This window comes from Lewinellaceae bacterium (assembly GCA_020636105.1).
Classification (GTDB): Bacteria; Bacteroidota; Bacteroidia; order Chitinophagales; family Saprospiraceae; genus BCD1.
On sequence record JACJYL010000001.1, the window covers coordinates 4,037,006 to 4,094,676 of the forward strand.

Annotated in this window: 44 protein-coding genes (2 of these 44 running past the window's edge); 24 read left to right on the forward strand and 20 right to left on the reverse strand. The window is 44.4% G+C overall.

Annotation, left to right across the window (positions count from 1 at the left end; all coding sequences use genetic code 11):
- Both tatC and H6571_15160 read left to right on the forward strand, forming a co-directional pair.
- Positions 1 to 678, forward strand: partial view of a twin-arginine translocase subunit TatC gene (gene tatC / locus H6571_15155; GenBank protein ID MCB9325076.1) — the 3' portion only. The gene continues 180 nt to the left of window position 1, outside the view; 678 of the gene's 858 nt are visible here — the last part of the coding sequence; its start codon lies off the left edge, out of view; the stop codon is at positions 676 to 678.
- 51 nt (positions 679 to 729) lie between these two features.
- Positions 730 to 1,191, forward strand: a complete 462-nt coding sequence (locus H6571_15160; protein MCB9325077.1) for a hypothetical protein — start codon at positions 730 to 732, stop codon at positions 1,189 to 1,191.
- A gap of 19 nt (positions 1,192 to 1,210) precedes the next feature.
- On the opposite strand, the gene H6571_15165 is transcribed toward H6571_15160, so the two are convergent.
- The 3 genes from H6571_15165 to H6571_15175 form a co-directional block, all read right to left on the reverse strand.
- Positions 1,211 to 1,960 carry a tetratricopeptide repeat protein gene (locus tag H6571_15165; GenBank protein MCB9325078.1) on the reverse strand — a complete coding sequence of 250 codons (750 nt, stop codon included), beginning with the start codon at positions 1,958 to 1,960 and terminating at the stop codon, positions 1,211 to 1,213.
- A gap of 156 nt (positions 1,961 to 2,116) precedes the next feature.
- Complete coding sequence (locus tag H6571_15170) at positions 2,117 to 2,707, reverse strand: sigma-70 family RNA polymerase sigma factor (GenBank protein MCB9325079.1); 591 nt, start codon at positions 2,705 to 2,707, stop codon at positions 2,117 to 2,119.
- A gap of 300 nt (positions 2,708 to 3,007) precedes the next feature.
- Positions 3,008 to 4,861: a stage II sporulation protein M gene (locus tag H6571_15175; GenBank protein ID MCB9325080.1), complete on the reverse strand. Its 1,854-nt coding sequence runs from the start codon at positions 4,859 to 4,861 to the stop codon at positions 3,008 to 3,010.
- Between the two features lie 147 nt (positions 4,862 to 5,008).
- Here H6571_15175 and H6571_15180 point away from each other — a divergent pair, with 147 nt between their 5' ends.
- From H6571_15180 to H6571_15195, 4 genes are all read left to right on the forward strand, one after another.
- Positions 5,009 to 5,752, forward strand: coding sequence for an RDD family protein (locus tag H6571_15180; protein MCB9325081.1), 744 nt, complete (start codon positions 5,009 to 5,011; stop codon positions 5,750 to 5,752).
- Between the two features lie 46 nt (positions 5,753 to 5,798).
- A complete protein-coding gene (gene rlmD / locus H6571_15185; protein MCB9325082.1) occupies positions 5,799 to 7,214 on the forward strand; it encodes a 23S rRNA (uracil(1939)-C(5))-methyltransferase RlmD in 1,416 nt (471 codons plus the stop codon).
- A gap of 163 nt (positions 7,215 to 7,377) precedes the next feature.
- Positions 7,378 to 7,728 (forward strand): hypothetical protein, encoded by a 351-nt coding sequence (locus H6571_15190; protein ID MCB9325083.1) that lies wholly within the window; start codon positions 7,378 to 7,380, stop codon positions 7,726 to 7,728.
- A gap of 172 nt (positions 7,729 to 7,900) precedes the next feature.
- The gene (locus tag H6571_15195) at positions 7,901 to 9,808 is read left to right on the forward strand and encodes a response regulator (protein ID MCB9325084.1); all 1,908 of its coding nucleotides are present in this window, start codon (positions 7,901 to 7,903) and stop codon (positions 9,806 to 9,808) included.
- Here H6571_15195 and H6571_15200 read toward each other — a convergent pair.
- On the reverse strand, positions 9,805 to 10,005 hold the full coding sequence (locus H6571_15200) for a helix-turn-helix transcriptional regulator (protein MCB9325085.1): 201 nt from the start codon (positions 10,003 to 10,005) through the stop codon (positions 9,805 to 9,807). The genes H6571_15195 and H6571_15200 overlap by 4 nt on opposite strands.
- Entirely contained in the window at positions 10,002 to 10,469 is a 468-nt protein-coding gene (locus tag H6571_15205) for a hypothetical protein (GenBank protein MCB9325086.1), read from the reverse strand. The genes H6571_15200 and H6571_15205 overlap by 4 nt, the downstream gene beginning before the upstream one ends.
- A 193-nt stretch (positions 10,470 to 10,662) precedes the next feature.
- On the opposite strand from H6571_15205, the gene H6571_15210 reads away from it, so the two are divergent.
- On the forward strand, positions 10,663 to 11,028 hold the full coding sequence (locus H6571_15210; GenBank protein MCB9325087.1) for a response regulator: 366 nt from the start codon (positions 10,663 to 10,665) through the stop codon (positions 11,026 to 11,028).
- Entirely contained in the window at positions 11,025 to 11,897 is an 873-nt protein-coding gene (locus H6571_15215) for a ChaN family lipoprotein (protein MCB9325088.1), read from the forward strand. Before H6571_15210 ends, H6571_15215 begins: the two co-directional genes overlap by 4 nt.
- A 318-nt stretch (positions 11,898 to 12,215) precedes the next feature.
- On the opposite strand, the gene H6571_15220 is transcribed toward H6571_15215, so the two are convergent.
- On the reverse strand, positions 12,216 to 13,019 hold the full coding sequence (locus tag H6571_15220) for an inositol monophosphatase (protein MCB9325089.1): 804 nt from the start codon (positions 13,017 to 13,019) through the stop codon (positions 12,216 to 12,218).
- A gap of 123 nt (positions 13,020 to 13,142) precedes the next feature.
- Here H6571_15220 and H6571_15225 point away from each other — a divergent pair, with 123 nt between their 5' ends.
- Positions 13,143 to 13,889, forward strand: a complete 747-nt coding sequence (locus H6571_15225; GenBank protein MCB9325090.1) for a hypothetical protein — start codon at positions 13,143 to 13,145, stop codon at positions 13,887 to 13,889.
- 122 nt (positions 13,890 to 14,011) lie between these two features.
- On the opposite strand, the gene H6571_15230 is transcribed toward H6571_15225, so the two are convergent.
- The 7 genes from H6571_15230 to H6571_15260 all read right to left on the reverse strand — a co-directional run bounded on the left by H6571_15230 (position 14,012) and on the right by H6571_15260 (position 20,266).
- Positions 14,012 to 14,260 (reverse strand): acyl carrier protein, encoded by a 249-nt coding sequence (locus tag H6571_15230; protein MCB9325091.1) that lies wholly within the window; start codon positions 14,258 to 14,260, stop codon positions 14,012 to 14,014.
- A gap of 76 nt (positions 14,261 to 14,336) precedes the next feature.
- Positions 14,337 to 15,071: an outer membrane lipoprotein-sorting protein gene (locus H6571_15235; protein MCB9325092.1), complete on the reverse strand. Its 735-nt coding sequence runs from the start codon at positions 15,069 to 15,071 to the stop codon at positions 14,337 to 14,339.
- 85 nt (positions 15,072 to 15,156) lie between these two features.
- Positions 15,157 to 16,431, reverse strand: coding sequence for an FtsX-like permease family protein (locus H6571_15240; GenBank protein MCB9325093.1), 1,275 nt, complete (start codon positions 16,429 to 16,431; stop codon positions 15,157 to 15,159).
- Positions 16,428 to 17,603 carry an FtsX-like permease family protein gene (locus H6571_15245; protein MCB9325094.1) on the reverse strand — a complete coding sequence of 392 codons (1,176 nt, stop codon included), beginning with the start codon at positions 17,601 to 17,603 and terminating at the stop codon, positions 16,428 to 16,430. The genes H6571_15240 and H6571_15245 overlap by 4 nt, the downstream gene beginning before the upstream one ends.
- Positions 17,604 to 17,615: 12 nt before the next feature.
- The gene (locus tag H6571_15250; protein MCB9325095.1) at positions 17,616 to 18,314 is read right to left on the reverse strand and encodes an ABC transporter ATP-binding protein; all 699 of its coding nucleotides are present in this window, start codon (positions 18,312 to 18,314) and stop codon (positions 17,616 to 17,618) included.
- A gap of 202 nt (positions 18,315 to 18,516) precedes the next feature.
- Positions 18,517 to 19,596 (reverse strand): hypothetical protein, encoded by a 1,080-nt coding sequence (locus H6571_15255; protein MCB9325096.1) that lies wholly within the window; start codon positions 19,594 to 19,596, stop codon positions 18,517 to 18,519.
- A gap of 70 nt (positions 19,597 to 19,666) precedes the next feature.
- Positions 19,667 to 20,266, reverse strand: a complete 600-nt coding sequence (locus tag H6571_15260) for a TetR/AcrR family transcriptional regulator (GenBank protein MCB9325097.1) — start codon at positions 20,264 to 20,266, stop codon at positions 19,667 to 19,669.
- Positions 20,267 to 21,009: 743 nt separating this feature from the next.
- Here H6571_15260 and H6571_15265 point away from each other — a divergent pair.
- Positions 21,010 to 21,771 (forward strand): endonuclease/exonuclease/phosphatase family protein, encoded by a 762-nt coding sequence (locus H6571_15265; protein MCB9325098.1) that lies wholly within the window; start codon positions 21,010 to 21,012, stop codon positions 21,769 to 21,771.
- A 38-nt stretch (positions 21,772 to 21,809) separates the two neighbouring features.
- The gene (locus H6571_15270; protein MCB9325099.1) at positions 21,810 to 22,700 is read left to right on the forward strand and encodes an alpha/beta hydrolase; all 891 of its coding nucleotides are present in this window, start codon (positions 21,810 to 21,812) and stop codon (positions 22,698 to 22,700) included.
- A 2-nt stretch (positions 22,701 to 22,702) separates the two neighbouring features.
- On the opposite strand, the gene H6571_15275 is transcribed toward H6571_15270, so the two are convergent.
- Positions 22,703 to 24,238 carry a sulfatase-like hydrolase/transferase gene (locus tag H6571_15275; GenBank protein ID MCB9325100.1) on the reverse strand — a complete coding sequence of 512 codons (1,536 nt, stop codon included), beginning with the start codon at positions 24,236 to 24,238 and terminating at the stop codon, positions 22,703 to 22,705.
- A gap of 153 nt (positions 24,239 to 24,391) precedes the next feature.
- Between H6571_15275 and H6571_15280 the strand changes: the two genes are divergently transcribed.
- The 4 genes from H6571_15280 to H6571_15295 all read left to right on the forward strand — a co-directional run bounded on the left by H6571_15280 (position 24,392) and on the right by H6571_15295 (position 29,468).
- Positions 24,392 to 27,079: a family 20 glycosylhydrolase gene (locus tag H6571_15280; GenBank protein MCB9325101.1), complete on the forward strand. Its 2,688-nt coding sequence runs from the start codon at positions 24,392 to 24,394 to the stop codon at positions 27,077 to 27,079.
- An 18-nt stretch (positions 27,080 to 27,097) separates the two neighbouring features.
- Positions 27,098 to 27,400: an antibiotic biosynthesis monooxygenase gene (locus H6571_15285; protein MCB9325102.1), complete on the forward strand. Its 303-nt coding sequence runs from the start codon at positions 27,098 to 27,100 to the stop codon at positions 27,398 to 27,400.
- Positions 27,401 to 27,501: 101 nt separating this feature from the next.
- On the forward strand, positions 27,502 to 28,062 hold the full coding sequence (locus H6571_15290) for a hypothetical protein (protein ID MCB9325103.1): 561 nt from the start codon (positions 27,502 to 27,504) through the stop codon (positions 28,060 to 28,062).
- 134 nt (positions 28,063 to 28,196) lie between these two features.
- Positions 28,197 to 29,468, forward strand: coding sequence for a PQQ-binding-like beta-propeller repeat protein (locus H6571_15295; GenBank protein ID MCB9325104.1), 1,272 nt, complete (start codon positions 28,197 to 28,199; stop codon positions 29,466 to 29,468).
- Between the two features lie 176 nt (positions 29,469 to 29,644).
- On the opposite strand, the gene H6571_15300 is transcribed toward H6571_15295, so the two are convergent.
- Together H6571_15300 and H6571_15305 are read right to left on the reverse strand one after the other, a co-directional pair.
- A complete protein-coding gene (locus H6571_15300) occupies positions 29,645 to 30,328 on the reverse strand; it encodes a hypothetical protein (protein ID MCB9325105.1) in 684 nt (227 codons plus the stop codon).
- Between the two features lie 236 nt (positions 30,329 to 30,564).
- The gene (locus H6571_15305; protein ID MCB9325106.1) at positions 30,565 to 34,188 is read right to left on the reverse strand and encodes a T9SS type A sorting domain-containing protein; all 3,624 of its coding nucleotides are present in this window, start codon (positions 34,186 to 34,188) and stop codon (positions 30,565 to 30,567) included.
- A 413-nt stretch (positions 34,189 to 34,601) separates the two neighbouring features.
- On the opposite strand from H6571_15305, the gene H6571_15310 reads away from it, so the two are divergent.
- The 5 genes from H6571_15310 (at position 34,602) to infB (ending at position 41,757) form a co-directional block, all read left to right on the forward strand.
- Positions 34,602 to 35,051 (forward strand): Dabb family protein, encoded by a 450-nt coding sequence (locus H6571_15310; protein MCB9325107.1) that lies wholly within the window; start codon positions 34,602 to 34,604, stop codon positions 35,049 to 35,051.
- 251 nt (positions 35,052 to 35,302) lie between these two features.
- Entirely contained in the window at positions 35,303 to 36,436 is a 1,134-nt protein-coding gene (locus H6571_15315; GenBank protein MCB9325108.1) for a trypsin-like peptidase domain-containing protein, read from the forward strand.
- A gap of 308 nt (positions 36,437 to 36,744) precedes the next feature.
- Positions 36,745 to 37,227, forward strand: coding sequence for a ribosome assembly cofactor RimP (rimP, locus tag H6571_15320; GenBank protein ID MCB9325109.1), 483 nt, complete (start codon positions 36,745 to 36,747; stop codon positions 37,225 to 37,227).
- 6 nt (positions 37,228 to 37,233) lie between these two features.
- Positions 37,234 to 38,472, forward strand: a complete 1,239-nt coding sequence (gene nusA / locus H6571_15325) for a transcription termination/antitermination protein NusA (protein ID MCB9325110.1) — start codon at positions 37,234 to 37,236, stop codon at positions 38,470 to 38,472.
- A gap of 291 nt (positions 38,473 to 38,763) precedes the next feature.
- The gene (gene infB / locus H6571_15330) at positions 38,764 to 41,757 is read left to right on the forward strand and encodes a translation initiation factor IF-2 (protein MCB9325111.1); all 2,994 of its coding nucleotides are present in this window, start codon (positions 38,764 to 38,766) and stop codon (positions 41,755 to 41,757) included.
- An 87-nt stretch (positions 41,758 to 41,844) separates the two neighbouring features.
- Here infB and H6571_15335 read toward each other — a convergent pair whose 3' ends face one another.
- The 4 genes from H6571_15335 to H6571_15350 form a co-directional block, all read right to left on the reverse strand.
- Positions 41,845 to 45,000: a glycosyl hydrolase gene (locus tag H6571_15335; protein MCB9325112.1), complete on the reverse strand. Its 3,156-nt coding sequence runs from the start codon at positions 44,998 to 45,000 to the stop codon at positions 41,845 to 41,847.
- A gap of 552 nt (positions 45,001 to 45,552) precedes the next feature.
- The gene (locus H6571_15340; protein ID MCB9325113.1) at positions 45,553 to 47,424 is read right to left on the reverse strand and encodes an ABC-F family ATP-binding cassette domain-containing protein; all 1,872 of its coding nucleotides are present in this window, start codon (positions 47,422 to 47,424) and stop codon (positions 45,553 to 45,555) included.
- A gap of 175 nt (positions 47,425 to 47,599) precedes the next feature.
- Positions 47,600 to 48,676 carry a recombinase RecA gene (gene recA, locus H6571_15345; protein ID MCB9325114.1) on the reverse strand — a complete coding sequence of 359 codons (1,077 nt, stop codon included), beginning with the start codon at positions 48,674 to 48,676 and terminating at the stop codon, positions 47,600 to 47,602.
- A gap of 150 nt (positions 48,677 to 48,826) precedes the next feature.
- Entirely contained in the window at positions 48,827 to 49,063 is a 237-nt protein-coding gene (locus tag H6571_15350) for a hypothetical protein (GenBank protein MCB9325115.1), read from the reverse strand.
- A 382-nt stretch (positions 49,064 to 49,445) separates the two neighbouring features.
- On the opposite strand from H6571_15350, the gene H6571_15355 reads away from it, so the two are divergent.
- The 4 genes from H6571_15355 to H6571_15370 form a co-directional block, all read left to right on the forward strand.
- Entirely contained in the window at positions 49,446 to 49,667 is a 222-nt protein-coding gene (locus H6571_15355) for a T9SS type A sorting domain-containing protein (protein MCB9325116.1), read from the forward strand.
- Between the two features lie 165 nt (positions 49,668 to 49,832).
- Entirely contained in the window at positions 49,833 to 51,299 is a 1,467-nt protein-coding gene (gene dacB, locus H6571_15360) for a D-alanyl-D-alanine carboxypeptidase/D-alanyl-D-alanine-endopeptidase (protein MCB9325117.1), read from the forward strand.
- 34 nt (positions 51,300 to 51,333) lie between these two features.
- Positions 51,334 to 53,421, forward strand: coding sequence for a glycoside hydrolase family 97 protein (locus H6571_15365; protein ID MCB9325118.1), 2,088 nt, complete (start codon positions 51,334 to 51,336; stop codon positions 53,419 to 53,421).
- A 221-nt stretch (positions 53,422 to 53,642) separates the two neighbouring features.
- On the forward strand, positions 53,643 to 57,671 hold the 5' portion of the coding sequence (locus tag H6571_15370; GenBank protein MCB9325119.1) for a DUF4968 domain-containing protein. 60 nt of this gene lie beyond the right edge of the window; the window shows 4,029 of its 4,089 coding nt (coding positions 1-4,029); the start codon lies at positions 53,643 to 53,645; the stop codon falls past the right edge of the window.

Consider the following 57,671-nt stretch of genomic DNA (forward strand, 5'->3'; position numbering starts at 1 on the left):
TTGGGGCCTTTTAACAAGGATTTTTTTTCCTACCGGATGTTTTGCCATTTTTCGGAAATGATAGGCGCTTCGGGAACCTTATGTTTTAGCCCTCCTGATTTGGGTATCCAGGCAATTGGGTTTGCCGAACCTTTTATTACGAGTATCAAGGTGGCTTTTATTGCTGGGTTTTTCGTAGCCTTCCCATACGTTTTTTATCAATTCTGGAGATTTATCAGTCCGGGACTTTACGATAAAGAAAGAAAAGTCACCCAGGGCATTGTTATCATTTGTTCTGCATTATTTTTTACAGGCGTATTGTTCGGATATTTTATTATCGCGCCTTTTGCGATCAACTTCCTGGGGAATTTCGTCCTTCCCGGTGTCAACAACATTCCAACCCTGTCATCGGTTATCAGTTACATGGTGATGTTTACTGCTCCGGCAGGGTTGATCTTCGAATTGCCCATCGTGGTGTATTTCCTTTCCAAAGTAGGATTGATCACCCCCGGAATCATGCGCCAATACCGCAGGCATTCGATCATCGGCATCCTCATGCTGGCGGCCATCATAACGCCACCCGATGTACTCACCCAGTTTTTGATCGGTATTCCGCTTTATATTTTATATGAACTGAGTATTTTTGTTTCCTGGAGGGTCGAGAAAAAAAATGAAAAGGAAATGGCATCAGAAAACTAAAATGGATTCTGGCCACATTGCCCTTTAAAACCAATAAACAAAAACCTATTCATGGAAAGAGTATCTACCAACGCAACGCTTTTTTACCGGTTGTTTTTCCCTATATTCTGGATCGTCTTTTTTGGGGCATTCACCATAGCTGTATTTGTGGCCAACCGGCCGATGTACGGTGAGATTCCAGGAAACTATCTGCGGCTCGGATCTGCCTTTTTCTACCTTTCTGGGGTGGTGATCCTGTATTTTACTTTGATGAAGCTCAAGCGGGTGGAAATGGATGATCAATTCGTTTTTATTACTAATTACCTCAGACACTTCCGTTACCCCTGGCACAATATTGAATCAATCGAAGAACATAAATTCCTGTTTTTAAGACTGGTCACCCTGACTTTCAAAACCCCTGGATCCTTCGGCAAAAAGATCATCTTCGCGGCCAGTAATCAGCTCTACACGGGGTTTCTCAACGACCATCCTGATCTGAAAAAAAAGGTGAAATTTATTGGAAAACAGTCTTAGTCCAATATTAACCTATCCCTCAATCCAATTTCTTCAGCGCTTTCTGCGCCTCTGCGTAATGTCCGCTCCCTTCGGGAATTTGCATCAGGTAATCCTTACAGGTTTTTGTATCTCCTTTTTTTAATGCCGTAAGTGCAAGGTACCAGACAGCTTCCGTTTTATAGGCCGTATCCGAGGTACTTATTTGCTGAAATAAAGTTCCGGCTTTGTCATATTCATTGGTTTCCAGCAGGCAAATGCCGAGGTAAAACCAGGCTTGTGTGTTCTCGTCGTGTGCTAAAAGGTAAGTTTGTAATGGCTGTATCGCCCCGGCGTAATTTCCTGCATTAAAGGCTTTTTCAGCCTGAGGGAGCCATTCTTCCGTTCCGCCCATTTCTGTAAAGGAAGCTTTAGGATGATGGGCAAGGTCAGCGTATTGAAGGGATGCCGAAGGCTTAAGATAAGGCCAGGCAAATACGATGACCAGTACTACGGCCGCCGCCACCGCAATACTTCTGATCCACTGACTGCGCTGAAGGGTGATCACTTTTGCTTCTTTCTTTTCTTCCGCAAAAAATGCTTTGCTTTCCGAGGTCAGGGTTGCTTTCACCGCAGCATTTTCCTGCTCGTGTTGAAAATCCGCCGCCAAAGTGCTTTCGATCTCGCGGTAAAGCTCCAGTTCAGCCCTCAACTCCGGCTGTTCTTCCAGCGTCTTTTCAAAGGCGGCCTGATCCTCTTTGGAGAGCACTCCATTCAGATAATCGTCTATATTTTCGTAAAAATTTTCCATTTTTTAATGCTATTTTTTTGATGCTGTAATGCTTCAATGCGATAATGATCTAATGCTGTGATGCTATGATGTTGGATTCATAATATCATTAAATCAAAACATCATAGTATGGTAGTATCAGAACATCGAAGTTCAAACCATCGTAGTATCAAAATATCAAACCATCAATAATTGATACTCCGGGCTCTCCCTCACGAGTTCGGTCAGTTTTTTCATACAGACCGATTTTCGTTTGCGCAGGTAAGCATAGGTAACGTTGAGCATTTCCGCTACTTTTTCCATAGGCTTTACCGTCCAGGAAAGTTTCAGTACTTCGCGGCAGCCTTCGCTCAGTTCAGCTAGTTTTTCTTTGAACAAAGCTTCTTTCCTGGCCACCAGGTCAAAGGCTTCCGAAGTTTCATTCACTTCCACATCGGCTACCTCATCATATCCCTGCATATCCGAAAATGTTACCATCTTTCCGGAAGGTTTATTCAGTTTATTCACCCAGCGGCGGTAAGCCATCATTTTTATAAAGGCATCAAACGGGCAGGTAAGCAAAAACTTTCCTTTACGGGCCAGGGCACAAATTTCCATCAGCAATTCATTGAAAAGATCTTCTGCATCGTGAACGTTACCGCTGTTCCGGATGACAATGGATTTTACACTTCCCGAAAACCGGGTGTAAATCTCCCGAATGAGCCGATGATCATTTTCGAGCAGTGCCGTAACGTAACGTTGATCTTCGTGGGCGGTTTTTCCCTCCATAATATTGGGTTCAATTTTTTTATAAAATTACAAAAATGCCGGAAATAAGGGTAACAATGTGAAAATGACAGGATATTAGGTTGGTTACTGGTTACTGGTTGCTCGGTTGCAAGGTGACATTTTCCTAGGACAAGGCAAGCGAGTGAGTAAAAGAGGCCGTCCCCACGCTGGAGCTAAGCCTTACTTTAGCCTTTAGCCTTTAATCTTTAGCCTTTAATCTTTAGCCTTTAATCTTTAGCCTTTAAGATTTCTCTCCCCATAATCCCTAAACATGCGGGGGTGGCGTAATGCTGCCCCTTTTTATTCTCTTTCAAGTCCCTTGATGCGTCGCTTCAAGCCGATCGATTTGATATTGCGAAAAAGTTCTCCGGCTTCGTTGATCTCCGAAAGGCTGTAATAAGCAAGTCCCACTCCTGTGGCCATCAGGATCAACAAGAGGTTGAGCAAAAATATATTAAAAAAAGTAAGCAAGACAATGGTCAGAGAATCCATGGTGGACTGATCGAAATGGACGATCCAGTTGATGATCTGGAAAAAGAAATTCACCAGGGCGGTATCCGCCAGGGAATAAAAAAACAGTCCTGCGATGAAAACGAGGTTGAAAATGCCCAGCAATTTTCCATAATTGCCGGCCAGGATCATCTGCATTCTTGAAAAGGCTTTGAAAATATTGATTTGTTCCCGCTGAGCAGTGAAATACCAAAGGAGTACAACCGGGACCACGAAAATCATGAGGATCACGGTAAATCCGGAATTGAACCAAAGAACCAATTCGATCATACCGGCAGTGATGATTGCCGTAATCATGTTGGTCAGGTGGTTCATCCGGCGTGTTTTTTCGATAAATTGTTCTTCTTTCCGCAGCAGGGTAAACGTCACGAAAGTAATCACAGCAATACTGCCCCACATCAGCCATGGCATATAATGGATCACTTCCGAAGAAAAGAATTTATTCAGAACGCTTAAGGTTCCGAACAAATAGGTGGGGAAATAAAACAAACTAACGGGATCTTCCTCCGTAAGGGCAAAGGTCATTACGGTAAACAGGGCACTCACCATAGCGGCGGATAATAAAAGAACCCCCACGTTTTTTTTAAAAAAGATAAACACCTCTCCAAAGAGGGAAGCAACATCCTTGATCCGCAGAAAATCAATAAACTGGTCCTTATCCGGCGGCACCCGAACTTCTGACAGAGGTTTTTCAAAGCCCTTTTTGGCCAGCATCCACGGGTACCAGACGAAATACGTCAGGATGAATATCAGGCAAATCAGGATAAAGATGGCCCTGATAAAATCCGGTGTCTCGGTGTGGCGGGTAAGATAGCCTTCAAAAAAACCGGCCAGCATAATGATGGGCATAATGCCTACCATGATCTTGATTCCTCGTCTTGCCGACTGCTGGAAAGCTTTGGCCCGGGAATAGTTGCCCGGAAATACCAGTCCTCGTCCCATGGTGATCCCTGCGGCCCCGGCGATGACCATGGCGGACATCTCCAGCGTTCCGTGTATCCATATCGTGAGAAAAGATTCCCAAAACAGCCCCCGGGCGATAAAAAAATACTGGAAAGCCCCCACCATAATGCCGTTGCGGATGATATGAATGATGCTGCCGATGGAAAAAAAGGCTCCAAAGGCAAATATCAGGAAAGAAACAAAAAGGTTGTTAATGGTAATTCCCAGAGTCATCCCAAAGGCTCCTTTGTCTTTGTACACCGCCATAGGGTCGCCGGAGGCAATATTATCGACCGTCATTTCCACATAATCAGGCCCGAGAATGACTTCGGCGAATTCGGGGTCCATGGCAGAAGAAAGCAGCCCAATGGCCATCGATAATACAAAGACGAAAAAGGAAATCCGGAAAGCTACCCGCGACTCATGCATCAATTGGGGCAGTTCGTCTTTCCAGAAATTTACGAAACGCCCTCGAAATGATTTTTTGTTTTTGTATATCCTGTTAAACACTCGCTGCGCCAGCCCATTGAGGTAAACCCTAACCGACCGGTTGGGATAAAAAGTGCGGGAAAAAGAGAGGTCATCCGTAATCTGTATAAAAAGATCATTTAGTTCTTCCGGATTTTCAGTTCCTCTTTCGAGTACTTTTTCAAACTCTTTCCATTTCTCCTGGTTCTGCTCAATAAATTTTGTTTCGCGCATTGTTGCCGGATAAATTGAAATGTGGGTAACTTTGCAAATATAATAATTAAGTGGGAAGTCTATAGAAATCGGGGGGGAGACTGAAACAACTGGAACACCCCTGACCTGGCGGTACGGGATGGATAATTGGAACACAAGAATAATTGAATGCAGACTATATTTATAAAAACCAGTCAGAACGTAACCATTGAGTATGAACTGGCAACGCTTTGGGAGCGGTTGCTGGCCCTTCTGCTCGACATGGTCATCGTTTATGTTTTTGACCTTATACTGGTGACGCTGCTTAGGGCTGCCTTCTTTTCAAATGCTGAATCCTCTTTGCTGTTGAGTGTGCTTTACGGCTTGCTGCCGATCGTTATTTTCCTGATTTACCAGTTTGCGATGGAAGCCCTGGCTGATGGGCAAACGCTGGGTAAGAGAGCTTTAAAGATTAAAGTACTGCGGCTCAACATGGACGGTTCCGGGTTAAGTGATTATATGTTGAGATCTATTTTTTATTTGATTGATCTTTTTTTTTCGGCAGGCATCCTGGCGGCGTTGTTGATCTCCACTACCAAAAAGAGGCAAAGGCTGGGCGATATGACTGCCAACACGACGGTGGTCAAACTCGAGCCATCCTATCCCCTGAAACTCGAGGATATTCTCAAGATCAGCACCCTTGACGATTATCAACCCGTTTATCCCGAGGTGAGAAATCTCAGTGAAAAAGACATGCTTTTGATCAAGGGGACCATCGTCAGGTTTTCAAAACATAAAAACCAGGCCCATCGTAAAGCTGTGAATGATTTGGCTTTACACCTTCGGCAAATCCTCGATATCCCCGATATTCCAAGAGACAGGATCGGGTTTTTAAAAACACTGATCAAGGATTATATCGTTTTAACAAGATAATTTAAACAATCCCCCGGTGCTGTCGAGCATGGGAAAACAGAAAAAAATGGCTAGAAAAAAGCAGAAAAATGTTATTGTGGAGCAGGTGTCCTTTACCGGGATTGCAGACCGGGGAAAAAGCATAGGCCGAAATGAAGAAGGAAGGGTGTTTTTTGCCCAGGATGTAGCCCCCGGGGATGTAGCCGATCTGCTCATTATCAAAAAGAAAAATGAGTATCGCGAGGGCGTTCCCGTGAAATTCCACAAATACTCGGAAGAGCGTGTTGAGCCTTTTTGTAAACATTTTGGCACCTGCGGAGGGTGTAAATGGCAACACATCACTTATGAAGCCCAGGCAAAATACAAACACGATGTGGTTGAAAATAACCTTAGGCGTATCGGGAAAATCGAAGTCGCTGATTTCAGACCTTTAATGAAAGCCAAAGACACCGTTTATTATCGCAATAAGCTGGAATTTGCTTTTTCCAATAAAAGATGGCTCACCAAAGAAGAATTGAATACCGATATTTCGAATGAGGAAGATGTATTGGGCTTTCACCGGGCCGGGGCTTTTGATAAAATTCTCGATATCGATCATTGTTGGCTGCAGTCCGAACTTTCCAATGAAATTCGAAATGGCATTAAAAAAATTGGCCTTGACCAAAAATTGCCGTTTTTTGATCTCCGCCAAAACAAGGGGTTTCTGCGCCACATCCTCATCCGCACCTCCTCCTTGGGGGAATTGATGCTGATCGTCAGTATTCATGAAAATGATCCGGACCGAATCAACCCTTTCCTGGATGAAATATTGAAACAGTTCCCACAGATCACCACCCTCATTTACTGTATCAATCCAAAACTCAACGACTTTCTGCTCGACCTGGAAATGGTTACGTATCACGGACCGGGTTACATCCAGGAACGGCTCGGTCATGTGCTCTTCAGGATCGGCCCTAAATCCTTCTTCCAGACCAATACCGGTCAGGCAAAAGAATTGTATGATGTGGTCGTGGATTTTGCGGAATTGAAGGGAGATGAAAATGTGTATGACCTTTATACAGGTTTGGGAAGTATTGCCCTTTATGTGGCCAAAAACTGTAAGCAGGTGGTCGGGATCGAAGAAGTGGAAGATGCGATAGAAGATGCTAAAGTCAACGCGAAATTGAACGATATCGACAATGCCGTTTTTTATGCCGGTGATGTCAAAGACATACTGACGGAAGATTTTTCCCGAAAACACGGCAAACCTGATCTGCTCATCACTGACCCGCCCCGTGCAGGAATGCATGCCAAGGTGGTAGAGATGTTGCTCCAGCTGGAGGCTCCGCGAATGGTTTATGTAAGTTGTAATCCGGCCACCCAGGCCAGGGATCTGAACCTGCTCAAGGAAAAGTACGATGTGCTCAAAGCGCAGCCTGTTGATATGTTTCCGCATACCCATCATATTGAAAATGTGGTCCTGCTGCAATTGAGGAAAGAGTGATGGATTGATGTTATGATCTTACGTACTAAGATTTTGTCCAAACGCCTCAAAAATTCTGAAAACTCCAAAATCCTGAAAATCCTGATCCAAACAGTGGGTGGATGTGCTGATTTTCAGTTTGCCGATAGGATTAAATTAAAAAAACGCTTAAATTAGCTGACCTGTGAATGATAATCTATATTTTGACAACCTGCAAAAGAGCCTGGAAGCTCACTTGGAGCTGATGCAAAATACGGCTGAGGCTATAATTGACCAGGATATTTCAAACTATCCGATATTTCTGGTGAATACGGACCCCCCGCCTTTGGGCATCAATATTGAGGTTTTTGATTTTGATGGAAAAAGTTGGATCATCAGTGCTACGACCCTTGAAGAACTGGCCACCAAAGGGGTAGTCGAAATGGAAAAAGTGGACGATTTTAAAGTGGTTTACCGAAAAAACGATCATGCACTCTGCCTGTTGATTTCGGCAGAAGAGGTGGCCCTGTTTATTTTTATGCCGAAGCAAGGATAATTACTTAAGCGACCCCGATAATCTATATACTACATACTACACACCAACATTCGCAATCATCCTCCCAAACGGCAGGCTCACCATGGCACCGTAACAGGGATAGTGTATTGCACCCATTTTATTAGAAAAAGAGAAAACGCACATGCAAAATTTAAAGGCTGATACAAAATCTATGATAAAAATTCTCTTTATAGAAGACGATCTCGCCTATGCCAGGCTGGTGGAAGTCTTATTGGACGATTCGGGATTGATGGATTGCGAGCTGATCAACGCGCCTTCGTTGAAGGAAGGCCTGGAACTGCTCAAAAACAACGATGATTTTTCGGCCATCCTGCTCGATCTGACCCTGCCTGACAGTGCCGGTTTTGAAACGCTGGAAACGATCGTCAATAAATATCCTCAAAAGAATATCATTGTGCTTACCGGTGCCAAAGATGAGGCACTTGGCGTCAAGTCTGTACAATTCGGAGCCCAGGATTACCTCGTTAAAGGTGAATTTGATGAACGCCAGCTGACGAAAACCCTGCGTTACTCAATAGAACGGAACAATATCCTTAGTCGACTGGAAGAAGCCCAGCGTATCGCCAGGATCGGCCACTGGGAATATCGTCCGGAAGATGACTTCTTTACCGCCTCCAACGGAGTTTACCGTATTTTCGGTATCGATCCGGCCGATGAGGCCTTTTCCATAGAAGATATAAAATCAACAGGAAGTCCTTTCCATCCTCTTTTGCAAATGGTGGATGAGGCCATTAAGCGCAAGAAAGTGCGTAAAGAGGCCCGCATACGGCTTGCCAATAATTCCACGAGATTCGTTTCTATGACCTGCGAGGCTTCCCTGACTCCCGACGGAACCTATATTTTCTCCGGCATCATCCAGGATATCACGGAACAAAAACGAGCCGAAGAGTTGCGCAAGTCGAGGGATATGGCCCAGCAATCGGCCAAGATCAAGGAGCAGATTTTTGCCAACGTAAGCCATGAGATGCGCACGCCGATGAATGCCATCCAGGGCATGGTCAACCTGATGTTTCAAACCGAACTCGATAAAGAACAAAAACAATATGCTGATTCCATCAAGGAATCCTCTGACGTACTGCTGGCCATCATCAATGACATTCTGGAAATATCTTCCATTCAGAATGAGAAGATTTTCTTTGAAGAGATTGAATTCGATTTACATACAGTTTTGGACAATATCGCTGATACCTTCAGACCTAAAATTGAAACCAAAGATCTGAATTTTAAACTGGAAGTGGATCCGCGGATTCAGTGGAACCTCCGGGGCGACAAACTTAAATTAAACCAGGTATTGCTCAACCTCGTTGGCAATGCCATCAAATTTACCGACCAGGGCAGCATCTCCATTTTTGCAGATGTGCTCGAAAACGCCCGTGATTTTGCCAAAATCCGTTTTCGCATACAGGACACCGGGATCGGCGTGGCCCATGACAAACAAGGCCTTATTTTTGAAGCTTTTACCCGGGTGCTTTCCAAAAATCACCATTCGGAAGGTACCGGACTGGGGCTTTCCATCGCTAAAAAACTCGTGGAACGGCAGGGAGGAAATATTGGTGTGGAAAGTGAAGAAGGGGCGGGTTCCGTATTTTTCTTTGAACTTACCTTTGGAAAGGGAGCCTCTTTGAACGAACCGGCCAAAGTGATTCCCCAGTTCGATAAATTAGGGGAAAAGATTTCACGGAGTTTTAAAGTGCTTATCGTTGAAGACCACAAAATGAACCAGCTGGTCATGCAAAAGACACTGGAGAAACAATGGGAAAAGGTGGAAGTAGCCGTTGCCAATAACGGGAATGAGGCTATTGCCTTTCTGGAAAAACAAGCGGTGGATATCATTTTGATGGATATACAAATGCCCATCAGGAATGGTTTTGAAACGACAGAGTATGTGCGCAAAAAAATGCCTGCTGAGATCGCCAATATTCCCATCCTGGCCATGACGGCCTGGCAATATGGCAATACCCAGGAAGATTACCGAAAATTCGGCTTTGACGACTACATCCTGAAACCTTTCGATCCGGAAACGCTTTTCCAGAAGATCGAACATTTTTTGGATCGCTAATCCGATTCCTCCAGTTGGAAAATTGCTTCTATGGGTTTTTCAAAAACGCGGGCCAGCTTTAAGGCTAAAACCGTTGACGGGACATATTTGCCTGATTCAATGGCGTTTATGGACTGTCGGCTCACCCCGATAAGTTGGGCAAGTTGTTCCTGGGTGATGTTTTTTATGGCTCTTTCAACTCTTATGTTATTCTTCATGCCACTCGTTTTTTAGTTCTTATCATAATGATATTAAACCTGATAATGAATAAAATCAGCAGGGAATACATGTTTAAAAGCATCGCATTAAAAAATACGAATCCGTAAACAAAAACAAGGCAAAATAAAATAAAAATAACGTTAACATAAGTAGCCCATAACAAGGATTCAAGCCTCAGTTTCATAATAAATTCATCTTCTTCCTTTTCTTTCGAAAAAGCGACCAGGACTGCTCCGACTAAAAGTAAAATGCCAATGATTTCATCGGTTAGGTTATTATCGATCATGACTGCGAATTTTGAGCCTTTTATGAGTTCATCATTAAAAAGGGCGAAAACCCTGGCTTCCAAAAAATTCCATTCAAATTCGCTGGCCATGTAAAAAATGCCCGCAATAAGAGCAGGTATGAAAAGTATCCACCCAATTTTTTTTAAGGCATTGGGAAATAAAAATTTTGTTTCCATGATTTATTTATTTTTGTTAGAGTACAAATGTAAACCAATATTTACTAAAAGTCAAGTGTAATTTACATTTAGATAACTAGAATTTACTTTTTTTACCGAGTTAGAGCTTCGAATTGGCGTAAATAGCTGAATTTTATCTTAATTTTTGTACCTTCACCACCTAATTCAATTAACTGCAATAGTCCCTTATCCAATGAAATTACTAATTTGTGAAAACGAGGATGTCTTGCTTACTGCTCTGCAGTTTAGGCTGAACAAAAGAAACCACACACTCATTTTAGCCAAAGATGGTAAGGAAGCTGCCCAATACCTTTTGAATTCCAAACCCGATATAGTCATTACAGAACTTAACCTTCCAAAAACCTCCGGGCTGGAACTGCTCCGCCTTGCCAAAACACAGGTAGACCCCAACCTTCCTTTTATCATTATTGCGGATATTGAGATGGCTGATGAGATTCTTGAAATTTTAGCCGAAGGTGCCCGGGATTTTCTCCTGAAACCTTTTAAACCCGATGAACTCCTATTGCGTATTGAAAAAATAAAACAAGAAAATAAATGACACACAAAACAATGCTTGTACTGCTGGCGGTTATTGTTTCGACCACACTTTTTGGTCAGAAAAAACCAGCCTACCAGATTTTTAACTCAAAAGAAAAAAAAGCTGGTTATGAAAAAATGCTCGATGCCTGTGAAGGGGCGGATGTCGTATTTTTTGGAGAATCTCACAACAATCCAATTTCCCATTGGTTGCAGTTGGAGCTGACGAAGGACCTTTATGAAAAAAAGAACGGCAATCTCACCCTGGGCGCAGAGATGTATGAATCCGATGGCCAGATAATCCTCGATGAATACTTCAGTGGTGCCATCAACCAAAGTTCTTTCGAAAAGGAAATGCGGCTGTGGCCCAATTATAAAACGGATTACAAACCTGTGCTGGAATTTGCCAAAGAGAAAGGGGTGAAGATGATCGCCACCAATATCCCGAGGCGTTATGCCAACCTGGTTTTCAGAAATGGGCTGATCGCTCTTGATAGCTTGTCGGATGAAGCCAAAAAATATATTGCACCGCTGCCGATTACCGTCGACCTGGAACTAGAAGCCTATAAATCATTAATGGATATGGATATGGGGGGACATGGCGGTTCTTCGGAAAATTTTCCGTATTCCCAGGCAGTGAAAGATGCCACCATGGGGTATTTTATTTATAAAAACTTGGAAGTTGGCAAGACATTTATCCATTACAACGGAAGTTATCACTCCGACAATTTTCAGAGCATTCTGTGGTATTTGAACGAACTTAACCCTAAATTGAAAGTGGTCACCATTACGACCGTAGAGCAGGATGATATTTCTGAACTTAGTGAAGAAAACGAAGGAACGGCAAATTTTATCATTTGCGTTCCTAACAGCATGACTAAAACTTATTAAGGTTAAATGATCCGGGATGTTATTTTTTTGGGAATGTCCCGGGTTATTTTACCACATAGTCGCATAGTGCATAAAGTTTTTTTACCACATAGTCATATAGTGCACAAAGCTTATTTTACCACATAGTCGCATAGTGCATATAGCTTATTTTACCACATAGTCGCATAGTGCATAAAGCTTTTTTTACCACATAGTCATATAGTGCACAAAGCTTATTTTACCACATAGTCGCATAGTGCATAAAGCTTTTTTGCCACATAGTCATATAGTGCATAAAGCTTTTTTTACCACATAGTCATATAGTGCATAAAGCTTCTGCTATTCCCCAAACGCCACTTCAATATATTTAAAAAACGCTTCTTCTACTCCCGCACTTGTGGCCACGATTTCCCGTCCGTATAAAAAATCGTCTCCTCCTCTGAAATCCGTTACTTTTCCTCCGGCTTCCTGAACGATAAAAGCCCCCGCAGCTACATCCCACACGTTAAGGCTGTATTCGAAGAACGCATCAAAACGTCCGCAGGCCACATAAACGAGGTCTACCGCAGCTGAGCCCAGGCGACGGATGCCGCGTGTTTTGGCCATCATTTCAGACAGAATCTGAAGATAACCCGGAATCCTGTCGTAGTCATAATAGGGAAAACCCGTTGCTATCAGCGCATCGGCCAGGTCATCCGTTTTACTGATGGTAATGGGCTTGCCGTTCAAAAATGCGCCCCCTGACTTCCAGGCATAAAAACATTCATCCTGGTTTATCTCATATACGATGCCCATGATGGTTTCATTTTTCCACTGCAACGCCACGCTAATGGAAAAAATGGGTAAAGAATGAAGGAAGTTGGTGGTTCCATCCAATGGATCGATGATCCATCGTAAATCTCCTCGCTGGGTTTTGACGGTTTCCTCTTCCGTTAGAAAAACGGCTTCGGGCAGCAGTTCACCCAGGCCTTTTACCAGGAGTTCTTCTGCTGTCTTGTCCACATAACTCACCAGGCTATTCAGGCTTTTGGTTTCTATTTCTCCGCGAGTAACCTTGCCTTTTTCTCCGCGAATAAATTCTCCAACGCGAAGGATGATTTCCTGGCTGTCTGAACACAAAGTTTTTAAATTGATATGATCCATTTTTTTATTTATACGTTATTTTTCACGAATTTATGGTTTACCTTTAATTTCGTGTAGTAGCTTGACAATTATCTAGACAAAAACATTATTTGTTTTACGACTTTAGGGTTTATATTGGTTTCCATGGACAAAAAAGAATACATTCTTCAAAAACAATTCAGGATCACCTCCAGGGATGCGGATTTTAAATGCGATCTAAGGTTGAGCTCTTTGATTAATTTATACATACAGGCGGCGTGGCAACATGCTGAAATCCTTGGTTTTGGGTATGGCCATTTGAATGAGCAACAATTAGGTTGGGCGCTTTCCAGGCTTAAAATAAAAATAATAAAATTGCCCTCATGGCCCGGGACCATTGTGGTGAATACATGGCCCAAAGGATTGAATCGGCTATTTTATATGCGTGACGCGGATTTTTTGGATGGACAAGGAAATCCGTTTGCTTCTGTCACCTCCGGGTGGCTGGTTTTTGATATGAATACCAGGCGACCAAAACTACTGGATGCCAAACCTGCCTCCTTATTTCATAATGAAGACCGCCATGCCATCGATGAAACAATCCCCGCTCTAAAATTTGATGGTGCCCCCACCAGGTCAACCCACTTTCATGTTCGTTATAACGATATCGATATGAACCAGCATCTTACGGCTATGCGGTATATCGAGTTCATGACAGATACCTATGACATTCGGTTCTTTAAAACATACCAGCCCCTGGAACTTACCGTCAATTATTTAAAAGAAATAATCTTTGGCACGGAATTAATAATGCATCGATATGAAAACGGATTCAGGCATGGTTTTGAATTGGTAAATGCCAGTGATGCCAGCGTTTGTTTCAGGGGGGAGTTGACTTTTGTGAAAGGGTGAGGTTTTTAACGCAAAGGCCAGGGATACGCCAGGGCCGCAACGAATATATTGGATGCGGAGCCCCTTTAAAATTACACATTGCGCACTTTGCGATTTACTTGCGGCCCTTTCGTTTAAATTTTTCAGGAAGCATGTAAATAAAAATACTGACTCAAATCCTGAATGGTTTCCACAATTTCTGCTTCTTCCGCCGTGAGGTAAACATCCAGCCTGTTTTCTAATGCGGCAATGAGCAACATCTTGTCCTGTGTGTCGAGGTTGAGGTCATTGCTCAGACTACTGGATGGAAAAATGTTGGAAGATTGCACATGGAGTTCCCATGAGATGAGATCAATGATCCTGTCTTCGGAGAAGTCGATCTTTTTTTCCATTATTCAAAGGTTTAAGAATGACAACAAAGCCGGGTTGAGAAAAGGTAAACCGGGCTATGTTGTTATTATTTATAGACTATTGTTTCAACGATGCCTTGGTGAACAGATCTTCCGGTATTACCTGATTGAATTTTATACTCGTCATTTTAAACTCCGTACCATCTCCCTGGGTGAGCATATTTTTGTAAACGATGGTACGCGGGAACCAGCGACCTTCAATTTTTTCGACATCACTCAGGGTGGATCTTTTTAATAATTGCCCGCTTTTGGCGTACAATTCTTCTTTCAGGGGGACGTAACGCTCTGTGTCTATCCATTCTTTGCGTGTGGCATAAGCCACATCATCAACCTTAGCCTTCAGCTCAAGAACCCACGTTGGGCGGCCGTCAATTTCTTCATTGCCGATAACCGAAGCGGAATAGATTTCAGTCAATTTCCTGTCATCCATCATATCTTCATAAGACAGGTCAGATCCCATCACGGATTGACGCAGCATGTGCCCGGAGATCTGTATGATCCTGTCGGTAGAAGGAGAATAGATCCACAATTTATCTTCCAGTTTCAACATTTTGGTGCCTTGTTCTCGGGCTGGTGCGAGGTATTCCGTATAGGATTGTTTGTCGCCAACGGAATAAGATCTCGAAGAGATGCTCCTGCTGCCGCGTTTGCCGTGAATGATCATGGTGGATTCAAAAATCCTGTTTTCGGAGGACATATTCTTATCCACTTTATCAAGAATTTCATCCGCAGAGGGTTGTCCAAAGGCCAGGAATGTTATAGTGCTGAAAATAGCGATTAAGAATGTTTTCATCTTTATATTTTTTAATGTCATTGAATATTTTTAACCTGTTTCATGGCATGTCATAATGCTGTAAACTACAGACTGCCAACTAAATTTAAACTTCCAGTTCCTTGAATAATTGTGCTGTATTCCGTTTATAAATCCCAATACCGGAAAGAGCGGTTCCTATCACGGTAGAGATGACTCCCGGAATAAAGCCTATATAAAAATCAACCGGCATAATATGCGCCCTGATCCGCGAGGGCATCATGACGGAAGCTCCTTTCATCATGGAACTGATATCGATCCCGTAGGTTTGCAGCAGCCAGGCAAAAAACAATCCAATAGCCGTGCCCAATACAGATCCGGCGATTCCGATAAAGATCGATTCAAGGATCATGGAGAAATACACATGGCGTTTTTCTTCTCCGATAGCAAGCCTCAGGCCTACTTCTCCATACCTTCGCAACCCGCCCAGTAATCCTGCGTTCCAAAGCACCAGAGACATGGCCATCATAAATACGAGGGTAACGATCAGCCCCATAGTTTTAGAAAGGTTCACAAGGGTGGCCATGCCATGCTGATCGCGCAGGCTCAGCATGATGGGAGCGTATTCGTTGGCTTCATCGATATGGTTAGCATTGAATTGCTGAACCATTTCAACCGCTTTCTCTTCCTCGAAATAACCCGATGAAAAGAAACCGGTTATTTCACCAGCGGCGTCGTACATATCAAGTGCCTGTCGAACATCTTCAATGTCTGCAATGATCGTCCCTCGGTCCAGGGCATTGGAACCAAAAAGGATGGTTCCTGCGACTTTGAAATTATACATGATCATGCTTCCGTTCATCGAAGAGCCGATGAGGGTGACCATGTCTCCGGGGTTGACCTTCAGCTTTTCGGAGAAGGTTTCGCTGAGCAGGACTTCTCCTGGTGCTACAGGCATGGATCCTCTGACGATTGATGCCGACAAATTTAGCCGCTCATCTTCCTTGCTGTCCTTCGACAGAAGATCAAAACCCAATCCCATGGCGGGGCCCTGGGCTTTGGTTTCTCCGTTTTCATCGGGAGCATCGATCAGGCCCCCGAATTTGATTCTCGGGGCCCAGTCCATATCAGGATAATGTGTTTTGAGATCTTCCAGCAGGGCTCCCACGTCCATTAAAGCAAGATCATTGGGGATTTGGTCCACGTTTTCTGCATAGGCTTTGGACATCACCTTAACGTGTCCCGTTGCGAACCGGGCGTTCATTTCAATGGTATCTCCCATGACACCGGTCACATAGGCGTGCATCAAAACACAGAGCATAACTCCAATGGCTACCACCAGGATGGGCATTGTACTCCGGCTTCTGTCACGAAAAAGTCCTTTTATTAAAAATTGTATCATTGTATTTTTCCCTTTAAAGCTTCCGTTGGATTCATTTTTGCAATTTTCTTCGCTGGCCAGTAGCTTACGATAGTCGTAGTTATCAGTACAACCAAGGTTGTGGTTAGTACCAATCCCACACTGTATTTAGGATAGAGGGTCTGAGCCATAGCCATCCCGTAATCACTGGCTTCCATCGGCAAAGTCCATCCTGTTTTTGCCTGCCAGATCAGGAAAGGAACCCCGTAAATCGCAGCGGCCGCTGCTGCCAGGATAGCGTACATGGCTCCTTCTGTCGTAAACAACCAAACCACCTGCCTTTTGGTAAAGCCGAGAGCTACATAAGTTCCGATTTCCCGTTGCCGGCGAAAGATGGACAACACCTGGGTGTCGAAAATGGCCAGCATAGCCAGCAGGAGCAGAATGATATAAAAAACCGACTGGCCTACAGATTTGGTTTTAATGATCTTATCAATATCGGCCGTTAATACTTTCATAGGTTTGTTTACAAAATTTTCCAGGTCAGGCCTGTTTTCTTCGGCATTTCCATAGGAAAAGAGGGTAGCTTCTCCGGGCAACAACATAATGGACTGTAATTTGTCGAGCGCGATCCAGACCTGCCCCACGTCAACAGTTGGTACGTTGGTGGAAAATATGTTAGTAATGAAAACCTCCGCCGCGTCAAAAGTGCCGTTGGCGTCTCTCCATTGCAGGGTTACATAGTCGCCGACTTTCAGCTTATTCATACGCGCCATATTGGAACCGATGATGGCCGGAATGGCCGCCATACTGGTGTCCAGGTAGTGGGTGGGCAATTCCAGTAGCGTCTGTTTAGGGTTGATTCCTTTGATAAGAATGGATTGCATCCTTCCTTCGGGGTAGAAGGTACCCTGGGTGATCAAAATGGGTTCCGCTTCGCCCTTTTTTATTTCCGGTTTTAAGGCTTCAGGAATGGCGGCATGGCTATCCGTAAGGGTGAACGGATCGAACGGATCGTAACTTTTGTGCCAGTATTGCCCTTCGGCAATTTCCCAATGTTTCATATCTGTTTTGGCCTGGTAATCCCAACCCACCAGGATGCCTTTCATCCAGATAATGACGACAAATGAGAAGGATAAAACGATCACATTTAACCAGGTTCGAAGACCGGCGCCAATCAAATTCCTGTAAGCCAGTTTTAATGCTAATAACATGGTAAACCTGTTTTATTTTGTTATAACCTCATCTTTATCAACTCTCCCGTCCAGTAAGTAAATTTTCCTGCGCAGGTAACTGATGACTTTTTCATCATGTGTTGCAAAAAGAAACGTGGTATTGAGTTCCTTGTTAAGGGTTTCCATGGTTTGAAGGATGTGGTGTGAATTCGCCGCATCCAGGTTCGCTGTCGGCTCGTCGGCCAAAACAAGGGATGGTTTTTTTACCATGGCTCGTGCGATGGCCACCCGCTGGCACTCTCCTCCTGAAAGTTGGGGCGGACGCGAGTGTTCTTTGTCCGTCAATCCCACCCATTCCAGCGCGTCCATCACCATTTTTCGCCGTTCGGAAGCCGTGAAATTTAGCAATAGAAGCGGGAATTCGACATTCTCAAACACGTTATGCACCGTGAGTAAGTTGTAGCTCTGGAAGATGAATCCCAGGTTTTCCTTACGCAACCGGGCAGCCTGTTTTGGATTGAGTGACCCGATGGAATGACCCAATACGACCGCTTCACCCCTGGTGGGCACATCAAGGGAGCCGATGATGTTGAGTAAAGTCGTTTTTCCGGAGCCACTGGGGCCGATCAAACCTGAAAACTCACCCCGGTTTATCACCAGGTCAATATCCCTCAATGCAGTAAACTCAGACTTTCCCATGGGAAAAGTTTTCGTAAGCTTTTCAATTTTTATAATTGAAGCATTTTCCATTTTGTATGAATTTATATGATTTTTTATCCTAAGTTTAACCTCTTTCTTCACTGTTGCCGATGACGTTTTGCCAGGGAAGGATTTAAATTGTTCAAATTGTTCAAATTGTTCAAATTGTTCAAATTGTTTGGAGTAGTAGCTCGATATTTTTTACTTCTTCAATCCGTCACCGTCCATCGTCTATCAGTCCACCGTCCACCGTCTAATGATTATACACCACCATCACCTGAAGCCCGCTGCCCCCGTAAAGGTTTTCTGCTATGTTCTGAGTCGGCAGATGATAAGTTTTCGGGTTTATGAATCCCATCACGTACAGCGAAAATTGGTTGAACTGCTTTTGCCAGGTGAGGAAATTATAGGCCGTTTTGTTTGTCCAGTCGAAATACACTATGGAGCTTATGTTATCAAATAAACCAATGGGGTAATTCATGCTGAGCAGGGAAAAGGTGGCCGTTTCCTCAAAGGCGAACGGCTTTTCTCCAAATCCGGCCACCAACTGTTCCACCACGATATTCAGTCCATTGCCTATCCCGAAGGTATAATCCACGCCCAGGTTAAAAATCTCCTGGTTGGTAAACATACCCATATTCTTACTTTTATTGACCCAGGTGGCTTCGAACCAGCATCCTACTGTCAGGTCAAATTTAGCATCCAGGCCAATTTTGTTCTCTGCCACTTTTTCATACTGAAAATCTTCAAGGTAAAAATTCCGGCTGTCAGCCGTGCGGTGGTGGAAGGTAAAGGCTGCTTCTCCTTTGGGAACCGGTGCCTGGAACCTACCGCCGAACTCTGGTATTTTTTTGTTGGATGGAACCTCTTCCCATCCCTTGATATTCTTATTGCCGTAAAGGCCCCAGATCCAGATATTGGCATTGTTCAGAAAGTAATAACGGCTCAGCACACCATACACGCCCGTGGTGAGCTGGAGCGGGTCGCGGGGATCGCGCTGATCAAACCACATCAGGGGGCGCAACAGGGAGGCAGAGCCAAAGTTGATCTTTTGCAGCCCGGCGCGCAATTCAAACTGTGGCGCAGAATATCGTGCCCATAGCCGGTAGGGCTGAACGTTGCCCTCCGCTTTGATGGAATCGAAAGGGTTGAATCCGAAGTTTCCGAAAATATTGGCCGAAGCTTCGAAATCGACCTGCTTTCGATCGGGTAATTTTATCTCGTAATTGAGCTGTGGAATGTACCGGGCTCCGGTCCAAAGCGGTAGGGTGTTACTGGGATTGAACAGTTCAAAAGCCGATAGTTGGCCTTTGAATAAAAGGGTATCCCCCATGGCAGTATCTGTCTGGGCAGTCAATTCTCCGACGAGGAGAATGATCAACAAAGACCATATGAAGCATTTTTTATTCATTTTGCTTGTTATGCCGCGGAAATATTCCATAAAAGAACAAATTGGCGACTTCCATGATCAGATCCTGGGTCGTTTCATATAATGCCGCCATGTTGGGATCCATGATCATCTCAGCAGCTTTTTGATTGAAATAAAGGATGAAATTCAGATTAATATCTTTCCGAATGAGTCCTGCCCGCTGAGCCTCGGCGTAATCCCTGAGTACTTCCTCGGTAAATTCATGCGCTCTTTTTTCCCAATATTCACTCAACCCAGATTTTTTGTCCGAATAAATATCCTTAATAAGTTCCGCGCTGATCTCTTTTGTTCCTTCAAACTTGGCCATCAACTGACGTTTGACCTTTTCCTCAAAAGAAATGTCTTCCTTCATCAATGCCCGGTATTTTTCAACGGACTCATCAAAAAGCTTCTCCAACACCACCCTGGCCAATTCCTCTTTATTGGAGAAATACCTGTAAAAGGTCATCTTACTTACTCCCGCTTCCCGGCAGACTTCCTCAATGGTTACTCGCCTGATGCCATGCTTCCAAAACAGGTCGTGAGCTGTTTTCAGAATATCCTGATATTTCGTGCTGTCCAAATGCTTGTCCAAATTTTACTGTTTGATTACAAATATACGATTTTTGTTTAAATTTACAAATATCGTAATCTTGTTGAAATTGTCGTAAACCTCAATCAAACGTTTCAAATCAGGGGTTTGGGGTGAAATTTTTTTGGAATTTCTTTTTAGTCCTGCCTTTATCGGTGTTTGGAGAGGATAAATTTGGCTGAAGAAGGCTGGTGAGATCAAAAAATGGCTAAACCTTTTTCGAAATAAGTATAATGACAAAATGAACTTAAATTATTGCCAGCAAAAATTATTGCCATTAAATTTTTTTCGAATACTTCATTATTCGATATTCGACATTCGATACCTTGCCTGCTGTCGCAGTAAGGCAGGTTCTGCTGTTCAGTAATGCCTTCCATACATTCCCAATCTTATTGATTGAAGGTTTAACAAGGAATAACGGCTCAGAACCGCAGAACACCGAATAATGAACCTGCCTACCGCTTCTCGCAGCAGCAGGCAGGCACCGAATGTAGAAGTGAGTTGCCACCCTGACCTCTCGGTGCGATTTCACTTTGCTCAACCTGAAACAATTTAAAACTATTTTTACCCACATGCTTTCTTCAAATTAATTACAAATGAAGCTGTCATTTTTTTGACAAGGTTAGGGGCCTTTGTATTTTTGATCTCACATCAATAAAACTAAAAAAATGCATCCACGTAAATTGCTGTTTATTCTTCTGACGATTTTTGTAACCGGGAGTCTTTTTAGCCAATCGGCTGTAATGATGACCCTCAATATCCGTTACGACAATCCTGCGGATACCCCCAACAACTGGGATCAGCGGAAAACGGCCATGGTCCGTATGCTCCGGCATTACGATCCCGTCATTTTCGGCATTCAGGAGGGTTTGATTCACCAGGTAACTTATCTAGACAGCTGCCTGACGGATTATACCTTCATTGGCGTGGGACGGGATGACGGCGCCCAAAAAGGGGAATTTTCGGCTATTTTTTACGACACAACACAATTTGAGGTGTTGGAAACATCCACTTTTTGGCTGTCGGAAACACCTGATGTCGTTTCTATAGGATGGGATGCCGCTATGGAAAGGATTTGTACTTATGGACTTTTTTTGAATAAAATGTCAGGGCAGCAATTTTGGGTATTCAACACCCACTTTGATCATATGGGGGAGGTAGCACGGGCCAATTCGGCCAGCCTCATCCTCACAAAAATCAGGAAAATCAATGCCGCCCATCTTCCCGTTGCCCTCATGGGGGATTTTAATTCTATGCCGGAGGACCGACCTGTTCAGGCCCTCAAAAACGGCCTGGCGGATGCCAAAACTATAACGGAGCAACCTTTTTATGGTCCGGTGGGTACCTTCAGCGGATTTACAGATGAAGTAATGCTGAGAAGGATCGATTATATTTTTACTCAAAAATTCAAAGTGTTGTCTTATGTGCATATTGACGACCGGCGGGACGATAACCTTTTTATTTCGGACCATTTGCCGGTATTGGCAACTCTTGAAATAATGCCCTGATGAAACTTTTATTCTGGACACCCATAGAAAATTGACTTATGAAAAGAATACTCCATTGGAAAACACTATTGGGTATCATAGCAGTTGTCGTGATCTATTTTGCCTACCTTTTTGCCTACCAGGCTTATGACCATTTTAAAAAGCAAAAATATCTCGAAAATCTATCGGACACGGCTTCTCCAAATGTCAGGGTATTGAAAGATACCGCTTACATAGATTACCTGGACTCGAAGAGAACATTACATGTATATCTGCCTCCGGCTTACGAAACCGATTCTGCACGCTATCCGGTCATTTATTTTTTGGATGGCTCAGCTTTGTTTAATGATATGGTACTTAGGGGACCCGAGTGGCAGGTAGATGAAGTGATCGATGAGGTCGTCGCCAACGGGGGGCCGGGGGCTATCGTGATTGGAATAGAGCCTTCCCATGATAGAAACAGGGAATACAAACCTTTTGCTCCGTCTGAGGATCCGGAAGAAAAGGAAGTCTCCGGGGATAAACATGCCGAGTGGATTGCCACTGACCTGAAAGCATGGGTCGACAGTACCTACCGGACAAAACCGGAGGCAAAATTCACCACCATAGGAGGTGCCTCATTAGGAGGATTAATGGCCTATTACATGGTAACTTCCTACGCCGATGTTTTTGGGAATGCCATTGTTTTATCTCCTTCTTTTTGGGTCAACGACAAGGTATTTGATTTGCATCAGCAGGTTGACAATTTTGATGCGCTCAAAATTTACATGAATATTGGTGCAAGAGAAGAAGGGAGAATGATCCCCAATGCCCGGAAAGTTTATGACACCTTAATATCAAAGGGGATGACAGAAAAAAACCTGCAGTTCGATGTAGAACCGAATGAAGGACATTGGCACCCGACCTGGCGCAAAGGCTTTAAAAAGGCCTATCCCTGGATCGTTCAGTAGCTTTATTCCCTGATAAATCTTCTGACTATCCCTTCTACTTTGATAAAATATAAACCCGAAGGAAAATTTGCCAAAGAAAGCCGGCTTCGACCGGGTTCCAGTATTCCCGAAATAATCGGTCTGCCGGTAATGTCTGTAATCCTGTAATTTTGAGATCGGGCAGTATTTAAAGTGATAAAAAATTCCGAACCGGCAGGATTGGGATATATATTGAAGATGCTTTCAATAGAAAGATCCGTGGCAGAAGAAGTATTTTGAGGATTACAAGCCAACAAATTATCAAAGGCGGCTTGTTCGGCAGCCGTTAAAGATCCTTCCAGCAAATCGTTACTTTCGTAGGGATCGTCCATCAGGTTGTAAAACTCTTCAGTTCCGTTATAGAAATGAATCAATTTAAACGTAGCATCGCGGGTGGTCCAGCCGGCGGGGGAAATCATACTTTCGGTAATTTCTGAATAAGCACAATCTCTGATCCCGGGCAGTGCCTGTGTCAACAGGGGATAAAAGCTTTTACTGTCATGGATTTCGGGAAGGGTGGTTCCCGTCAATTCAACAATCGTTGAGAATAAATCGGTAAAACTGATCAGTGCCGCTTCACGCTCATTATGCCTGCTGACCCCGGCGCCGGCAATGACCATTGGCACATGAATACCGCCCTGGTACAGACTTGACTTGCCTTGATTTAGAGCGTAAGGGCTTTGTAAAACATTTCGTTGTGTACCATTATCGCCAATGACAATAATGACTGTGTTATCCAAAACATTTTGCGGAATATTATCCAGCAACCGCCCCAGTTCATAATCCGAACTTTCAATCATGGCCAAAAAATAGGGCAACGGATTGGCCGCAATGGAAGCTGAATCCGTGGGCAAATCTCCCTGGGAATGCATGTAATCAGGCGGTAAATGAAAAGGGGTGTGGGCGGCATTATGAGCTACCCAGCAAAACCAGGGCTGGGTTTGATCATTGATCCAATCTATCGCTAAATCGGTGTATTTAGGCGTAAGGTAATCCGAAAAAAGGCTCGACTGCCCGTTGATGGTTAAGCTCCAATGATAATAATCAGCCACCTGGCCTCCGAGGTTTCCGGCGTAAAAGGGGATGCCACACTCTGCGGGATAGTTTTTATTCTGATTTCCAATACCTGACAAATGCCATTTGCCGATAAGGCTGGTGCTGTAGGAGCCTGCTGAAACCTGGTCAATATATTCATGTAAGGTCGTTTCGGCGGTGGACAACTGGCTATAAGTATCGGCATCCAGCACATTGGTTCGAAAACCGTATTTTCCCGTAAGGATGGCCGAACGGCTGGGGGAACACAAAGGGTTGGACCACACATTGTCAAAGGTAATGCCTGCTTCCATTAAGGATTCCAGCCGGGGCATGTTTGCTTTTTCCACATTGGGCAGATAGTTTGGCGTGGGATCAACCCCGATGTCGTCGATGATATAGAGCAGAATATTGGGCTGTTGTGCGATGGCATTTATATGGAGGTAAAGCCCGAGGATTAAAAAGAATAAGGGATAGATTTTTTTCATTTTTGATAATGTTGATCTTATTTTAAGGATGCTATTTAAGGAGGAAACTTTAAACAACATCAAATTTTCATAAAAATGTAGACAGGTAAATTATCGAAAGGTTTATTCAGATGGGATAAATTTCACTTGCTTAAATTTTTATAACTTTGAAAAATGAAAATAAAAAACCTACTTCCTGTTTTAACCTTTCTTGTAGCCACCCAAACCGCTTTTGCGCAATTATACCTTATTCCCACCCCCAAAAAAGCAATCCTCGAAAACACTTTTTTCACTTTTGATAAAAACACGACCATTCTAAGTAATGACTTTGATGAGTTTTATAAAAATGAAATTACTGATTGTGCGCAAAAGGAATTTAATTTAAGCCTTCGATCAGATCGAAAAGCTGAACATAATACCATTGAATTGCTTAAAATAGCTTCCGATTCCCAATTGAACTCCGCCTTTACAACACTGGGCCTGGACGAAAATTTTGATCCGGGAAAGGAAGGATATGTTTTAAAAATATCCCCGCAGGCTATAAAAATAATCGCCACTACCGATGCCGGTATTTTTTACGGCATTCAAACGTTAAAGCAACTTATCATTGCCAATAAAACGGGGAACAACATCCCTTGTCTTGTCCTCTACGACTTTCCCGATTTTCCTGTACGCGCCTGGCAGGACGACATCAGCAGAGGCCCCATTCCTGGCATGGCATTATTAAAAGAGCAGATCAAAAAAATGGCTTCTTTTAAACTCAATTATTTCACTTTATATACGGAGCACGTTTTTAAACTGGAAAAACATCCCGGTATCGCCCCTGAGGATGGCATTACCAAAGAGGAGATCAGGGAGTTGAGTGATTTTGCCAAAAAGTACCACGTAACCCTGATCGGGAATTACCAGTCATTCGGCCACATGGAAGAGACTTTGTCCCATCCTGATTATAAGCACCTGGCTGAAAATGGCCACATTATTTCACCGGCATTGGAGGAATCTTATGACTTTCTGAGGGATGTTTACTCTGAGATTGTGCCATGTTATGGCGGTGAGTTTTTTAATATTAATTGTGATGAAACCTTTGGCCTTGGAGAAGGCAGGTCCAAAGCCATGGTGGACAGCCTGGGCATGGACGGCGTTTATCTCTATCACATCAACAGGTTGAATGATTTATTAAAGCCCTACGGAAAAAGCATTTTGATGTGGGGTGATATTGCGAGTCACCACCCAAAAATAGCAAGCCGGCTTCCGAAAGACATTACGGTGATTGCCTGGGGGTATCATGCGGCAAAAGATTTCGATTCCTCCATTACGCCGATCACCGATACCGGGCTCAATTTCTGGGTAGCGCCGGGCGTGAGTTGCTGGAGGAATATTTATCCCGACCTGCAGGTAGCGGAGGTCAATATTTTTAACTTTATCAGAGACGGTTATAAGTACCATGCTTCCGGGGTGCTGAATACAAGCTGGGATGATGACGGGCTCGATTTCTTTCAAAACACCTGGCACGGATTTGCCTGGGGCGCTGAAAACAGCTGGAACGCCCCTTCTGCCGACCTCACTCCTGAAGCTTCTGAAACCGAAAGAAAAAGCAGGTATAGTCATTTCAACCAGTCCTTTGATGAAATTTTTTATGGCTTGAAAGGAGAAAGCCTGGTGGATGAAATGTTGAGCCTTTCTGCATTGCGTGAATCAGGAATCAGGGATATTTTAGACAACAGTCGTTTTTTTGAGCCTGTTTTTCCCATCCATTTTGATTACGTTCAAAACGGAAAAAGAGCCGAAAATGAAGCGGTTTTGGAAAAGCTGGAAGTTTTGTCAAACAAAATCAATTCAATAGTGCCCAATATCCGGTACAATGAATCGACCATTGATTACCTCCGGTTTGCGATGCAACAAATCCGGTTTACCTTACGGAAAAATCTCCTTCGTATCGATGTGTATGAATTTTTAAAAGGCGATTCCAGCCCCTCAGCCTCCGAATTAAAAAAGGCGATAAAAACACTGGCTGCTGAGTCGGAGGCTTTGAAAAACCAATACGAAGTCTTATGGAACCTGGAGAACAGACCTTCCTGGTTATCGGTGAACATGCAAAAATTTGAGGACATGAGGAATGACCTTGAAGGACTGAACGGTTATTGTATCATAAAGCCTGACAATAACTTAACCGTGCAAGGCAGAAAAATTACCATCACACCCATTTTTGAAGGGCTTCCTGTTTTTTACGCTCTAAATGAAGATATCATTACGCAACATTCCAAAAAATACACCGGCCCTTTTTTTATCGATTCTGATGTAAAAATAGTCGCTGGGGTTATCCAGGGCGACAAAGTATTTCCGCTGGCCAAAGACAGCCTGATTTATCATAAAGGAATTGGGAAATTAAAAAAGTTAAATGCTGTTCCCAGTGATTACCATCCGAGTTATGATGGCGGGGGAAAAATGGCGCTGCTCGATGGGAAACTCGGCAATCCGGCTGATTTGAGGAGTGGCAGGTGGCAGGGCTTTTCAGGCCAGGATATTGACCTCGAAATTGATCTGGGGCAAAAAGAGACGTTACACCAATTCTCAATGGGCTTTTATCAAAATACTTTTTCATGGGTCATTTTGCCCAGAGAGGTAAAAGTCTATTATAAGGATTCCGCGGAGGAACCGTATATACTTTTGCAGACCATTACGAATACTATTTCTCCCAAAGAAAATGGTTCGTTTAAGCATAATTTTGAGACCTCATTGGATGGCCTTAACGTTCGTTTCCTGAAAGTAGTGGCCACCAATTACGGAAAATTACCCGAATGGCATCACGCAGGTTCGCAATATGATGCTATGCTTTTTGCGGATGAAATAATTTTAAAATAATAAATATCCTTTTACACAATGAACAAATACGGACTCCACGGAAAATTGAAAGCCACGCCCGGCAATGGTCAAAAGCTGGCTGAGATCTTACTCGAAGCTTCCCGCCTCGTTTCCACGGCCAAAGGTTTTGGGATGTACATGGTAAGCCTGGATGCAGCAGACCAGGATGCTGTCGTCATCACCGAAGTATGGGACTCCAAAGAGGATCACGACAATTCTTTGAAATCAGATAAGGTGAAAGCCCTTATTGGTCAGGCCATGCCCATTTTGGCGGAGATGCCGACGGGGGGAATGGTATTGGAGGTGTTGAATTTTGAATAGAATTGTCAAGGGGCGTATTTTAAGGGTATCGCTGGCGTAGTCTTTGGGAAAAGATTGAAATCCAGGCTTATCATGAGGTCAGGAACGATCTAAAAAAAACGTTGGAAGACCTTGTTCACGATCTTGATCGTCATATCGACAGATTGGACAGAGCACGGATGATCCGCGATTTTTTGGAAAGCGATGCCCCTTATAACGATTCGATGGACCTTTATTTCACCCTGATCGGCGAGGATTATCAACTCTTTCCGAAAACCGCGGCATTTGAATTATTAAAATCGCATGGACTTGAGATTTTAAGCAATGAATCCCTGCGCTTCAAGATTACCGATCTATACCAGATCAATATTGAAAGAGTTTACTCGGGTGGTGTTGATCAATCCATCCACCGGAACATTTCCAGGGATATGGAACCTTACCTTAAAAAGTACTTCTCTCTGTCTGAAAAACCTTACTTAACACGTGTCTTAAAAGAAAATTCCGACTCGTTGACTTTTTATCAATTTCACTTAAAAGATTACAATCGCCTGAAAGCGGATGATGGTTTTAGGATTACTTTGCAGGAAAATTTAATTACCCGTGAACGAAAGATCCGTTATCATTTCGGGTTAAAAAAACAAATTGAAGAAGTGATCACAGCTATTGATGAAGAGTTGCAATAGCATCCTTCTTCCGGTTAAATGGATCCTCATTAAGTTTTACTCCCGGCCTTTTTTCTTTTGTCAAAAAGATTCCTTTGATGTACTTTTGACTTGAGTCATTTATTTTAAAATCAAAACCTTAAACTTTCATACAAATGAAAAAGTCCCTTATTTTTTTACTTACCCTTGTCCTTTTCAGCTGCAACCGCAAAATAGCCTCCGATTGGTCCATGTATCAAAATAACATAGAGCGCACAGCTTTATCAAAGTACCCGGCCATTCAAAATCCTAAGATCTTATGGAAAACGGAAATCGGCATCCAGGGATACCTGAACAATTCGATTGTTGTCAAAAATAAAATCTACGTCGGAAGCTCAGGTTTACAACATAATGAAGGCGATCGGAAAGATGGCATTTACTGTATCAATGCAGACAACGGACAAATATTGTGGCACCATAAAACACCTGAAGATGCCTGTGGTGTTGCCTATAGTGATGGTAAGATAATTTCCACCGGTGACGATGGCTTCTTAAGGTGTCTGGATGCCGAAAGCGGTAAGGAAGTGTGGAGTATTGACAGAAGTGGCCCTTTATACGCTCAGCCTCTGATTTTATCGGATAAAGTTATGGTAGGGGATGCCTCAGGCAAAATTTTAGCCGTAAACCTTACTACGGGTAAAATGGCCTGGGAAACAAAAGTCTGTGATTCAAATATCCGTGGCGGGTTGTCCTCCGATGGTAAGAAAATTTTTGGAGCCTTCGTCGATGGCACCCTGGTCGCCCTCGATAGGGAAGGTAAAACGATTTGGCAAACCACCTGTCAGAAAACATCATATTACGGAGATCTGGAAAACGCTGAGATTTACTCCACTCCCACGGTGGCGGGCAACAAACTCATTATTCCGTACGTAAGAGACACCTATTATGACTTCCCGGCCATGCAGGCCTTTGATAAAAACACAGGCAAACTCATTTGGGAGGCGACAGATGATGACAAAAGGAATTTCAACCACGGGAATCTCAGGAGCTCAGTCGCTGTTTGGAACAACCTTTTACTCTATGGGAATCCCTATTCCAAAAACCTGGTCGCCATCAATGCTGACGATGGCAAGGTGGTATGGGATGTGGCCATGGGGATGGAAACCTGGCCGCACTGGCCGTCGCCGGTTATCGCCGGAAATACCTTGTATATGGGAAGGAACGACGGAGGATTTTATGCGGTTGACCTGGCAACCCGCCAGTTGATATGGCAATTGTACCTCGGGAACAGTTCCGATGCCGGGGAGATGAAAAACGTGGAGGGAAAAAGCCGCGGTGGCTGGAAACCCTCTTACGGGGAATCTATTTATGCAACGGCTTCCATTTCCAAATCAGGCACTATTTTCATCGGTTCGGGGGATGGTTGGCTGTATGCGATCGGAGAGTAATGTTGATTTGACCAGACCAAAGAAAACATGAGTCATCCCGAATTTCATCTAATCAGATTAAATTCGGGATGAACTCATGTTTTATTCTATCAAAAACCTCGTTACAACTGCTTACCAATGTTCAAAAATAACTTATTCATTGGGATGAAAGCGAGGAAATTCTTTTTGATTGTTCCTTAGTTATGAATGGTAACTTCCCAATCACCCGGTTCATTGATGGTAAAAACGAAGATCACTTCATTTTTTGCGGTGTGCAACTTATTGGATGTTATATAATTGATCTTGCAGGTAAAGGGAAATTCGTCGATATTTTCATACCCATAAGCATTCATTAGAAATACCTGGGTTCCTTTATCGGAAAAAATTCTGAAGTCCTCAATGCTGGTATTTGTCATCCCGTTTTGCATGAAATGGATCATCACCCGATCTCCGTCATTGATCCTTCGGAAGGAATATCGGTCCACCCCTCTCGACATGTTTATCTGATAAGGTGCTGCAGTTATCGGCCCTACATAAACGTCATCTTTCCATTTTCCAACAGTAACCGTATCACGTCCATCCAGTTGGAAAGCTAATTTACCCTCTCCATCTTTCATCCCCTTTTTCCATTCACCGGCATAAAAAGATCCATCGGCATAATAACAGGTACCCTGGCCATGAGGATAGCCTTTTTTAAAACTCCCCTTGTAGGTGTCTGTCCCAACGGCTAAACCTTTCCCGTGGGCAAGGCCTCGCTCGCATTTACCTTCATAGGTCCCTTTTAGGTTGGGAGACATGACCCTGCATTTTTTTTGCCCCATGAGCGGCAAACTCAATAATACTGCCAAAAGAAAGAGAAAGATAGGTTTAAAGTTTTTCATAATCACAAATTTTTATTGACCCAAGAGCCATTAGATGAATTGGTACAAATCAGGAAGCACAGCCGGCCTGGACCGGTTGGTGGCTGCAATAAAAATGATGAGGCAACTTATCCTCAAAAATACGGGAAACTTTTCATGATTACAATTGCAAACGTGAAAGTGTTCCCGTTTTTTGGGGATTTCATTTATTAAACGTTCCAAAATGCGAAAATGTGATTACGATCTTTAAAACTGATTTAAAACAACACCAGTTTGCCTGCTTTAAGCTTATGCCCGCTATCTATTTTGTAAAAATAAATACCGTTGGGTAAGTCCGGTAAGTGGATGATTTTATTCTCGGTTACCTTTTTTGAAAATACAAGCTTGCCGTCAGCTCCGAAAAGCTCAAAACCAAGGTCGCCGGAATATTCACTCAGGTTGATAAAACCGCTTGTCGGATTGGGGAATATTTCGGCTCGTGACAAGGTCCAGTCATTAACAGAAACCGTTCCCTCGTTGCGAATAAAAAAGTCGAGATTACTGGCAATAAAACCATTTTCCAGCGGCCCCGGTGTTCCGGTACCTTTTTTGTTGCCGTCGGCACTTCTGAAAACCGCGGCCAGCCAATAAGGGAATTCCCCGGCACTGAGTCCATAATAACTTTGAGGAACGAGGGTTATCTTCCAAAGATCAATCGCGCCGGGAACGGGGGTCATTTTACCCACACCATCGTCCATTCCCCAGTTGCCGACAGCATTGTCCCAGGCCGAAGTTTGCGGGTTTTCTGTATCTACCGTTCCTATACTGCTGTGCATATATACTTTATCCTCTCCAACGAGCTCCCGGTTTCCCTGCTTGGCATTAAAGGTGATGGTAATTGGTGTATTGGCATCAAAAGCCGGCGGGTTAATGGTAATGAAGGGCAGTCCGGAAGCCACACTTTTGTAAATGATACTGTTCCTGAACCCCATGCCCAAATTCACATTGTCTGCATCCCGGAAATACATGCCAAGTTTATAGATATCATTATCTTCCGCAATGGCAAAATAGTCGGCAGGGGTGAGGGTGATTTCCCATATATCTTCTTCTACTTCCACCATTTCTCCCAAACCGTCATCTGCCAGGTTTCCCACAATATGGGACAGTTCCGTGCTATCCGGATGATCGATAAGTACGCCGGAATGAATATATACTTTATCGGCGCCGATCAAACCTGCAGTTCCGTTAGACTGGGCTTTTGTCGCATCAAACCTGATGACAATCTCGTCATTTTTCGTGAAGGGCATTGGGGTGATGGTCACAGGGTCTTCAAAAACCTCCACCACTCCCGGAAATCCTTGCGAAATATTTTCCGAGGTATAAATATGCCACTCTCCCGCTTTTAGGTTGATCACATCTGACAGGCTGACTACCTCAAGGGAATCCCCGGAGAAATAATCATACCAGGTGCCTGTCTGTGGGAATTGAGGGGAAATATCTTCCGGGTTAAGCCCGAAGTTCCCTATTACGACCAAATCAATGCCAGGGGTATTGTAACTCAACCGGCGAGTATTCCCCGTGTATTTATGATTTTTAACGGCGGAGGCCATCGCTTCTGGGCCCACCTGATTTCTTACTTCTAAAATGCCGGTATACGCCTCGAAAATATATTGTCTCAGGCTGTCTTCATAATAACCAAGGCCATCCGGTCCCCAGGGCAAAGGTTTTCTGCCTACACGCCCGTTAAAGTCAATATCGATATCGTAACCCAATTCATCAAATTCCCATATCATTTTCGGACCGGGAAAAAGGAAGGTGAAAGCGGCAGACATTTTAGCCCTTTCGTACATGACAAGCGGATTCCTGACATCGTAACTGCCATTGTTTTGTCCTTCGGAGAGCGCGTGTTCGGCCAGCCTTCTTTCATCATGACTATCGAAGTAAGAAACGTGGGTTTGAATATCCATACTACTGAAACTGCCACTTGTCGCCCCGGTGATCGCCGGAACGTAATCATAACTCCTGTTGCGCCACATCTTCATCCCGTAATTGCCCAATATGGTTTCCTCACTTGCGGGAGCCCAATGTTCCAGAATGATATAGGCTTCGGAATCAACCTCCCAGATTTTATCGGCCATCCGCTCAAGAATATTGATCCTGGATTGATCAAAACCGTCGATGCTGCCTCCCGGAGCATAATTGGTAAATCCTTTGGTGAAATCAAAACGGAATCCGTCGAAATGATACTCCTGCAGCCAATAGGCATTGACCCGGTCAACAAATGCTTTGGTGTAATTCGATTCATGATTAAAATCATAACCCCATTGATAAGGGCCGACATAATTTTCATTGAACCATGGGTTGTCCGGGGATGGTTTGCCCGTGCTTTCATTAAAATACATCCGCACCATAGGGTTCTGTCCGAAAGCGTGATTCAACACAATATCCATGATCACGGCTATTCCTTCTTCATGAGCGGCTTCAATAAAAGCTTTCAGGTCATTTTTGGTGCCGTAATATTTATCAGGGGCGAAAAAATAAGAAGGGTTATATCCCCAACTGTCATTTCCTTCAAACTCATTGACCGGCATCAATTCGATGGCATCAACTCCCAAACGTTTGAGATAAGATAATGAATCGATAAGGTCCTGGTAATAATGAGAACCCACGAAATCCCTGACATGTAATTCATAAATGATCAAATGGTCCGGATCCGGTCTTTGCCAATCGTTTTCACTGGCATTCCATGCATAAGGTTCCTGCCCCGTTTGAAAAACAGTGGCAGGACCGAATTCCGTTTTATCGTAATCCGGCAGATCAATATTGAAGTCCGATTCGATCCAGTGATCGTTCCACGGGTCGGCCACCTGGTCTGCATACGGATCCCCAACTGTTATGGTTCCGTCGATCCAGTATTGGTAAACATACTTCTGCATAGGGGTCAGTCCTGAAATTTCCACCCAAAACATTTCTCCGTCAGGAGTGCGTTTCATATGATATTGCTCCTGTACCATCCAGTTGGAAAAATCCCCTACTGCATATACAAACCCCTTGCCCGGCGCTTGCAGTACCAACGTTACTTTTGTATCATCTTCTGCATTGTAATTAATACCAGATACCATGCCTTCCGGCAGTTCTTCCACCACAGGATCAGTGATTACCACCACCTGGTAAGGCTTAATGACCTCAAGATCCTCCCCGTTTACCGTTGCCGTCACTTTAATATTAATGTCCACTGTTGCCGTGGACACGTAACTGTATGCAATAGAAGTGCCGGAAGTGACACTGGCTTTCTCTTCATATCCGCTGCCCTCATCGATGAAAATTTTCATAGAGCTGACATTCGAAGAAGCAAAAGCTTCAATGGCAACATTTTCACCGGAGTTAATAAACGTAAGGTCACCTGTCGGTGCGGATAAACCAATGTAATTATTGGCATTGAGGTTCACGTAAATATCCAGATTGCTGGCCACTGTTCCCCATCCATAATCCCCCGGAGATGTTGTCGCTTTTGTTGAACCGTCGGAACTGCGAAACACGCAGGAGATCCTGTAAATGGTTTGTGATTCAGGAACCCCAAAATAAGCTCTTAGTGTAGGCGAAAAGGTAATTTCCCATTTATCCGTTTCTCCCGGTACTTTTGTCATTTCACCTACCCCGTCATCCTGACCCCAGTTTCCGATGACATAATTCCAGTCGGTGGCATCAGGGCCTCCCAATACCACTCCGTGATGCATGTACACTTTGGAAGCTCCGACGAGTTCACCGTTTCCTTCTGTCGCATCAAAGGTCAGGGTCACCAATTCATCTGCCCCGGCACCAGAAGGGGTGAGGGATACCATTTGAGCCTGAACGATTTGGAGTGAAAAGATTAATGTGAGTATAGCAATGAGTTGCTTCATGATTCTATCGATTTTTTTCAAGTTAGGAAAAAAACACTTTTTAATATAAAATGGATCAAAAGAGTTCCTGTTAAAAGATTAAGTGGACTAAAGGTAAGTATAAACAGCTATAGGAAATGGTTCTATTGAAGAAAACTTATGTCTGCAACCCGATATTAGTGTATTTTTTACGCAAAGTAGCCAGGGTGGGAATATTTTGCTTAAAAAATGATCAAAAACAGGCCCGCCAATATGATTTTCATATCTTAAATCAAGCGTGATTTTGTAACCCTTTTAATATGATTTTCATTTTAATGCTACCTGCGGGATCAAAATTCTTGGTAATTTAGCCCGTTATAAACCGGCAAAGGATGTTTTTATCCTACACAGTGGCAAAGCAGTGCGCCGGTTTTAACATCTCTAAATCCATCGTCATGAAAAACATCTTAGTTCTCCTTATTTTTCTTCTCTTATCGCTTAATGCCTGTAAACAAGCAGATCTCCAACAGCAGCTTGAGGCCTGTCATGCGGAACTTTTAGAAAAATCTCAGGAGCAGGAGATTCTCCAAATTGAAACGCCCCTGGTTCATACCGTTTACCTGAAAATCAGGGAAGATATTTCACCGGAAAATCTGGCCGGTTTGATAGAAGGGGTCAAAACGCTTAACCAAATTCAAGGAGTAAAACATCTAAAAACCGGAACCTTTGAGAACCTGGGCGACGAGAGAGCTCTTGCTGAATACGGCCTGGTTTTACAAATGGAATTTCAGTCTGAAGCGGATTACCGGTCTTACCAGCAGGATTCCATTCATTTGGCCTTTAAAAAAAATGCAGGACCTTTATTGGCGGGTCCGCCGGCGACTTATGATTTTATAAAAAAGTAAATAAGTCTATTTTTACCAAGTCCCTAAAGGCGAAAACCAATTACCCCGATATGCTATGAGGCAATAAGCCTCTTTCAATTTTCCTGTTTTTGTTAATATGAAGTTAAAATCCATTTTCAAAAAACGACATCCTTGATTTGGAAGTTATTAAAGCGTAATTTGATAGTTATTCTGTTTTTTCACCCGAGATTAAGTAAGATTATTGACTTTTGTCATTACTTGCTTAATACCCATCAACAAAACATAAACGTATGAAACAATTTCTTTCATTCCTGCTTGCTGCTATTGCCGGAGGATTAATTGCTCTGGGCGGTGTTTCGCTTTTGGACAATGAGTCTGACATATCATCTTCCGATATTCCTGTCCAACAGGTGAGTTATATCAACAAGGCTCCGATACCGGGCGGCAATATGATTGATTTCACCAAAGCGGCTCAAATGGCCAACCCGGTGGTGGTACATATCACTGCAACGGCTGGAAAAGCGAATGCCAGCAACAACAGCAAATCTGACGACCCATTCCGTTTTTTCTTTGGGGAAGAACAACCCATGAGCGGCAGCGGATCCGGCGTCATTTATACTGCTGACGGATATATTGTCACCAACAGCCATGTGGTGGAATTCGCAGACGACCTGGAGGTGATTTTGTATGACAACAGGCAATTTAAGGCAAAGGTCATAGGCATCAATAAAAAAACGGATCTCGCCATTATAAAAATCGAGGCCAATGACCTGCCTACCCTGGAATTTGCAGATTCGGACAAAGCCCAGGTGGGCGAATGGACCCTTGCCGTTGGCAATCCTTTTGACCTGATGTCAACGGTTACTGCCGGCATCATCAGTGCCAAAGGACGAAGCCTCCGTTTATTGAAGGACCGTGACGCCATAGAGTCTTTCATCCAGACGGATGCTGCCGTGAATCCCGGGAATAGTGGCGGTGCCCTGATCGACGCCAATGGCCGATTGCTAGGTATCAATACCGCTATTGCTTCACAAACAGGTGTTTTCCAGGGATATTCTTTTGCCATTCCCATCAACCTGGTGAAACGAATTGCAGATGACATTATTGAGTACGGCAGTTATAAGCGTGCGTTTTTGGGAGTCAATATTTATCCCCTTGACAGCGAAACGGCACAAAGCCTGGGCATCAAAATAAGCCAGGGCGTTGTGATTGACAGGATAGAGGACAATGGCTCTGCCCAGTATGCCGGCTTGTACCCCAAGGATGTGATTGTAAAAGTGGACGAAAAAGAAATCAGAGGTGTGCCTGATCTGGCTGAGGCCATCGGATTGTCTAAAGTAGGAGATGTAATTGATGTAACCATTAACAGGAAGGGTCAAACCCTTACCATTCCTGTAAAAATGCGCCCTGAGCCGGACAATTGAAATTAAAAAAGACTTTTTTAAGAGATTTTAAGAAATCATTAACAATCACAGTGCAACAATTTGCCCGTTTGTGTGGTTTTACTATAAAATTGATCAATAGCCTTTAAGGCTTTAAGATATATAAAATCTTGTTTAAAGTTGGTTTTTCGTTTTGTTTTGATGCGTCTGTCTTGCTGTTGCGAGGCAGACGTTTTCTTTTGATACACAAATTGTTGCACAGGATCAAAAAAATGCTTAGCTTTGCGGCATAGAAGGAAAAAATCTAAAAAAGAGGGAACATATTTTGTTCCCTCTTTTTAATTTAGCAAATGGTGATAGACAAAAAAATATCCGATTTACTCGAAGTAAAATTCTCCGAAGAAGCATTTTCGACCTGCTTTTTGATCGAACTTAAAATACATCCGGGGAATAAAATTGAAGTTTTTATTGACAGCGATGAAGGAGTCAGCTTTTCAACCTGTCAACAAATAAGCCGTTATCTTGAACACCATATTGATGAAAATGGCTGGCTGGGTGCAACCTATGTGCTGGAAGTTTCTTCCCCAGGAGTGAGCAGACCGCTAAAACTCAAAAGGCAATACCCAAAACATATTGGCAGAAAATTTGAGGTAAAACAAATAGAGGGTGAGACGGTCACGGGGACCCTTACCGAAGTCTCAGATTCCGGCATTGTGCTGGAAGAAAAAGCAAGAGTAAAAGAAGGCAATAAAAAGAAGAGCGTAGTTTTGACCCATGAGGTTGCCTTTGATCATATAGAAAAAGCAATAGTTAAGATATCATTTTCAAAATAAGTTACTATGAATCTCGTAGAAACATTTTCTGAATTTAAATCAGGAAAAAACATTGACCGCCCAACGATGGTGCGGGTATTGGAAGACGTATTTCGAACTTTGATTCGTAAAAAATATGGTTCTGATGAGAACTTTGACGTGATCGTAAACACGACCAACGGAGACCTTGAATTGTGGCGTGTCCGGGAAATTGTTCCCGACGGTGAAGTGACCGATGACAATGCCCAGGTTTCTATTTCAGAAGCGCTGTCCATTGACGAGGACTATGAAATCGGGGAGGAGTGTTACGAACAGTTGTTTTTGGAAGATTTCGGACGCCGTGCTATTATGGCTGCACGCCAGACGTTGATCTCCAGGATCATGGAATTGGAGAAAGACGAGATCTACAAGCAATATACTGAGCGGGTTGGAGAGATCGTAATGTGCGAGGTGCATCAGATTCTTAAACGGGAAATATTGATCCTCGACGATGTTACGGATACAGAACTTATCCTGCCCAGAACCGAAATGATTAAGGGCGATTATTTCCGTAAAGGAGATATGGTGCGCGGAATCATCAAAGAAGTGGAAATGCGTAACAATAACCCGATTGTTATTGTTTCAAGAACAGATACTTCTTTCCTCGAAAAATTACTGGAACAGGAAGTTCCGGAAATTGAAGATGGACTAATCACCGTTAAAAAAATCGTCCGTATCCCCGGTGAACGAGCCAAAATCTCCGTAGAATCCTACGATGATCGAATTGACCCCGTTGGAGCCTGTGTCGGAATGAAAGGTTCAAGAATACACGGTATCGTGAGGGAATTGAACAATGAAAACATTGATATTGTTAATTATACAAACAATACCAACCTATATATCCAACGTGCGCTCACCCCTGCAAAAATTACCAATATCGAATTTGATCAGGAAGCAAAAAGAGCTTCTGTTTTTCTTGAACCCGATCAAATTTCACTGGCTATTGGTAAAGGAGGATCCAATATTAAATTAGCCAGTCAGCTCACAGGATTTGAAATCGACGTTTATCGCAACACCCCTGTGGAAATCGAAATCGACGATGTGGATCTGGAAGAATTCAAAGATGAAATTGACGACTGGGTAATTGAGGCTTTCAAAGCCATTGGTTGTGATACGGCACGTAGCGTATTGCAGTTGAGTAAGGCAGAATTATTGCGCCGTACCGATCTCGAAGAAGAAACAATTGATGACGTCACAAGCATTTTGGCGGCAGAATTTGAAGAATAAATAAATAATAGGGTATAAATAGCCCGATTTTCTGCACAAGTAGAGGGTATTCCGATTATATTTGCAGAAAATATGGAGAGCTGGATCCAATGATTATAGAACATTGACCTCTTTCCTAAAAGCTACGGAAGGAAAATTTTTTCCCTCCGTAGCTTCGTTTGATAAGAAAAAGCATAATCAAGATGTACAATGGTAATTATTAACTAAAAAATAAAAACATGTAAGTACCTCTTCAACAAGGATTAGCTTTTGCTTATTGGATAAACGAATTGCATTTTTTAAAATTTTTGAATGAAGCGTTTAATTAAGGTAGCAAAAGAACTCAATGTAGGTATTCATACAATCGTGGAACACCTCAACCGCCTTGGCTTTGAAATTGATGAAAAGCCAACAGCCAAGGTAACGGATGAGATGTATAATGAGTTGCTCAATAAATACCAAAAATCCATTGCTATCAAGGAAAAAGCCGATAGGCTTATTATAGGTACCCGACCTACCTCTTCTAAAGAGGCTCCTTACGGTTCTTCTCATGTTTCAGAACCTAAAAAAGAAACTCCACCTCCACCAATTTTCAAAAAAGAAGCGGTAAAACCTCCGGTTGAAGCCCCGAAACCTGTCGAAGAAAAAGTCGAACCTGCGGCAACGCCGGAACCTCCAAAAGAAGAAATAGTTTCTAAGCCAGAGGCGCCGAAACTAAAAATAATTGGCAAGATCGATCTCGATAAGCCGGCACACAAACAGAAAGAAGAGCCGAAACAAGAACCTAAAGAGGAACCTAAAGAGGAACCTAAACAAGCGCCGAAAGAGGAACCTAAAGCAGTAAAAGAAGAAACTGCCCCTCCAGCACAAGTAGCAGAAGAAAAACCTGTAATAGAAGAAAAAGTCGCTGAAGTAAAAGAAACAGTACCTGAAAAATCGACGCCTAAAAGCGATTCCACTCCGGTTGAAACTCCTATTCAGAAAACACCAGAGGAAGTCGTTCCTACTCCTGAAATAGTTAAGGAAGTTCCCGCCGGAAGTGTCCTGCATAAAGCGGAGACCCCCGAATTACGCGGATTAAAAATCCAGGGTAAAATTGATATAGACAAGTTCAAAAAACAACCCAAAAAGAAAAAGAAAGAAGTGCCTAAGGCTAAGCCTGCAGGGGACGTTAAAAAAGCAACTCCAGGTACTCCGGGAACCTCCAGTGATGCAGATGCCGACAGCAAAAAGCGTCGTCGTCGCAGGAAAAAAGTGGTTTCGCCCTCTAACAATAATTCACAGGGAGGAGGTCAAAACCGCCCCAATACTCCTTCTTCTTCTTCTGGCGACCGCAACAGAAACAGGGACGTTAAGCCGCCTCTTAAAGGCCGTAAAGATGAGGTGAAAGAAATTTCCACAAAGGAAATTGAAGAAAAACTCAAAGCTACCTTAGCCCGAATCCAGGGCGGAAGCAAAAAAACAAGACAAAAACTTCGTCGTGACCATCGGGATCGTCACCGTGAACGCGAAGAAATGAAAGAACTCGAAGGTGTTGATGAAAAATTACAACTCACCGAGTTTATCTCCGTGTCGGATCTCGCCAGTTTACTCGACGTTGAAGTATCGGATGTGATCATGACTTGTATGAACGTCGGGGTGATGGTATCCATCAACCAGCGACTAGATGCAGAAATCATCGAAATCGTTGCCGGTGAATTTGACCGTGAAGTGGAGTTTATTAGCGTAGAAGAACAGGTAGATGATGAAGTTGAAGTAGAGGATGATCCGGCTGATCTCTTACCGCGTGCTCCTATTGTCACCGTAATGGGTCACGTCGACCACGGTAAAACATCCTTGCTCGATTATATCAGGGAAGCCAAAGTCGCAGCGGGTGAAGCCGGGGGGATTACCCAGCATATCGGTGCTTACGAAGTGAAAATCGAAGGTCAAAAAATCACCTTCCTCGATACTCCGGGGCACGAAGCCTTTACGGCCATGCGTGCCAGGGGAGCCAAAGTAACCGACATCGCCATCATTATCATTGCTGCAGACGATAACATCATGCCACAGACCAAAGAGGCGATCAGTCACGCACAGGCAGCAAATGTGCCTATGATTTTTGCCATCAACAAAATTGATAAACCAGGCGCACAGCCTGAAAGGATAAAACAGGAACTGGCCAGTATGAACCTTCTTGTCGAAGACTGGGGAGGTACCTACCAATCTCAGGACATCTCGGCTAAAACAGGGGAGAATATTGACAAACTGCTGGAAAAAGTATTACTCGAAGCGGAAGTCCAGGAACTGAAGGCAAATCCTGACCGCGAGGCCGTTGGAGCTATTCTCGAAGCTTCTCTTGATAAAGGGAAAGGTTATGTGGCCAAAATACTCGTACAAAGCGGAACCCTTAGCATCGGAGATGCAGTGGTAGCAGGGGAACATTCCGGTAAAATCAAGGCCATGTATAACGAATTTGGGAAGCGTGTAAAAACAGCCGGACCATCCACCCCTGTGTTGGTGCTCGGATTGAGCGGTGCTCCCCAGGCCGGTGAACGCTTCAAGGTGACGGAAAGCGAAACCGAAGCTCGTCAAATTGCCAACAAACGTGCACAGATCGTTCGGGAACAAACGAACAGGGCAACCAAACGGATCAGTCTTGATGAGATCGGACGCCGTCTGGCTTTGGGCAACTTTAAAGAGCTCAACCTCATCGTCAAAGGGGACGTGGATGGTTCTATCGAAGCGCTCTCTGACTCCCTGATCAAACTTTCGGTTGAAACCGTTCAGGTTAACGTAATCCATAAGGCAGTTGGACAGGTCATCGAATCAGATGTCATGCTGGCTTCTGCTTCTGATGCCATTATCATTGCCTTCCAGGTACGTCCTTCACTCAATGCACGCCAGCTGGCAGAAAAAGAGGGGGTTCAGGTAAAGACTTATTCCATCATTTACGAAGCCATCGAAGAAATTAAAATGGCCATCGAAGGATTGCTTGAGCCTACTAAAGAAGAAAAAATCACAGCCCAGGTCGAGGTACGCGAGGTATTCAAAATCAGTAAAGTGGGCACCATTGCAGGTTGCTTCGTAAGAGAAGGAAGCATTTCCAGAAATTCACATCTCCGTCTCATACGGGAAGGTATCGTTATCTATCCTGTGAAGGAAGGAGTGGTTGGAGAACTCTCATCCCTCAAGCGCTTTAAAGATGATGCCAAAGAGGTTAAGGCAGGGCTGGAATGTGGTGTTAGCATCAAAAACTACAATGATATCAGAGTCGGTGATGTGATCGAATGTTATGAAATAATCGAGATCAAGCAGCGGTTGTAATTCCTTGTCATATAAATAAAAAAAGCCCGACGTGTTAACACGTCGGGCTTTTTTTATGGACAAATTTGATTTCCATCATTACCCCAATTACGGATTACTCGCCTTACCTACCGGCACGATCAACGCCGGGATCCCTTTCTCACGATACAACTCATTAAACTCAACGATGTCCACCTGCAGGATGGATTCCATGGCTGCTTCATACATTTGCCATTGCTCCAACAGGTCCTGTAACCTTTGTTTAATGCCCAGCGAGATCCGGGGGTCATGGCTTTCGGCCCGTGTACGGAGGTTAATCAGTTCTGCATCCAGGCTATTCTCAAAATTGATGACATCCTGGTAGGTTTCCTGCTGGGGTTGCACCAGGTTGTTGATCAGGTTATCCATTTTCAGAGAAACATTTTTTCCTATTTTCACCAGGGATTCCGTGCCTTCCACATTTTGAAGGTAATTGATCAGGTTGTCCAGTTGTGTATTGATGGTCATCAGGGAATTCACGGATTGATGAATTTTATTCACGGTTTCGTCCACCGAGGTCAACACTTCCTGCTGAGACAAATAATCGTCTGAAGACACCTGGAGGGTTGGATCAGGCAAAACTTCCATTACGACTTCCTGTTGCTCTTTTCCATTCGACAACCTGACCCTATACTTGCCCGGTGCAACCAGGCTGCCGCGGTAATCGCCCATCATAAAAAGATCCGTGACTCCGGCAAGCGTTTCTCTCCGAAAATCCCAGTAAAAGCGGTTGATGCCCTTTTGGGAAGGCAACTGCTGTTTTGCCGGAGGCCCTCCTTCGTATTCGGTATATTCCACATCTTTTTTATTGACGTATGTTCTCAGCAGGTAACCATTCATGTCCAAAATTTCCAGCCGGATCTCGGTGGTGGAATCTATGTGATTGGGCAGGTAATAATCAATGATCATACCGTTGGAGGCGTATTTCTTAACGGATTCTTCCTTTTTCAGTGCCGGTAAATTTTGAAGGGTTACCGGAGAGGATTGGAAGAGGATCATTTTTTTGCTGAACAACTTGTTCCTGCTTTGTTGAATGGCACTCAGGTCATCCAATATCCAGAAGCCGCGCCCCGAGGTAGCTGCAATCAGGTCATTGTCTTTAATACAAAGATCGTTTATTGGGCAGACCGGCAGGTTGAGTTGAAACCGATGCCATTTTTGACCAAAATCGATGGAAATGTAAAGCCCTCCTTCAGTTCCGGCATAGAGGATGCCGGGTTCAACAGGATCTTCTCTCACTACCCTGACAAAATGTTCAGGGTCAATTCCGGTAGTGATTTCTTTCCAGTTTACCCCGTAGTCCTCTGTATAATACACCATGGGGGTGAGTTTGTTGAACTTGTATTTTGTGGCTACTACATAAGCAGCTCCTTGCCGGTGCGGAGAAACTTCAATACAATTGATAAGGGCCTCTCCAACTTGAGGAGGGGTAATTTCCGTCCAGGACTCCCCGTCATTTCTGGTGAGGTGCACCAGTCCGTCATCGGTGCCCACCCACAATTCTCCGTAATCCCGGGGCGAACAAGCCAAATAACTGATGGTGTTGTAATTTTCTCCCCCCGCACCCTCATTGGTGAAAGGGCCACCGCCCCGACCTTGTTTTTGAGGGTCATTCCGGGTAAGATCAGTACTTATGGCCTCCCAGCTTTGCCCTTTGTTTTCTGTTTTTAAGACTACGTTGGCCGCGTGATAGATCACCTCCGGTTTTTGGGGAGAAGCGACTATCGGAGCGTTCCAATTGAAGCGGTATTTCATCTTTTTGGGCAACCCGGCCAATCCGATCTGCGGATAGGCCATAATATCTTTGGTGGTTTTCGTGCGATGGTCGTAAACGGAAATGTTGCCCTGGTAGCTGCCGCCGTAAATCAATTCCGGATGATCAGGATCAAAAGCCAGGAAGGCACTTTCTCCCCCTGAAACACTATAATAATCAATAGGGGTATTATTTACTCCGGGCCGGCTGGCAATGGCAATGGCAGAATTGTCCTGCTGACCGCCATAAAGGTAGTAGGGGACCCGGTTGTCGGCGATCACCCGGTAAAATTGTCCTGTTGGCTGGTTGGATTGAGAAGACCAGCTTTCGCCCCCGTTAAAGGTGATGCAGGCTCCTCCATCATTGGCGAGGATCATATTTTGAGGATTCTCCGGGTTGATCCAAAGATCGTGCTGATCGCCATGCGGATTGGTGATACGCTCAAAAGTATGTCCTCCGTCAGTGGACTTCAGCATAGGGGCGTTGAGTACGTAAACGGTTTCTTTGTCTTTCGGGTCAGGGAAGATCTCGGTATAGTACCATGCCCTGGCTATTGTCAAACGTTCTTCATTCACCTGTTCCCAGGTTTCACCCGCGTCATCTGAACGAAAGACGCCTCCTTTTTCTGCCTCAATATTGGCATAAATGACGTTTGGATCTGCGGGAGATACCGATATGGCTACTTTGCCCATTTCTTTAGGCAGTCCATTATACAAACGGTGCCAGCTTTCGCCCCCGTCATCCGATTTATACAATCCAGATCCCTTGCCTCCACTCCTTACTTTCCAGGGGAATCTTTGATGATCCCACATGCCGGCATACATGACATCAGGATTATGGATGTCCATGCTCAGGTCGGCGGCTCCTGTTGTTTCATCAACATACAATACTTTTCGCCAGGAATCTCCGCCGTCTTCAGATTTGTAAATGCCTCTTTCCTCAGTAGGTCCGAAGGCTGCACCCTGAACGGCTACAAAAACTTTATTGGGATCTTCAGGATGAATTCGAATGGCGGCGATATGTCGTGAATCGGGGAGCCCCTTATGTTTCCAGGTTTTTCCACCGTCCTCAGAACGATAAACTCCGTCGCCATGGGTCGTCATCACCCCACGAACGGGATGTTCGCCCATGCCTGCGTAAATAATATCTGTATTGGAAGGAGCCACGGCAATGGCCCCGACAGAACCGCTATTGAATTGATTGTCTGAAATGTTCTTCCATTTCAGGCCACCATCAGTCGTTTTCCATAACCCGCCGCCCGTACTGCCCATCAAATAGGTCATCGGGCTTCCGGGCACTCCGGAAACTGCAACACTTCGCCCCCCTCTGAAAGGGCCAACGTTTCGCCATTGGAGTTCATTAAACAGGGGGGCATAAAAAACTGAACCCTGGCGATCAGGTGCTTGAGCAAAGACAGTATTTACCCATAGGGTAAATGTCAAAAATGCAAGCCAGTTAACTGGGTGCTTCATTGTACCGTTTGTGTTTTTGACGCAATACCATTCGGGAGGGACAATGGCCATTACGTGCAGTTCTCAATAGTAGTAGATAGTATGTTATTCCCGGTTTTCCGGCCAACACAAAGCGTAGATGGCCCAAAAACATCCGTAAATGCACCAAAGGGCATTCACAATTGTGTGTTTTTCTAAAAAACTGCAGAGAAATTTGAGAGTGGTTCACTTTCCTTATCGAAAAGCAAAATGGCTGATGCGTAGCATCAACTCGGTAAACCTGTTACGGTTCCTGGAATAACAATATCAGGCGAGTGTGTAGTTTATTGTCCCCGATATTGTATGACACCTCGAAAAGCAGTAAATCACTTGACAAGGCTTAATATTCTTAGTATAATAATCGCTATTAGTCCTTCGATTGAATCGAATCAAACGCAATTTACCGTTTTTTTGTAAAAAATTACCGTTTTAGGTCTGAAATTGCATCATTTCATAGATTTTGGATGGACGGCCCAATGTGGCTTTTGTTTTTTTGATGTTTTTGGGAAAGGCAAATATTTTTAGATTGGCACCCTATTCGCCCAGCTCCACCAATTCCATCCATTCCAATTCCACCACTTCGATAGTAGATTTCAGGGTGTCAAGTTCTTTGGCCAGTTTCATGATTTCCTCAGGTGTAATGGATGCATCGGTAAACTTTGCTTCTATCGCTTCTTTTTGTTCTTCCAGTTTACTCAACTGTTTTTCCAGGCGACTCAGTTGCTTTCTTTGTTCGTAGGTAAGACCGGGTTTTTGATCCTGGGCGGAAGCTGTTTTGGGTTTGTCTGTTTTTTCGGCTAATTTACGCTGTTCCGTCAATGCCTGTTTTTGTTGCTCCCGGTAATCGGTATAATTGCCATTAAAGTCGCGTATTTTTCCGTTTCCTTCAAAAATAAAGAGGTGGTCCGCCAGTTTATCCAGGAAATACCTGTCGTGGGAAACGATGATCACACAGCCGGGAAAGGCCAGCAAAAATTCTTCAAGGATATTGAGGGTGATGATATCGAGATCGTTGGTAGGCTCATCGAGAATGAGGAAATTCGGGTTTTTCATCAGCACCGTCAACAAATACAATCTTCTCCGTTCCCCTCCACTCAATTTTGAGACATAAACCTGCTGTTTTTTCCGGTCAAAAAGGAATTGTTCAAGCGCCTGTTCTGCGGTAAGTTTCCGGCCATTTTCCAGGGGAATATATTCTGCAATATTGCGGATGACCTCGATTACTCTTTTGTCCTCTTCGAGTAAAATGCCGTCCTGGGAATAATACCCAAAAACGGTATTCTCTCCCACCACGATCTTACCTGTGTCCGGGCGAATTTCCTTGGTCAGCAATCCCATAAAAGTGGACTTGCCCACTCCATTGGGACCGACGATGCCTACCTTTTCTTCCTTTTTGAATTTGTAATCAAAATTCTCAACGATCTTCAGGTCGCCGAATGACTTATTGATGTAATGGGCTTCCAGGATCTTTTTTCCCAGTCTTTGTCCTTTGATTTCAATTTGGACTTCACTGCGATCGATTTTATTTGAACTTTTTTCTTTGAGGTCAAAAAAAGCATCCACCCTTGATTTTGCTTTAGTGCCCCTCGCCTTAGGCATACGGTTCACCCATTCCAGTTCCTTTTTGAGGAGTTTGCGGTTTTTCTCCATTTCCGTACTTTCATTTTCGTGGCGAACGGCTTTCTTTTGGAGAAATTCGGAATAGTTTCCACTGTATTTAAAAACTTTTCCTCTGTCCAGTTCAACGATCTGGTTGCAAACGAGTTCCAGGAAATACCGGTCGTGGGTGACCATCAGAATGGTCATGTTCTGTTTGCTGAGGTATTCCTCAAGCCATTCGATCATATCCAGATCCAGGTGGTTGGTGGGTTCATCGAGGATCAAAAATTCCGGTTCATCGATGATCAACTTGGCCAGGGCGAGTCTCTTTTTTTGTCCGCCCGACATGGTTTTAATGGTTTGATCCAGCCCGGTAATATTCAGTTTAAAAAGCACTTCCTTGATCCGGGCTTCAAAATCCCATGCCTTCAGGTCATCCATTTTGGCCGAAGCAGCCATCATTTCCTTTGTATCTCCCGGATTTAATAAGGCAAACTCATAACGTTTGGTGGCCTGGATGAGTGGGTTATCGGAGTCGAGTACAGCTTCCAGTACGGTATTTTCTTCGTAAAACTCAGGTTCCTGTTCCAAAAAGCCTATGCTTATTCCACGCCGCAACATCAATTTGCAGTTTTCCCCTTCAGGAGATTCCTTGCCCCCGATGACCCGAAGGAGGGTACTTTTGCCCTCTCCGTTTTTGGCCACAAGCGCTACCTTTTGCCCTTTATTGATCGTCAGATCAATATGATCAAAAAGGACCTTTTCTCCGTAAGATTTTGAGACCTGCTCCAGTGTTAGGTAATTCACGTGCTATTCGTTTTTTATTCCTTCGGGATTAAAAAGATGATTTGCCTTTTTATGGTCATACCATTTGTTGGCTAAAACAATGCAAGGTAGGGAAAAAAAATGAGGCCTGCTAAACTTCGATCCGTTTAGCAGGCCTTCCTGAAAGCAAAATTTTTATTTAAAATTCTTTCAAATATTATTCTATTCCGTTTGAAGAAATGGACTCTTCCTCTTCCACATCGTCTTTTTTCCTTTTTACCGGTGCACCCATTATTTTTTCTTTGATCTTTTTTTCGATTTCGATGGCCACTTCCGGATTGTCTTCAAGGAATTGTTTTGCTCCCTCACGTCCCTGGGCAATTTTAGCATCCTGGTAGCTGTACCAGGCACCACTTTTGCCGATGATGTCTGTGTCTACTCCAAGATCAACGATTTCCCCGACTTTAGAAATGCCCACTCCGAAAACAATATCAAATTCCGCAACACGGAAGGGAGGAGCTACTTTATTTTTAACGACTTTCACTTTTACGTGATTGGCGATGACATTACCTTCTTTATCTTTAATGGCCGCTCCTGATTTACGGATGTCCAGCCGCTGGGAGGCATAGAATTTCAAGGCGTTTCCACCGGTGGTCGTTTCAGGATTACCAAACATGACACCGATCTTTTCACGCAACTGGTTGATGAAAATGCAGCAGCAACCGGTACGGCCGATACTTCCCGTCAACTTACGCATGGCCTGGGACATCAATCTTGCCTGCAAACCCATTTTGGAATCCCCCATTTCTCCTTCGATCTCACTTCTTGGAACGAGGGCTGCTACAGAGTCGACAACGATGATGTCAATAGCTCCTGAGCGGATCAGGTTCTCGGTAATTTCCAGGGCCTGCTCACCGTTATCGGGCTGAGAGATCAGGAGGTTATCGGTATCTACGCCCAATGCTTCAGCATAGGTTCGGTCAAAAGCGTGTTCCGCGTCGATGAAGGCCGCTACCCCTCCTTGTTTCTGGCATTCGGCAATGGCATGGATGGCCAGGGTCGTTTTTCCGGAAGACTCAGGGCCATAAATTTCAATTATCCTTCCTTTGGGGAATCCATTTACGCCTAAAGCAATATCGAGACCAAGGGAACCGGAAGGAATGGAGTCCACTTCCACCACCTGTTTGTCGCCGAGGCGCATTACCGTTCCCTTTCCATAAGTTTTTTCAATCCGGTCAACGGCAAGTTCGAGTGCTTTTAATTTGGCTGCTTTATCTTTTTCTGTGTCTGCCATGGTTGCTGTTTTTAACTTTTTGTTTTATTATGGAGGTAAAAATAAATAAATTGTTATTTAAATCCAAATTTATTTCTAAAATAAATAAAAAAAGTCTTTAGCGGATTGCTCTGCTAAAGACTTTTTTCGTAAAATAATCTTTGTTTTCAATTAAGCCAACTCTTCGAGTGCCGTCTCTTTGCTGTAATTCAAAATGCTTTGAATGGAGGTCTTAGAAGGCTCAAACTTTACTTTAGGCAATTGTTGAAAAGCGTACAACAGCTCTGAAAATTCTTCGCGCAACAAATAGTTGTCAATGAGTTCTTCATTGATGGCGCGCCTTTCAGCAGATGTTGTTTCGTGGTAAAGGTATTTTACTAATAATTCAGATGTAAAGTTTTGCTGCATATAGCGGATTTGTTTGATTAAAAAATTCAACTATAAAACTTACTTAGCCAAATAATTATTGCCCCGGGCTATTTTTTTTATCCTCAAAGGCTGTTAAAGTTATTTTTTAACTTAAAAAACACAGCCTGATCTGTGAGACCGGGTTTCAAAATTTCAAAACAATTGGATTGCTTCTGGTTTTCTATTAAATTCCTAGGCCAGTTGCGCCTATGTAGGTTTATTTACGGAAAGTAATAATGTAAACACCACAACCACAGCCGTATTCGACAATGCTTCCGTCACCGGAACAGTCAACCCGGGATTCAGTGCGGCCATCCAGGGGCCACCCCCTATCGGAGTCGATGATGTTCAAAAAACAGGGTTCAACCTGTACCCCAACCCGGTGAGTGATGTGTTGAACATTGACCTGGATAAACTGCCAGAAACATCCATCACGATAGAAGTTTTGGATATCAACGGACGCCTGGTTTACCGGGCAGATTATGACCTGGAGGTTCCAACCATACAACTTGACCTGAATAGTATGAACCTTCCTTCCGGATTGTACCTGATGAATGTTCGCACCGGAGATGAAGTGATGAGCAAGCGGTTTGTGAAGGAATAAAATAAAGGGACATTTCCCTGCCCGATTCATTTAAAAAGGGAATCGGTGATCGTGCATAGATCATTTTGAGTTTTCCCGGATTTTGCCTTAGGGTGGAATCCGGGATTTTTTTTATGGTATTAAGTATATTTCGTAAATTTGGAACATACAAAATCCACCCTCACCATGAGCAAAATATTTTGGGCTTCCCTTTTTTTTATCCTTTGGTTAATGCCAATTTCATCAGCGCAGCAATCGACTTTTCAAACCCACCTCAATACCCTGGCCAAAGACCCCATCCTGAAACACGCCTCCTTCGGGGTCAGCATCATCGATGTTGAAAGCGGCAAAGTGCTGGCCGAACTCAACCCCGGGCAAAGCCTCATCCCGGCTTCTATTCTCAAACTTGTCACCACTTCCACCGCCGCGGCCATTCTTGGTAACGATTATCGATTCAAAACAGAACTGCAATACAGCGGCGATATCGACCAACAAGGCAACCTCAAAGGCAGTCTTTACATAAAAGGTTACGGAGATCCTACCCTGGGTTCTCCAGAATGGGAGGAAGCGTCCTCCATGGAAGAGGTTTTAAGTCAGTTCAAAAATGCCATCCTGAAAAAAAATATCCAGTGCATCGAAGGGTACATTGTCGGGGATGCTTCCTGGTTTGGCAGCGAGGTCAACGGGCCGGACTGGCCGTGGATCGACCTGGGCAATTATTATGCTGCCGGGGTCTGGGGACTCAATTTTCATGAAAATTTATACTACCTGAATTTGTTGCAAAACCCGGTACTGGATGAAAGCCCGCGCATTCAGAGTATAGAACCCGAAGTCGAAAACCTTGCTTTTTACAATGAACTGAAATCCGGAGCCAAAGGCAGTGGCGACAATGCCTATATCTTTGGCGCCCCATATTCCTACGACCGGTATATCCGGGGAACCATTCCTGCCGGTACCGGTCAATTTACCGTAAAAGGATCTCTCCCCGACCCACCTCTTTTTGCGGCCCAACAGCTATGGAAAACTATGGCGAACATAAATATCCATGCTTCAAAGGGTGCAACGACCGACCGGATCCTTCAAATTCCGCTCGACCAAAACCGAAAGATACTATACACCCATTATGCTCCCGATCTTAAAACCATCATTGCCCGAACGAATATTAAAAGCGTCAACCTCTATTGCGAAGCCATGTTAAAAGCGCTGGGAAAAAAGGAAACCGGAGCCGGTTCAGAAGCAAAAAAAGGCATCGAGGTCATTCGTACCTTTTGGGAAGAAAGGGGCCTGTCTTTTGACGGTGTCAACCTCGCTGATGGAGCCGGGTTATCCAGGACCAACCTCGTGACGGCAGGGTTTATGACCGCTTTGCTTCGAAAAACAGCCCTCGACACCAAAATCAACAAAACTATTTACGACTCCCTGCCCGTGGCAGGAAAGTCCGGAAACATGAAATACTACCTCAAAGGAACGGTGGCCGAAGGGAACATTCATTCCAAAACCGGGACCATGGAAAATGTGCGTTCCTTCGCAGGTTATGCCACCAATAAACAGGGGAAAAGGCTGGCTTTTTGTATCATTGTGAATAACCACAACTGCTCGACCAGTGTATTGAGAAAAAAACTTCAACCGCTTATGGTTGCTATGTGTAATTAATTAAAAAATGCTTATCATTTAAAACAATACAGATATGCGATTTCAATCTTTAACATTACTGACCATCCTGGGATTATTCATTTCAGGATGCGGAAAAAAGGGTGATTCCGAAACGCCGGCCACCCGAATTACTTCACCCAACGGATCCATTGCCATAGCCGTATCCCTCGACTCTGCCGGGCACATCCTGTATGCCGTCAACAAGGGAGAAATGGCCGTGATCAAACCTTCCGGACTGGGGTTTGAATTCAAAGACTGGCCGGCCATGGATGCAGGGTTTGAAATAACCGGCTCCACCGGAACCACCATCGATGAAACCTGGGAAATGCCCTGGGGGGAACAACAGTCTGTCAGAAACAACTGTAATGAACTTGTCGTAAATTTTGAAGAATCCGGCGAACCAGGCAGGAAATTAAACCTCATCTTTCGGGCTTATGACGATGGGGTGGCTTTCCGTTATGAGATCCCTCAACCCGAAGGCATGGACTCTGTCATCATCATGGATGAGAACACGGCCTTCCAGCTTACCGGCAACCACAAATGCTGGTGGATTCCCGGCGATTGGGACATCTATGAACATTTGTACAACACCACAGATTTTTCAGGTATCGATGCCATCAGCAAACGCAACCACCCTAACCTGGCCCAGACGTATATTCCCGAAAATGCAGTCAACACACCGGTAACGATGAAAACGGCTGACGGGCTGTACCTGTCCTTCCACGAAGCCAACCTGACCAATTATTCGGGCATGACGCTCAAAGTGGACCCTGAACATTTTAAAATGACCAGCGAACTGGTAGGCTCCGACATCACGGGGTACAAGGCCAAAGTGCCCCTGCCATTCAAAACACCCTGGCGGACCATCCAGATCTCTGAAAAAGCAGCTGACCTCATCAATTCCAAACTGATCCTCAACGTAAACGAACCCAACAAACTGGGGGATGTTTCCTGGTTTAAACCCAAAAAGTACGTCGGCATCTGGTGGGAAATGCACCTTGGCAAATCCAGTTGGGATATGGCGAGTGGCAAACATGGTGCCACCACCCAGAATGCCAAAAGCTTCATCGACTTCGCCGCGGCAAACAACATAGGCGGCCTGTTGGTGGAAGGCTGGAACACCGGCTGGGAACACTGGATCGGTTTTGAAGACCGGGAAGGCGTTTTTGATTTCGTCACTCCATACCCGGATTACGACCTGGAGGAAGTGGTGCGTTATGCCAATGAAAAAGGAGTGGAGATCATCATGCACCACGAAACATCTGCCGCGCCGAGGACTTACGACCTGCAGATGGATACGGCTTACGCCCTGATGCAAAAACTGGGCATCCACAGCGTAAAAACCGGTTACGTAGGAAAAATCATTCCAAAGGGAGAATACCACCACGGGCAATGGATGGTCAACCATTACCGCCGGGCCATTGAAACCGCTGCCAAATACGATGTGGCCGTCAATGCCCACGAGCCCATTAAGGATACCGGTATCCGCAGAACCTACCCCAATGCCATTTCCCGGGAAGGCTTGCGCGGACAGGAATTCAATGCCTGGGCAACCGATGGAGGCAATCCTCCCGAACACCTGCCTATCATAGCCTTTACCCGAATGCTTGCCGGACCTATCGATTATACGCCCGGGATTTTCAAAATTAAATTGGCTCCTTACAAACCCGACAACCAGGTCAACACCACGCTGGCTCAGCAACTGGCCTTGTATGTAGTCATCTACAGTCCCATCCAAATGGCGGCCGACCTCATCGAGCATTATGAAGGTCAGCCCGGCCTTCAATTCATCCGCGACGTGGGTGTCGATTGGGAAACGTCCATCGCCCTCGACGGAGAGCCTGGTGATTTTGTGACCATCGCCCGCAAGGAAAAAGGCACCGGCAACTGGTTCCTCGGAAGCATCACGGACGAAAATCCGCGGCAGGAATCCATCGTCCTTGACTTCCTGGATAAAGACAAAAAATACACTGCCCGGATCTATGCCGATGGCGACAATGCCCACTGGGACAACAATCCAACCGACCTGAAGATTACCGAAATGGAGGTGGATGCGACGACTGTGCTGGATGTGAAACTGGCTGCCGGCGGGGGAGTGGCGGTGAGTATTTTGGTGAAGTAAATAGAAAAATTTAACCGCGGAGTGCGCTAAGAATTCATTGCGAACTCCGCGCCTCCTTTGCGCCCTCCGCGGTTAAACAAACCTCCCGTCTCTAAACTTTACCGTGCAAAAAGTACTTCTCCCATAAGAAAGTGTAATTTTTACACGAAATGTGCCTTTGGTAACCTTTTTAGTTTTTATATTTGTTTCCAATCTATACCAAAGTATCAAAATCAAAAGACATGAAAAAACTCAGTTTACTCCTACTGATTTTATTGAACCTCACCTTTCTCGGGGCTCAAATCACCTTATCCCCTGAGAAGCCAGGATTTTCCGAACTCGTCACCCTGACTTATGATGCCACCCAGGGCAATGGGGCACTTGAAAACTACAAAGGAGACATTTATGCGCACACCGGACTGATCACCAATCAAAGTTCAAGCGCCGGAGACTGGAAAAATGTAGTAGCCGATTGGGGACAAAATCTGCCAAAACTAAAACTGCAACGCACCGGTAAAAACACTTACCAACTAAAATTTAAAATTTCCGAACTCTACGGTATTCCACCGGACGGGGGCGTGGCGGCATTGTGTTTCGTCTTTCGCAATGAAGATGGCAGCAAAGTAGGGAAAGCATCAGGCGATAAAGATATCTTTTACTTCTTCAAAAATCTGACCTTCAAAAAACCACCGGTCACCTTCAAAGCGTCCCATGCCAAAGAACCGGAATGGGCAAAATATGCCACCATTTACGAGGTGAACGTACGGCAATATTCTCCGGAAGGCACTTTCGAGGCTTTCTCAAAACACCTGCCCCGCCTCCGGGAAATGGGCGTGGATATCCTCTGGTTTATGCCCATTCAACCCATTGGGGAGAAAAACCGGAAAGGCTCCCTTGGCTCCTATTATTCCATAAAAGATTATAAAGGCATCAACCCTGAATTCGGCACCATCGAAGATTTTAAAAAGCTTGTTGACAAATGTCACGGCATGGGGTTCAAAGTGGTGCTCGACTGGGTGGGCAATCACTCTGCCTGGGATAGTGAATGGATCGACCGGCATCCTGATTGGTACGTACATGATGAAAACGGAGCGATCGTCGCTCCTTTTGACTGGACGGATGTGGCCAAACTCAACTACGACATGTATTACATGCGGGAAGCGATGACCGATGCCATGATGTATTGGGTGAAAGATATTGATATCGATGGCTTCCGTTGTGATGTAGCCGGAGAGGTGCCTTTGGATTTTTGGGAAGCTATTCGCCGCGATCTGGATGAGGTCAAACCGATCTGGATGGTCGCTGAGAATGCCGACCAGATGTGGCTGATGAACAAAGCTTTCAATGCCAATTACGGCTGGCCTTTCCATCACCAGATGAATGAGATCGCCAAAGGCAAAGCGACGGCCAGTTCTCTTTTTGAGATTTTTGATGCCATGGAACAATATTATCCTAAAGGCGCTTACCCCATGCAATTCGTCACCAACCACGACGAGAATAGCTGGAGTGGCACCATTTTCGAAAGATTGGGAGAGGGCAATATGGCTTTTACGGTACTATCATTTACCATGCCGGGCATCCCCCTGATTTATTCGGGCCAGGAAGCTGGAATGAGGAAGCGACTTAAATTCTTCGACAAAGACACCATCGACTGGTCCAGTGAATGGTACCTCCCGTTTTACAAACAACTCAACCAGTTAAAAGCAGAAAATCCCGCCCTGTGGAACGGCAACGCCGGAGGCTGGATCAAAAAAATCCCTAATGATAAGGAAGATTATGTCATCTCTTTCAGCCGGGAGCAGGGCAATAATAAAGTCGTGACCATCATCAACCTTTCGGGCGAAGAGCAATTGACTACCGTTCAGGTGGGTGCGAATGAAGGCATTTACAAAGAGTACTTTACGGGCGAGTCAAAGGTTTTAACCAAGCGTACGAAAATCAAACTTACTCCCTGGCAATACCAGGTACTTGTTTTTGAAAAAGAAGCACCTACCCACGACAGGAGTTTTCAATCCGCAGAAAAATTACCCGATGGTATCCGAATCGCCACTTCTGACGGAACCATTGATATGACCGCTTTTTCTGAAAGCACCCTGCAGGTGGTCTTTACCCCGGTAGGAGAAGAAAACCCTCCGTCCTATGCCATAGACGGCCATCCGTCCAAAGTCAGGGATGATTACCGGGAGGATGCCAACTCCATCTTTTATGAAACGGATGGCATCAGTGTGACCATCAATAAATCGCCTTTCAACATTTCGTATAGTTACAAAAACAAACCGCTGTTTTCCGAAGAAAAAGGATATTTTGACAATGGCGTTTACAAAGGATTCCGTTTTAACCTGGACGAAACTGAAAAACTGACCGGCGGCGGCGAGCGCGTTTTAGGCATGGATCGTCGCGGGCACCGGTTACAGTTGTACAACAAAGCCAGTTATGGCTTCGAGACCCATGCGGACCTGATGTATTATTCTCTACCCATCGTCATTTCCTCCAAAAAATATATGGTCATTTTTGACAACGGGGCAAATGGCTGGATGGATCTCGGCGCTACGGAAAACAATATCCTTTCCTTTGAAGCCGTCGGAGGGCGAATGAGTTATCTCATCGCCGCAGCGGATGAATGGGGCAAGCTGGCCGGCAACTACACCAGCCTTACCGGCCGTCAGCCCATGACCCCGCGCTGGGCCCTGGGAAACATTGCCTCCCGAATGGGGTACCATTCCCAAAAACAAGTGGAAAGCGTGGTCGATAAATACCTGGAAGATGATATTCCTCTGGATGCCATCGTTTTGGATCTTTACTGGTTTGGCAAGGAATTACAAGGCACATTAGGCCGGCTTGAATGGTATCGCGATTCCTTCCCACAGCCCGAGAAAATGATGGCCGATATTAAAGCAAAAGGAGTCAAAACCATTTTGATTACCGAACCTTTCATCATTAAAAACCAGGGGTATTATGATTACGTGGTAAAAAATAAACTGGCCGGGCTCAACGCAAAAGGCGAGCCTTACCATTATGACTTCTACTTTGGGAACACCCTTCTGCTCGACATCTTTAAACCCGAAACGCGCCAATGGTTTTGGGATATTTACAAAAGACATACGGCCTCCGGCGTGGATGGCTGGTGGGGTGATTTAGGAGAACCTGAAGTGCATCCGGCAGACCTGCTTCACGTAAACGGGCGTGCCGACGATGTGCACAATCTTTACGGTCATGAATGGGCGAAAACCATCTTTGACGGCTTTGCAAAAGATTTTCGTAACAGGCGGCCTGTCATCCTCATGCGGTCCGGATTTGTGGGATCACAGCGATACGGCATGTTGCCCTGGACAGGAGATGTCAATCGCAGTTGGGGCGGTTTCAAACCCCAGGTAGAACTGGGCATCACCATGGGCATGCAAGGGTTGGGTTATACCCATTCAGACCTGGGCGGTTTTGCGGGAGATTACAAAGATGCGGAGCTGTACCGGCGCTGGTTGCAATATGGCGTTTTCCAGCCCATCTACAGAACTCATGCGCAGGAAGAAGTACCGGCCGAACCCATCTATTGGGACGATGCCACGAAAAATAATGTAAGGCGATACATCAAACTTCGTTACGCTTTGATGCCTTACAACTATACCCTCGCTTATGAAAATGCCACCACTGGCCTGCCGATGATGCGGCCATTGTTCTACATGGAAGACCGTCCGGAATTGTTCAATGAAAAGGATACCTATCTCTGGGGCGACAATTTCCTCGTCAGCCCCGTCACAGAAAAAGGAGCTAAAAAACAGCGTATCTATTTCCCGAAAGGGGCCCGCTGGTTCGATTTCTGGAATGGCAAAACCTATGAAGGCGGACAGGAAATTAATTTCGACATCGATCCTGAGAACACGCCGGTTTTTGTCAAAGCAGGTTCCTTCATTCCGATGGTACCTGTGTTTCAAAGTATGAAGGATTATACTTCTGAAAAACTGTCCGTTCACTACTATCATGATGATAGTATAACCAAAAGTGATGGTTTTATGTACGAGGATGACGGGGAAACCAAAGAGGCTTATTTCAAAAAGATGTATGAGATCATTCGCTTCGATTCTTATTTCAGGGGCGGCATTTTGCAGCTTTCATCCAAAACAGAAGGGTTTGATTACAAGGGCAAACCGGAAAGTAGGGAAGTGACTTTTGTGGTACACAACGTGAAAACAAAACCAGCATCGGTGACAATTGGCGGGCAGAAGCTGACGGTAAAAGTTACCGGAACGGATGGAGCCATCTGGGATGAAAGGGCC

Excerpts from the sequence above, each read along its gene's own strand:
- dacB (MCB9325117.1), top strand. The coding sequence starts at position 49,833 with ATGAGCAAAATATTTTGGGCTTCCCTTTTTTTTATCCTTTGGTTAATG.
- H6571_15175 (MCB9325080.1), bottom strand. The coding sequence starts at position 4,861 with ATGCGCGAAACAAAATTTATTGAGCAGAACCAGGAGAAATGGAAAGAG.
- H6571_15215 (MCB9325088.1), top strand. The coding sequence starts at position 11,025 with ATGACACACAAAACAATGCTTGTACTGCTGGCGGTTATTGTTTCGACC.
- infB (MCB9325111.1), top strand. The coding sequence starts at position 38,764 with ATGAAGCGTTTAATTAAGGTAGCAAAAGAACTCAATGTAGGTATTCAT.
- nusA (MCB9325110.1), top strand. The coding sequence starts at position 37,234 with ATGAATCTCGTAGAAACATTTTCTGAATTTAAATCAGGAAAAAACATT.
- H6571_15160 (MCB9325077.1), top strand. The coding sequence starts at position 730 with ATGGAAAGAGTATCTACCAACGCAACGCTTTTTTACCGGTTGTTTTTC.
- H6571_15200 (MCB9325085.1), bottom strand. The coding sequence starts at position 10,005 with ATGAAGAATAACATAAGAGTTGAAAGAGCCATAAAAAACATCACCCAG.
- rlmD (MCB9325082.1), top strand. The coding sequence starts at position 5,799 with ATGGCTAGAAAAAAGCAGAAAAATGTTATTGTGGAGCAGGTGTCCTTT.
- H6571_15165 (MCB9325078.1), bottom strand. The coding sequence starts at position 1,960 with ATGGAAAATTTTTACGAAAATATAGACGATTATCTGAATGGAGTGCTC.
- H6571_15285 (MCB9325102.1), top strand. The coding sequence starts at position 27,098 with ATGAACAAATACGGACTCCACGGAAAATTGAAAGCCACGCCCGGCAAT.
- H6571_15365 (MCB9325118.1), top strand. The coding sequence starts at position 51,334 with ATGCGATTTCAATCTTTAACATTACTGACCATCCTGGGATTATTCATT.
- H6571_15315 (MCB9325108.1), top strand. The coding sequence starts at position 35,303 with ATGAAACAATTTCTTTCATTCCTGCTTGCTGCTATTGCCGGAGGATTA.
- rimP (MCB9325109.1), top strand. The coding sequence starts at position 36,745 with ATGGTGATAGACAAAAAAATATCCGATTTACTCGAAGTAAAATTCTCC.
- H6571_15300 (MCB9325105.1), bottom strand. The coding sequence starts at position 30,328 with ATGAAAAACTTTAAACCTATCTTTCTCTTTCTTTTGGCAGTATTATTG.
- H6571_15245 (MCB9325094.1), bottom strand. The coding sequence starts at position 17,603 with ATGTTATTAGCATTAAAACTGGCTTACAGGAATTTGATTGGCGCCGGT.
- H6571_15270 (MCB9325099.1), top strand. The coding sequence starts at position 21,810 with ATGAAAAGAATACTCCATTGGAAAACACTATTGGGTATCATAGCAGTT.
- H6571_15170 (MCB9325079.1), bottom strand. The coding sequence starts at position 2,707 with ATGGAGGGAAAAACCGCCCACGAAGATCAACGTTACGTTACGGCACTG.
- H6571_15310 (MCB9325107.1), top strand. The coding sequence starts at position 34,602 with ATGAAAAACATCTTAGTTCTCCTTATTTTTCTTCTCTTATCGCTTAAT.
- H6571_15305 (MCB9325106.1), bottom strand. The coding sequence starts at position 34,188 with ATGAAGCAACTCATTGCTATACTCACATTAATCTTTTCACTCCAAATC.
- H6571_15240 (MCB9325093.1), bottom strand. The coding sequence starts at position 16,431 with ATGATACAATTTTTAATAAAAGGACTTTTTCGTGACAGAAGCCGGAGT.
- H6571_15255 (MCB9325096.1), bottom strand. The coding sequence starts at position 19,596 with ATGGGGGATACCCTTTTATTCAAAGGCCAACTATCGGCTTTTGAACTG.
- H6571_15195 (MCB9325084.1), top strand. The coding sequence starts at position 7,901 with ATGATAAAAATTCTCTTTATAGAAGACGATCTCGCCTATGCCAGGCTG.
- H6571_15335 (MCB9325112.1), bottom strand. The coding sequence starts at position 45,000 with ATGAAGCACCCAGTTAACTGGCTTGCATTTTTGACATTTACCCTATGG.
- H6571_15225 (MCB9325090.1), top strand. The coding sequence starts at position 13,143 with ATGGACAAAAAAGAATACATTCTTCAAAAACAATTCAGGATCACCTCC.
- H6571_15250 (MCB9325095.1), bottom strand. The coding sequence starts at position 18,314 with ATGGAAAATGCTTCAATTATAAAAATTGAAAAGCTTACGAAAACTTTT.
- H6571_15275 (MCB9325100.1), bottom strand. The coding sequence starts at position 24,238 with ATGAAAAAAATCTATCCCTTATTCTTTTTAATCCTCGGGCTTTACCTC.
- H6571_15295 (MCB9325104.1), top strand. The coding sequence starts at position 28,197 with ATGAAAAAGTCCCTTATTTTTTTACTTACCCTTGTCCTTTTCAGCTGC.
- recA (MCB9325114.1), bottom strand. The coding sequence starts at position 48,676 with ATGGCAGACACAGAAAAAGATAAAGCAGCCAAATTAAAAGCACTCGAA.
- H6571_15210 (MCB9325087.1), top strand. The coding sequence starts at position 10,663 with ATGAAATTACTAATTTGTGAAAACGAGGATGTCTTGCTTACTGCTCTG.
- H6571_15280 (MCB9325101.1), top strand. The coding sequence starts at position 24,392 with ATGAAAATAAAAAACCTACTTCCTGTTTTAACCTTTCTTGTAGCCACC.
- H6571_15235 (MCB9325092.1), bottom strand. The coding sequence starts at position 15,071 with ATGAAAACATTCTTAATCGCTATTTTCAGCACTATAACATTCCTGGCC.
- H6571_15265 (MCB9325098.1), top strand. The coding sequence starts at position 21,010 with ATGACCCTCAATATCCGTTACGACAATCCTGCGGATACCCCCAACAAC.
- H6571_15180 (MCB9325081.1), top strand. The coding sequence starts at position 5,009 with ATGCAGACTATATTTATAAAAACCAGTCAGAACGTAACCATTGAGTAT.
- H6571_15350 (MCB9325115.1), bottom strand. The coding sequence starts at position 49,063 with ATGCAGCAAAACTTTACATCTGAATTATTAGTAAAATACCTTTACCAC.
- H6571_15230 (MCB9325091.1), bottom strand. The coding sequence starts at position 14,260 with ATGGAAAAAAAGATCGACTTCTCCGAAGACAGGATCATTGATCTCATC.
- H6571_15220 (MCB9325089.1), bottom strand. The coding sequence starts at position 13,019 with ATGGATCATATCAATTTAAAAACTTTGTGTTCAGACAGCCAGGAAATC.
- H6571_15205 (MCB9325086.1), bottom strand. The coding sequence starts at position 10,469 with ATGGAAACAAAATTTTTATTTCCCAATGCCTTAAAAAAAATTGGGTGG.